We start from the raw sequence: 57,671 nt of genomic DNA, 5'->3' as shown, positions 1-57,671 counted from the left end.
ATGCCTCGAGGCCTGCGCGAGCTCGCCGCGGCGAAGCTCCCCGACTACATGGTTCCGGCCGCGTTCGTGAAGCTCGACGCGCTGCCGCTCACCGCCAACGGGAAGGTCGACATGGCGGCCCTCCCGGCCGACGATCGCGCGAAGCCCGCGCCGCGGGCGGCGGCGCCGGCGCCCGCCTCGAACCTCGAGGTGGTCCTCGGCGAGATCTGGCGCGAGGTGCTCGGCCTCGACGAGGTCGGCCTCGACGTTCCGTTCTTCGATCTCGGCGGTCACTCGCTGCTCCTCGCCCGGGTCCGCGCGGGCATCCGGGCGCGGCTCGGCGAGGACGTGCCCATCATGGACCTGTTCCAGTTCCCGACGATCCGCAGCCTCGCTGTCCACCTGAAGCGGGGGCCTCGGGCGGCGGCCCCGGGCGACGGCGCCGTCTCCAAGCGCGCGCCCGGCGCTGCGGCGCCGGCGGCCGAGGCCCCGGCGCGGGAGGCGCTGCCCGAGAACGCCATCGCCATCATCGGAATGGCGGGTCGCTTCCCGAAGGCGCGCAGCGTCGACGCGCTGTGGTCGATGCTCAAGGACGGGATCGAGGGGATCGCCTTCTATTCGTCCGACGAGCTGCGGGCGCTCGGCGTCGACTCGGAGCTTCATCGAACACCCGGGTTCATCCCGGCGGCCGGCCTGCTCGATGACGTCATGTGCTTCGACGCGGCGTTCTTCGGGTACAGCCCGAGGGACGCCGCGCTCATGGACCCGCAGCAGCGGGTGTTCCTCGAGTGCGCGTGGGAAGCGATGGAGAGCGCTGGGTACGACCCGCTCGCCACCTCGAAGCCGATCGGCGTCTTCGCCGGGAGCGACGCCCCGAGCTACTGGATCGAGCGCGTCGGGCCGCCGCCGGCCGCGCCGAACTCGGAGCACGCCCGGATCTATACCGGGAACGTGACCGACTCGCTGACCACGCGCGTGGCCTACAAGCTGGGGCTCCGGGGGCCCGCGGTGAGCGTCATGACGGCGTGCTCGACGTCGCTCGTCGCGGTGCACCTCGGCTGCCAGAGCCTCCTCACCGGGGAGAGCGACATGGTGCTCGCGGGAGGCGTCGGCGTCCTCTCGCCGAAGCGGATCGGCTATCTCCACGAGGACGGCGCGGTCACCTCGCCCGACGGCCATTGCCGGCCCTTCGACGCCGAGGCGAGCGGCATCGTGGCCAGCAACGGCGTCGCCCTCGTCGTCCTCAAGCGCCTGAAGGACGCCCTCGACGACGGCGACACGATCCACGCCGTGATCCGCGGCTCCGCCGTCACCAACGACGGCGCGCGCAAGGTGGGGTACACCGCGCCGAGCCTGGAGGGGCAGCTCGAGACGCTCGCCCGGGCCCACGCCGCCGCCGGCGTGAGCCCGGAGGGCATCGCGTACGTGGAGGCGCACGGCGCGGGCACGCGGCTCGGCGACTCGATCGAGGTGGCGGCGCTGTCGCGCGCGTTCCGGAGGGCGACCGACAGGGTCGGGTTCTGCGCGCTCGGCTCGGTGAAGAGCAACCTCGGCCACCTCCGCGCGGCCGCCGGGGTGACCGGCCTCATCAAGGCGGCGCTGGCGCTGGAGCACGAGCTCATCCCCCCGACGCTCCACTTCCGCCGCCCCAGCCCCGAGATCGACCTCGCGCGCAGCCCGTTCTTCGTCAACGCCGCGCCGATCGCCTGGAAGCGCGGCGGAGCCCCGCGCCGCGCCGGGGTGAGCGCCTTCGGCATCGGCGGCACGAACGCGCACGCCGTGCTCGAGGAGGCGCCGGCGCCGGCGCCGTCCGGCCCGTCGCGGCGCTGTCAGCTGCTCGTCGTCTCGGCGAAGACGCCCGCCGCGCTGGAGCGGAGCACCGATCGTCTGGTCGAGCACCTGCGGCGCGCGCCGGAGGGCTCGCTCCCCGACGTCGCCTTCACCCTGCAGCGGGGCCGGGCGCCCTTCGCGCACCGCCGCGCGGTGGTGTGCGCGGATCCGGCCTCGGCGGCGGCGTCCCTGGGCCGGCGCGACCCGGACCGCGTCGTCACGGAGGTGGCCGGCAGGCGGCCGCCGGAGGTCGCCTTCCTGTTCCCTGGCGTCGGCGCGGAGCGCGCCGGCATGGGGCGCGAGCTCTACCTGCACGAGCGCGCCTACCGCGAGGGCATCGACCGGTGCGCCGACCTCTTCCGTCGCGAGCTGTCGGTCGACCTTCGCGACCGGCTCTTCCCCGAGGCGCCAGGGCGCGCCTCCGGCGACGGTGAGATCGGCGCGCCGCGCCTCCGCGCGGCCGCGCTCTTCTCGACCGAGATCGCCCTGGCGCAGCTCCTGATGTCGTGGGGGATCCGCCCAGCGGCGCTGTTCGGCCACGGCGTGGGCGAGGTCGTCGCCGCGTGCGTCGCCGGCGTGCTCTCGCTCGAGGATGCGGTCGCGCTGGCCGCGCTGCTCGGGCGCTCGGAGGAGGAGGCCGCGGGGCCGCTCCTCGCGCGCATCGCCCGGCGGGCCGCGTCGATGGCGAGGCGGGCGCCGAGCATCCCCCTCGTCGGGAGCCTCGCCGGCGACTGGGTGACGGAGGCCGACATCGACGATCCGTCGACCTGGGCCCGGCTCCTCGCGGGCTCGGCGCGCGCCGACGATCGCATCGCCGCGCTGCTCGCCTCGGCCGATCGCGCCCTCGTCGAGGTCGGGCCCAGCGCCTCGCTGGCCGCCCTGGCGGCGCGCCACCCGGGCGCGGGGCGACCGGTCGCGACAACCCTGGCGGGCGCGGGCGAGGGCGCCGGCGATCTCGAGGCGTTGCTCGGCGCGGTGGGCCGGCTCTGGTGCGCCGGCGTCGACGTCGACTGGGCCGCGTTCTCCCGGGACGAGCGCCGGCGGCGCGTGCCGCTCCCCACGTACCCGTTCGAGCGCGTCCCCCACGTGCTCGACACCGCCTGCACCGTGGGCCCGGCCACGGTGCGGTCCGTGTCGCCGAAGATCTGGAGTCCGCCGGAGTCGTCCGGCCCTCCCTCGGGCTCGCCGGCGAGCGGGCGGGCGGTGGAGGCGCTGCCGCCGGACTCGCCCGCGCCCGTGAGCGCGGCGCTGACGCAGCGGAGCGGGACCGCCGCGCTCCTCCCCGACGGGCGCGGGACCGGACAGCTCCTCGTCACGCTGCAGGCGGGGGCGCCGGACGCGGCGCCGCTGTTCCTGATCCCGCCGCTCGGCGGCACGGTGCACGCCTATCGCCCCCTGGTGCAGCGCCTGAGCGGCGAGCTGCCCGTCCACGGGATTCAGCCCACCGGCGCCACGCCGGGCGAGCCGGGCTTCGCGTCGATTCCTGCGATCGCGGCCCGGTGCGTGGACGAGATCCTGCGCGTGCGGCCCGAGGGGCCGGTTCTCCTGGGGGGGCATTCGGCCGGCGGCGTCGTCGCATACGAGGTGGCGCAGCAGCTGCTCGCGCGAGCGCGCAAGGTGCCTTTGCTGCTGCTCCTGGACACCGGCTTCGACCCGCGGGCGCGCGAGCGCTCACCGGCGAGCGGCCTCGCCCATGAGATGGCGAAGCTCGAGGCGGTCGCGTCGCGGAGATACCGCGGCTTCGTGGCGGCCATGGAGGACGACGCGCGGCTCCGCGCCGAGGTCACGAGCACGTGGCAGGCGCTCGCGAGCTACGAGCCGCAGCCGACGGACGCCAGCGTCCTGTTCCTGCGCGCGCGGGAGCAGGTCAGCCCGGAGGACGCGGTGGCCGTCAACGCCTGGATGGAGCTTTCGCGGGCGGCGTTTGCCCTCCAGGTGGTGCCCGGCAACCATTTCACCATGATGGAGCCGCCCCACGTCGCGCACGTCGCCCGCGCGATCCAGCAGCACCTCGCGGCGGCGGTGAGGCCAGCGCTCGCCGACGCGCTGGAGGGGCGGGCGCTCCGGAGGTCGAGGGCCAGGTCGCTCGGCGCGGAGAGCGGGCCTGAGAGCGGGCCGCCGTCGCACTGAGCAGTTTGGCGTCCTCGACCCTCACCGTTTCGGCGAGGGGGTCCTCGAGGTGGGGCGTGGTGTCATAAGCACTCGTAAGCGCTTTTTGTGACCCGCATGCCGCGACGACGCCAGTGCGGCGCTCTGCGCGCCGCCGGCCAGCAGGCATGAGGCGCTCATCCGGGCTCCTGATCGGCGCGTGCGCGTGGGGGCTCGACACATGAGCTCAGCTGTCGCACCAACGATGACAACACCGCTCCAGGGCGGCGATGGGCTCTTCCCCGTGGCGGCCCATCGGTAGTAGGCTCGCGGCGATGTCTCGGACCGGACCGTCTGGATCTACCCAAGGAAGCCCCGTGGATTGTCATGATTCGGCGCACCGCGCGCAGGAGAGTGAGCTTGCCGCCCTCCGCGCTCGCCTGTCCGAGCTCGAGCAGATCGAGCGGGAGCTGCGCGCCGAGCTGCGTCGGGTCTACCGCATGCATGAGGCGGCTCCCTACCTGATCTCCGTCGACGAGCCCGTCGAGCAGCGCAGGCTGTACGAGAACCGCTCGCTCGCAGGCGAGCTCGGCTATGCGACGGACGACGCGGCGTTTTCTGGCCTCGACGCGTTCGTGAAGCTGGCTCATCCGGACGATCAGGCCCGGGCCCGCGAGCAGCAGCGCCGGGCCCAGGAGGGCCCGGCGAGCGACACCGCCGGGCTCGCTTACCGCCTGCGCAGGGCCGACGGCTCCTGGGGCTGGTTCACGCGGCGTGACATCCGTCTCGACGCCGACGCCGCGGGAAGGGCGCGTCAGGTGATGAGCGTGGTCCAGGACGTCACAGCGCAGATGGAGAGCGAGGCCGAGCTGCGCCGCCAGGCCGAGGACGGCGCTGTCTCGAAGAGGCTCGTCGAGAATGCCCTGGATGGCATCACCATGACGACCCTGACCGGCGTGGTTACGTACGCAAACCTCGCCTTCAAGGCGATGAGCGGCTTCGCCGACGGGGGGGTCGGTCGCCCGCTGGCGGACTTCTATGCACCGGAGGACTTCGCCCAGCTCGCCAACGTGGCCATGCCCGCCCTCGCCAAGGAGGGCGCCTGGCGCGGCGTCCTCAGGATCCTGCGCCCGGACGGGAGCTCGTGGATGGGGCAGCTCAGCGCCTTCGCGCTCGTGGGCCCGACCGGCGAGCAGACGGGCTTCGCGGCTTTCTTCAGGGACATCACGGAGCAGCTCCGTTACGAGCAGGAGACGCTCGCGCAGGTGCAGCTGATCCAGTCGCAGCAGGCGGCGCTCCGGGAGCTCGGCACGCCGCTCATCCCGATCGCCGACGGGGTGATCGCCATGCCGCTCGTCGGGACGATCGACCGGGAGCGCGCGCAGCAGATCCTGGAGACCCTCCTGAACGCGCTCGGCGAGAAGCAAGCGGCGGTGGCGATCCTCGACATCACCGGCGTGAAGACCGTCGACGCGGAGGTCGCCGCCGCGCTGGTCCGCGTCGCTCAGGCGGCGAGGCTGCTCGGCGCCGAGGTGGTGTTGACGGGCATACGCCCCGTCGTCGCGCAGGCGCTGGTCGAGCTGGGGACCGAGATGAGGGGGCTCGTCACCTGCGGCACCCTGCAGAGCGGCATCGCCTACGCGCTGTCGCGCAAGGCGCGCCCGCTGCCTGCCTGAAGCTCTTCCCCAGACGACGGGACCGCTTCACAAGAGATCGTTGCAGGAGTACACGACACCGTTGTCGCAGGTCTTCGCGCACGAGCCGTTCGCTACCGCGATCGTGCAGGCGGCGTAAACGACGTCCTCGTACCCGCTCTCCTCGTCGTAGAAGGGCACGCAGATCCTCGCGGAGCCCGACCCCGTGCCATCGGCCTGGACCGTGAGGTCGTCCCAGGGCACGCACCACTCATAGACATGACGGATGTAGCGGTGGAGCGAGCCGTCGCGAGCGCGCGCATCCGTGCCCCAGACGTACTCGTCGCCCCAGTTCCTCTCCCAGTAGACCAGCGTGTTCCCGTCCGCATCGCCGCTCCAGCTCTCAGAGACATCGGACCAGCCGTACCGCCCCCCGTAGGATTCGGTCCACGACCCGTCCGCCTGCAGCTGCCCGTCGAGCTGGATCCGCCCGCCGTGCGTGCGCGAGATCCGCTCCTGCGTGTAAGAGAGTGACGTGCCGTCCCACTCTCCCTGCTGCGTCAGCCAGTCGAGATCGCCGCCGCCCGCAGGGCGCGTCCTCCGCGTGAGCAGACAGCGCTGGAACGTCTCGTCGCCCTCGGTGCGCTCCACGCGTTGAAACGTCTCCTCGACCTCCGTGACGTGCACCGCGCCGCTGTCCTCGATCGTCTCCCGGTCGTACGTCGCCACGGCCCCGTTCGCGGTCCGGGTGACGCTCCCCTGCGCCTTGGTCTTGCGGAGATAGCTGTCCGCGGCGGGCGTCTCCTTCCAGCTGATCGCGCCCCGGCGCGGCGTGTAGCGGCCGTGGATGCGATCCATCGCGAGCCCCGGCGGATCATAGTCGAAACGTGCTCGCTCCATGTGCGGCAGGTGCTGGCCCACCGTCCCCGGGATCGCGCAGAGCGCGAGCAAGGCGGGCGCGGCGCCCTCCTTCACGGAGCACTGGAGAGCCGCCGACGCCACGCCGTCGTCCTGCGCCGGTGCATCGTCGCCGCAGCCCACGAGCATCCCCGCCGCCGTGATCGCGATGAGGCACATCCATCCCCGAAAACGTCCGCTACTCGCCACGCGCTTCCTCGCTTTCACCACGAGAGTGTCATCCAGCATACGCTGGCTCGTGCGGAGAGGGCAGGTGAAATGGCGGCGCACATCATCGGATATGGCGACGCACATCACTGGATATGTCGGCTGCCGGAGGAGATGAGGGGCGCTGCCGCTAGGTCACGCGCGGGGCTCCGAGGCGCGCTTCAGGCCGGTCAGCACCTTGTAGCGGGCGGCGATCGCCTCCAGCTCGCCGGGGGCGAAGACGTCCTCGATCCGGTCGAAGCCGTCGGGCGCGCGGTCCTGGGCGATCTGCATGCACTGCTCCGGACCGTTGCCGCGGTTGGCCGCGACGATGGCGGCGGTGGCCGGCAGGCGCTCGGCCTCGTAGGCGGCCAGCGCCTCCACCGGATCGGCGTGGGCGGCGAGCGCGCGGACCAGGGCGCGGGCGTCCAGGATGGCCTGGCTCGCCCCGTTGGAGCCGATCGGATACATGGGATGGGCGGCGTCGCCCAGCAGCGTCATGCGCCCGTGGCTCCAGCGCGGCAGCGGGTCGCGGTCGACCAGCGGGAACTCGTAGATCGCCTCGGCGCCCCGGATCAGGCCGGGCACATCCAGCCAGTCGAAGCGCCAGGCCTCGAACCTGGGCAGGAAGTCGGCGGGATCGCCCCGCCGGTTCCAGTCCTCCCGCCGCAGGCTCTCGGCGACGGCGAGCTCGGCGATCCAGTTGATCCGCTGGCGGCCGTCCGGCCCCGGCGGGGAGATGGGATAGGCGACGAACTTCTGGTCCTGATGCCCGGCCATGATCATGCTGGCGCCGGTGAGGAACGGCGCCGCCAGCGTGGTCGCCCGCCACAGGATGCGGCCGCCGTAGACCGGCGGCCCCTCGTCCGGATAGAGGCGGGCGCGCGCCGCCGAATGGATGCCGTCGGCGCAGATCAGGAGATCGCCGGGAACCTCCCAGGCCGCGCCCTCGCGGTCGACGAAGCGCGCCACGATGCGGCCTGCGGCCTCTTCGTGGTCCACGAGGCGCCGGTCGCAGATCACCCGGCCCGGGCCGAGCCGCTCGACGGCGGCGTCGAACAGCACGCCCTGCAGGGCGCCGCGGTGCAGCGAGATCTGCGGCGCGGCGTGGCCGGCGAAGCGGCCGCGCGCCTCGCCCCAGATGCGCTGGCCGAAGCGGTTGAAATAGACAAGCTCGCGGGTCGCCACCCCCTGGGCCAAGAGGGACTCGACCAGGCCCAGCTCGTTCAGCACCTCGCCGGCGTGGGGCAGGAGGTTGATGCCGACCCCGAGCGGCAGGAGGGTGGGCGCGGCCTCGAACACCGTCACCTCATGGCCCGAGGCGTGGAGCGAAAGAGCCGCGGCCAGGCCGCCGATCCCGGCGCCCACGACGATCACCTGCATGAAATCCTCCGCAGACATGCGGCTTGACGCCGCCCCTTGTTGAAGCCGCCGCCGTGCCTCAATCACCGGCACGGCGGCCGCGGATGGTCATCACCGCCGCCGCCACCCCCGCCGACAGCACGACCGGCACCATGGCCATGGCCACGCCGGCGGGGCTCCAGCCCTGGCCGAGCAGGTGGCCCGCCACCAGCGGTCCGCCGATGGAACCCATCCGGCCGACGGCGATGGAGGCGCCGGTGGCCAGCCCGCGCGCCGGCGCCGGGTAATAGAGCGGGATGACGCCATAGAGCGAATACTGCGCGCCCAGCAGGAAGAACCCGGCCAGGCCGGCCAGCACCAGCACGGGCAGCAGGCTGTCGGCCCCCGCCAGCCCGAACAGCGACAGCCCAAGGGCAGGATAGGCCGCGATGATGGGCAGGCGCGGCCCGAGCCGGTCCACCAGCACGCCGATGATCCAGCAGCCGAGGACGCTGCCGACATTGAAGGCGAACGCGGCGCCGGCCCCTCCCACCCCGCCGAGGCCCTTGGCCGCCACCAGCGACGGCAGCCAGTTCAGCAGCAGGTACAGCACGAGCAGCGTCAGGCCGAAGGTGAACCACGCCAGCACTGTGATCAGCAGCCGGCCATGACCGAAGAGCGCCTGCACGGCGCCCGGCCGCTCTGCGTCGCTGGCCGCCGCCGCGCGGCTGTCGGGCATCAGCCGCGCCATGACGGGCAGCAGCAAGAGCGGCAGCACGCCGCCGGCCACGAAGATGCTTTTCCACCCGAACCGGTCCAGGAAACCGGCCGCGAACAACGCCGCCAGCGCGCCGCCGGCCGGCATGCCGCTGAACATCAGGGTGGTGGTGCGGGTCCGCCGGTCGGGCGGGGCGATCTCCAGGGCGACGGCCACCAGGGTGGGCATCGCCGCCCCCAGGCCGACCCCGGCCAGGAACCGGTAGAGGCCCAGCGACAGCGGCCCGCCCGCCACCACGGTGGCCAGCGTGCACAGGCCGAAGACGCCGACGGCGATCATCAGCAGCGGCTTGCGGCCCATGCGGTCGGCCATCCAGCCGCCGCCCAGCGCGCCGCAGACGAGCCCCGCCATGCCGGCCCCGAACACGACGCCCGCCTGCCCGGGCGAGAGGCCCAGGGCGGGGATCAGCCGGGGGGCGGCCACGCCGATGGCCTGGATGTCGAACCCTTCCAGCAGGGTGATCAGGAAGCAGAGCGACAGCGTGACGGCGCCGCGCGGCGCGTGAGAGGGCGATGCGCCCATGGGTAGACCTTCCGTTTCCGTCCCATTGCCCGGGATTGTTGCAGCTGCCCGCAGCCTGTACGGATGCGGCGACTCCGGTCCAGAAGATCCTGCTCTCGTCGACACGGCGCTCGGCGCAGCTCGACGATCGCCGTCCTTCCTCGCATCACCCGGTGCAGGTGACTGCAACGACTTCGTATCGAAGTCCTCTGGATCGAGGCATAGGCATACTCGCCTATGCCTCGATGCGAGGCGTCACGCGCCCGTGGGCGGACTGGACGATTCGGGTAAGAGCCGATTTGGATGGCGCTGCAATTGTGCCGTCCGGCGACATGGAGGCGCTGCTGCGGGCCATGCGCCTTCTCTGAGGGCGAGCCCCTCCTGGACGCGGGGCCGCGAGGCGGGGCGGATCGCGCGAGGTGGCGGGAGATCGGTCACGCAAGGCAGGACGCCGGCGTCTCCGCGCCGGCGTCCTGCTCACGAGAGCGCGACGCGGATCAGTTCTCGAACCGGATGTCGTCCATGTAGTAGGGGCCGGAGTTCGCGGTCACGTTGAAGTTGAACTGCAGCTTCACGTCGCTCGGCGCCGCGTTGAGCGCCGTGACGGTGGCCGCCGGGAGCTGCGAGAACGTGACCTCGTTGAACGCGCCCCGGGTGAGGCCGTTGAGCACGACGTTGCCGACCCACTGGTTGTTGATGCCGGCGGACGGGATCGAGATCAGCACCTCCAGGTTGCCAACCCAGCTCGGGTTCGGCTGCTGCTTCGACACGAAGAGAGAGAGCTTGATCTTGTTGCCCACCGGCGTGAGGCCCGAGGTGCTGAAGTTAGGGCTGACGATCGCGTTGAACGAGCTCGGGGTCCGGACCTCCAGCGACGCGACGCCCTCCTTCACCCGGCCCGTGTGGGTCGCGAGCAGGGCCTGCGTCGAGGTCCACGCGCCCGGCTTCTCGAACCCGAGGGTCGCGTTGTTGAGGAGGAAATGCTTCATCACCTTCTCGCGATACGGGAGGAACGTGTTGAGGACGGCGTCCGAGAGGATGAAGCGCCGCGGACCGTTCACGTTGCTCGGGTCGACCGGCGCCGTCTTCTCGGAGGTGTGGGTGAAGACCAGCGTCTTGGGGAACGCGCTCGACAGGCCCACGTCGAGGCTGCTGGTCGGGCTGTTGGTGGCGTCCACGGGCTCATGGCACCCCGCGCAGGCGAGGGACTGAGCGCGCCCGACGATCTGATCCACGGACAGGTTGGTGGGCGTGCCGGACAGGTCGCTGCCCATGGCGATCAGCTTGTTCGCGATGTTGGTCCTCAGGGTCGACGTCCCGGTGCCGATCGCGTTCAGGTAGTTGTTCTGGAGGGGGATCATCAGGCTCTCGCCCGCGTTCATCGAGTCGGGCAGCGCCGACGGGTACGCGAAGCGGTTGACGTCGTCGGCCGCGGCGAGCCTCTCCACCATGTTCGGGAGCACGGTGCTCTGGAAGCTGGTGACCCGCGAGTCGCCCGAGATGCCGGGCGCGAAGAGCTTCGCGGACGGGTTGTCCTTCACGAACGACGGGATGACGTTGAGCGACGGGCTGCTGCTGGTGCCGTGCGTGAGCCTGAACTCCCGGAGCGACCAGGCGTCGAACGCCTCCTGGAACAGGAGGAACTCGTTGGTCCGGATCTGGCCGTTGTTCGGGCCCGGCGTGTGGCCGTAATTGTCGATGTGGATGACGGGCCCGACGCCGGACGCGGGCAGGCCGTTGAAGTAGAAGGACTTCAGCTCAGTCGCCCGGGTCGCCACGGTCTTCGAGGGGTTCGACTGGTTCAGCCAGAACTCGACGATGGGGCGGCAGCCTTGCCGGCCGAGGCTGGGGCTCGGGTTGGGCAGCCGGCCCTCGAAGATGATGAAATTGCGCCGAGAGGTCTGGTCGGGCCTGGCAGGGTCGAAGTCGGGGTGGCCCGACTTCCGCGCGAACACGATCCGGTACTCCCCGCAGTGGGCGCCGTCCGGAGGGGCGAGATCGAAGCGGTTCGCCAGCGTCGTCGCCATGTACGCGTTGTCGCCGGCGGTCGTGGAGAACGGATCGCTGGCGGACTCCTGTCCCACGGTCCGGGGGCAGCGGACCGGCCATCCGTTGATGGACCCCGTCGTGGGCGTGTCGCCGGGCTGCGGGGCAGGAAACACGTCGTTCGCGTTGGCGGCCACGTCATTGCAATGCGGAACGGAGGAGAAGAGGCCGGGGGCTTCCCGGTGCGTGTCCATGAACCGCCGGAACAGCGTGAGGGGCGTGAGGCCCGGGACGCCCGACTGGGTGACCAGCTGCTGCAGGACGTCCTTCAGCGAGAACTGGGACACGATGTCGACTTCGGTGACGGTGAGCGACTTCAGGCGCTCGATCGGAAACGGCAGCGTGAGCGCCTCGGCGGCCTCGCCGAGGTCGGCCTCCGCCGCGTCGAGCAGCGCGCTGGAGTCGTCCAGATCGCCGTCCCCCGGCTCGAAGTCCGAGCACGCAGCGGGCAGGAGGGCGAGCGCTGCCAGCGCGGCGTGCCGCGCCCTCCGCCACGCCCCGGCGGAGCCAGGGACAGACCACGAGCGCACCGAAATGCTCGAACTCGAACGCTTGGAAAGCATGAGACCTCCTGGAAACGACCATGATGACGAGCCGCGCCCCCGGTGGGCGCGCGCTCGAAGACGAAGAGAGACGGAGTCCAGGCGAACGCGGGAGAACACCGCACGTCGGCCTGATGAGCGGGGCAAGCACGCTCGCCCTGGGCTCGCCGCGTGCTGCCGTCGCCCGGGCTGCATGCAGCCCGGGCTTCGGATCCTCGGAGTCGACGCTCCTGCGATGCCCTGCTCGCGCGCCGTCGCGCACGCGGTGAGCCACGACCGAGCGCGACGGGAATATGAATGCTGTTCGCGCTCGGGGCAAGCATTACATTCTGTCGCGAGCTGATCTGTTCCTGGCTCGCGCGCTGCCGAGAGGTCCTTTGCTCGGCGCACAAAATAGGCGACGCCGGCGCGCATCGCCGCGCCGGCCCGGGCCGTGGATTCACCAGGCCGGACACGCCGCGCGCTCGCCTGGGCAGGGCGGGGCGCTGGCCGCGCAGAGCGGAGATCGGGTTACCTGGAGCTCATCATCCGTTCGCGAGGGCCGCCCGGGTTCCATGACCTCGCCTGGGTCGCGCCAAGCTGGGTCGGGTCGGGGGCCGGTCGATGCATCGAAGAAGCCGCGTCCACGCCACAGCCTGTGGCCTGTGGCGGGAAGATGCGCCTCTAGGTGCCAGAACCGAGCCAGCCAAGGCCAGGGCGATCCTCGCGGACCTCGACCCGACCCAGGTCGAGGTCGCCGCAGCGATGCCGGCGGCGCCTGATGGCAAAGTTTGCCGCTCTGGCAATTTTTGCCATGGTGCGACGGCAGAGATTGCCATGTCGCCGCCGCGCCCGTCCGCCGCCGAGCAGCGCGGACGAGACGACATCGCGGCCCTACGACCCCCTCGATCCCGGGCTCGCGGCCAGGAGCGGACGTCCGGGGGAGGGGCCGCTGGGCATGCGGTCGCGCGGCGGATCCAGGCCCCACGTTTGCTGGACGAGGGCACGCCTGGATTGCGTGTCTCGCTCGCAGGGCGATACGCTAGGAGATGGTGATGAAAAGTAGTATTTGGATCGGTTGGCTCCTGTCGATGATGGCCCTATCCACGTTGGTGGCGTGCGGTGGCGGCGACGACGAGCCGACCAGCAGCGGCAGCACCGACACCATCATGGGCGACGGCGGAAGCGGCGGGGGCGGCGGAAGCGGCGGGGGCGGCGGCGGCGGCGAAGCGGGAAATCCGAGCGGTGTGCAGGCATGCATGGATATCTGTGAGCAGCACAAGATGTACGGCTGCGATCCGCCGGACCTGGACTGCGATGGGTCCTGTCGCCTCACCATCGCGTTGACCGGCTCCGAGTGCGATGACGAGATGGCCGCGATGTATTCGTGCGAGCTGCCCGGCGCGCCCTCGTGCAGGCGGCCCGACGAGTGCAGCGACGAGCACGACGCGGCGTTCGCGTGCATCGCGGCCAGCGGGTGCTGGGAGCTGGAGTGCACCTACCCGAACGACCTGGAGGGTAACGAGTGCGCGTGTGCGTCCACGTGCCTCGGCAAGAAGCACGAGGTCGAGTGCGGCCCGTCCGCCGACGGCACGACGAGGTGCGCGTGCCTCGTCGATGGAGTGCAGGTCGGGACGTGCGAAGGCGCGGTGAAGGAGGTGTGCCACCTGAAGCAGGGCTGTTGCAACGAGTTCTTCAACATCCCTCTATGACCCGCCTCCGCCCGCCGGCGCGCCTCCCCGCCGCGCTCTCGCCGCCGCGTCCGCCCTCGAGCGACGCGGCGCCACGCGCCCCGGCCGCGCCTCACCGCGCGCGCGCCCCGAGGGGCGCGCCGCGGCTCCCCACCCGCTGCAGGGCGTAGGCGATGCCGCTCTGGAGCGTCCCCTGCGTGACCACCGAGCCGAGGTCGATCTGCAGGGCGGTGAGCGTCTGGGCGACGTCGGGGCGGATGCCCGTGATCACCGCCTGCGCCCCGAGCAATCGGAGGGCGACGGCGGCGTTGATCAGCGTGCTCGCGACGTCGGTGTCGACCGTCCTCACGCCGGTGATGTCGATGATCACGACCTCGGCGCCGGTCGACTCGACCCCCTGGAGCGCCGTGCTCAGGACCTGCTGCGCCCGCTGGCTGTCCATCATCCCGATGAGCGGCATGACCATGATCCGGTCGGTGATCGGGATGATGGGCGTGGAGAGCTCCGCCAGGCGGGCGCTCTGCACGCGGATGATCTCCTCCTGGAGCTCGGCGCGGGCGTGCTCGCTCCGCTCCCGCTCCGAGAACTCGACCCGGACCCGCTCCTCGGCGCGGTGCAGCGCCTCCGTGCGCTTGTGCAGGTGCGCGTACAGCACCGCGTTCTCCACCGCGGTCGCCGCCTGCGCCAGGAGGAGCTTCGAGAGCTCCAGCCGGGCCGACGTGAACACGTTGGTGGCCGTGCTGTTCTCCAGGTAGAGCACGCCGGTCGTGCGCCCCTGGTGCACCATCGCCAGGCAGAGGATCGATTTCGGGTCGTTCGCGGCCACGTAGGCGTCGGCGGCGAAGCGAGGCTCCTGGCTCGCGTCCGCGAGGACCACCGGCAGCCGTGTCCGCGCGACGTACTGCACGATCGACGACGGGACCTCGGCGCTGCCCTCGACCGGGATCGGGTGACCCACCCGCGCCGTGTTCGGATCCACCGTGATGGTCGCCTCGATCACCAGCTGCTGATCCCGCTCCAGGACGAGCACCCCCTTCTTGGCCCCGGCGTTCTGGATCGCGATGTCGAGCAGCCGGTGGACCACGCTGTCGAGGACGACCTCGCCGGCGATGGCCTGGGCGGCCCGGATGACCGCCTCGACGTCGAGCACGCTGGTGCTGAGCCGCGTCGTCGAGGTGGTCTGGACCGTGGTCCGGGCGAGCTCCAGCATGCCGGGCGGCGCCGACGTGAGATCGACCCTCGTCACGAGGTGCGGCGCCTCGGCCGTCAGGCGGTCCGCCTTGGCGGTGGCCCCCCACTGCATGTAGCCGTGGTGGGCGTCGGTCATGTAGGCGCGGGCGCACCGCGTGAGGCCGCTCCCCCGGTAGAACCTCGCGGCGAGCTCGCTCGCGATCGCCTGGTCGCGCGTGAACCCGGCCTCCTCGGCGCCCTCGATCGCCCGGTCGTAGAGCAGCGCCGCGGCGTGCCGGTCGTCGCCCGAGACGCGCGCGAGCTCCGCCGAGACGAGGAGGTGCTTGTGCCCGTAGGTGCTGGGGCAGCGCTCGGCCCAGCGGGCGAGCTTCTCCCGTTGCGCCGCGATCGCCGCGACGATCCGCTCCTTCTCCGAGGCCGGCGCCCCGTCGCACGAGGCGGCGAGGCTCAGGCACGAATAGAAGACGAGCTCGGTCGCCCAGAAGTTGTTCGCGCTGCCGGCGGTCATCTTCTCCACGGCGGCCATCAGCGAGCGCGCGGCCCCGTGGTCGCCGTAGAGATACGCCAGCTGGATCTTCTGCACATGATACCAGGCGGCCACGTACGTGAGCTCCGGGACCGAGATGGCGCCGGCGAACGCGGCCTCGTCGAAGGCGCCGTCGCCCAGCGTGTGCGCCCCGTCGGTGCGCCCCGCGAGGTTCGCGACGACCTGCTTGGCGCACGTGAGGATGAGCGTCGTGAGCTTGTCGTTGGTCCGCCGCATCAGCGCGAGATCTTGCTCGATCTCCTCGGCCACCGCGCCGAGATCTTCGCCGAGGCCCAGGCTCGCCGAGACCATGTGAATGCAGCAATAGGACGAGTACGCCAGGTCTCCGGACTCCAGGCCGGCCTGCCGGGAGCGGGCGAGGAGCTTGATCGTGTCCCGGAGCGGCTCGAAGAAGTGGAGGATGGACGCGTAGGTCGTGAGCAGCATGCACGCGATGCGCGGGCTCGGGATCCGCTCGTTCAGCTCGATACCGACCTTGGCGAACTCGTACGCTTCCTTGAACCGATCCTCCGTGGTCCTCGGCGCGAAGACGCCGTCGATCAGGAGCACCGCGTAGAGCACGTACGCGTACGCCGAGGTGCTCGCGTGGCCGTGCTCCATCGCGAGGTTGATCTGCATGATGAGCGTGAGCGGGCCGAGGACCGGCAGGCCGAGCGCGGAGGCGGGCTGCGTCAGGTCGGCGAGGAGGCGGAGGACGGCCTGCTTCTCCGGATCGGCGGCGGTGGGCAGCCCCAGGAGATCGGCGATCGGGCGGCCTGCGAGGTGGGCCTGCATCGCCTCGAGCTCCCTGCCGAGCCGCGCGCCCTGCTCCTCGGCCGCCCTGGGGATGTCGACCCCGAGCAGCGCGAGGGCCTCGAGGCCGCGCGCCACGACGTCGGAGAGCTCGCCGCGCATCAGGTGGAACGACATGCGCAGGTTGAGGACCTGCGCGCTGTCGAGCCGCGTCCTCGCGCGCTCGAGGAGGTCGCCGAACAGCCGCTCGCCGGCGTCGAACTTGCCGGTCAGGCACAGGCACTCCGCGAGCCCGAGGGTCAGCGCGAAGGTGAGCTCGTGCTGCTCGTCCCAGCGCCGCGGGCCGAGCGCCGTGGTCCCGGCCTCGAAGTAGCTCGCGGCCGCCTCGTACGCCGCGCCGGCCTTGGCCTTCCTGCCCGCCTCGAGGTTCAGGCGCGCGAGCGCGACGCGCTCTTCCGGCGCGGCGATCCGCGCCATGCCGAGGTTCATGTGGGTCGCGATCTCGAAGACCTTGCCCTCGGCGCCTCCGGGGTCGCCCTGCGCGCGCAGGAGCCGACCGATCTGGAGGTGGACCTCCTGCTTGCGGTCGTCGTCGAGGAGCCGGTAGGCCGCCTGCTGCACGCGGTCGTGCAAGAACCGGTAGGCGGCGTCGACCGAGAGCTCCGGCTCGTCCGCCTCGCCGGCCATCGCGTCGCTCACGGCCGCGTCGAAGAACCTCGAGTCCGCGCCGACGGCGAGGATCAGTCCCTCGCGGAGCGCCGCCGAGAGCTCGTCGGCCACCGCGCCGCGCGGCTTGCCGGCCACGGTCGCGAGCGTCTTCAGGTCGAAGCGGTAGCCGATGCACGCGGCCAGCGTCAGAACGCGCTGCGCGCGCGCGTCGAGCTCCCGGAGCCTGCCCGCCATGAAGTCGACGACGTTGTCCGTGACCTTCCTCTCTTGGATGCGCGGCAGATCCCACGCCCACGCGCGCCGGGCCGGGTCGAAGGCGATGAGCCCCTCGGCGTGGAGCGCCCTCATGAACTGGTTCATGAAGAACGGGTTGCCGTGGGTCTTGCTCATGACATGGCGCGCGAGCGGCTCGGCCCGCTCCGGATCGCAGGAGAGGGCGTCGGCGAGGAGCCGCGTCACCACCGGCAGATCGAGCGGCCCGAGGTCGATCCCCCCGACGCTCGCCCCGGCCTTGCGCAGCGCCGAGAGGGTGATCGAAAAGAGGTGGCTCTCGTCGACCTCGTTCTGTCGGTACGCGCCGATCACGAGCAGGTGCTTGATCTCCGGCGCGGTCAGGATCTGCTCGAGGAGCTTCAGCGACGCCGGATCCGCCCATTGCAGGTCGTCGAGGAAGACGACGAGGGGGTGCTCCTGGGCGGGGATGGCGCCGCAGAACTTCTGGAAGGCGAGGTGGAAGCGCGCCTGCGCCTCGGTCGGGCCGAGCGGCTCGACGCCGGGCTGGGGGCCGAGGATGTGCTCGAGCTCGGGGATGAGGTCGACGAGGAGCGGCGCGTTCTGCCCGACGGCGGTCGCGATCTTCTCCGTCCAGAGCCCGAGCGCCTCCGCCGGCTCGGTCAAGAGGGCGCGGACGAGCTCCCGGAAGACGTGCGCCACGGCCGCGTAGGGCACGGTCCGGTTGATCTGGTCGAACTTGCCGGCGACGACGTATCCCTTGCCCTGCGCGACGGATTTCTGGATCTCGCCGACGAGGAGCGACTTGCCGATGCCGGCGTGGCCGGACACGAGCAGGAGCTCGCGCGCGCCCTGGTGGATGCGCCGCCACGCGCCTTCGAGGACGGCGAGCTCCGCCTCGCGGCCGTAGATCTTCTGCGGGATCCGCAGCTCGTCCACGTAATCGTGGCGCCCCAGCTCGAACGGCTCGATCCGCGGCCCCGCCTCGAGCTGCGCGAGGCACGCCGCGAGATCCATCCTGAGCCCGTAGGCGCTCTGGTACCGATCATCGGGGCTCTTCGCCAGGAGCTTCATGATGATGTCGGACACCGGGCGCGGTACGTCGGGCGAGATCTGCGCCGGCGGCGGCGGGAGCCTGGCGATGTGGCAGTGCACGAGCTCCAGGAGATCCTTCGTCGGGAAGGGGAGCCTGCCTGTGACCATCTCGTACAGGGTGACCCCCAGCGAGTAGAGGTCCGTGCGCAGGTCGATGACGCGGTTCATCCGCCCGGTCTGCTCCGGCGACATGTACGCCAGGGTGCCCTCGAAGGCGGCGGGGCTCTTCGAGCGCTGCGCCTCCTGGGAGAGGCGCGTGGCGCTGCCGAAGTCCATGATCTTGGCGTTCCACGTGGACGCGTCGACCATGATGTTCTGCGGTTTGATGTCCATGTGGACGACGCCGCCGCGATGGATGGATTCCAGCGTGCTCGCGACGGAGATCGCGATCCGGAGCGCGTCTCCTAGGATCAGGGAGCGCGCGCCGATGAGCTCATGGAGCGTGCAGCCGCCCGCGTCTTCCATGATGAGCGCGAGGCTGGCCCCTATCTTGACGACGCCGAGGGCCTTCACGACGCCGGGCAGGGCGAGCTCCCTGGCGATGGCGTACTCGTAGCGGAGCCTCGCGACGTCGGCCGGGGCGGGGCGATCGTTCCTGAGGCGCTTGACCGCGACGGGGGCCCGGTCGTCGTTTCGATATCCCCGGTACACGGTCGATGCGGCCGATTCGTGGATGAGACCCGTGAGCGTGTAGCCGGGGATACCTATCATGAATTACTTGTAGAGCGCTTCTCTGCGCTGCATCAAGCGGCACCGCGCGATCGGTCGAGGTAACACGTGGTGGATAAACGTGGCACCGATGGGCGGGTGTCGTGAGGGCGGCTGGGCGCGCGTGTCATCAGCTGTCGAGTGGGATGACGCGGGGAGCGGCCGTCCGGGGCGCCGCGCAACCCGGACGCCGCGGCGCGATCGCTGCCTCCAGCGCCGACCGTCGCGGCGTCCCGGAATACCTGACACAAGGTGTCAGGATTTCCGTGCGAAGGTCGCTCGCCTCGGCAAGCGAGGAAGGAGACGACGGATCATGAGCGGAGCACTTCACGGCAAGGTGGCGCTCGTCGCGGGCGCGACGCGCGGGGCGGGCAGGGGGATCGCGGTCGCGCTGGGCGCGGCGGGGGCGACCGTGTACGCCACGGGCCGGACCACGCGCGCGCGGCGCTCGGAGATGGATCGACCCGAGACGATCGAGGAGACCGCCGAGCTGGTCACCCAGGCCGGGGGCAAGGGGATCGCGGCGCAGGTGGATCACCTGGAGCGCGAGCAGGTCCGCGAGCTCGTCGCGCGCATCGAGCGGGAGCACGGCCGGCTCGACGTGCTGGTCAACGACATCTGGGGCGGCGAGCTCCTGTTCGCGTGGAACACGCCGCTCTGGGAGCAGTCCCTGGACAACGGGTTGCGGCTGCTGCGGCTGGCCATCGACACCCACATCATCACGAGCCACTGCGCCCTTCCGCTGCTCATCAAGAGGCCCGGCGGGTTGGTCGTCGAGATCACGGACGGTACGGCCGACTACAATGCAGGGCACTACCGCGTCGCCTTCTTCTACGACCTGGCCAAGGCCGCGGTCCTCCGCATGGCGTTCGCCCAGGCCGAGGAGCTGCGGGCCCACGGCTGCTCGGCCGTCGCGCTGACGCCGGGGTGGCTGCGCTCGGAGGTCATGCTGGAGCATTACGGGGTCACCGAGGAGAACTGGCGAGACGCGCTCTCGAAGCAGCCCCATTTCGCGATCTCGGAGACCCCCGCGTACGCCGGCCGGGCGGTGGCGGCGCTCGCGGCCGATCCGGAGGTGGCCAGGTGGTCAGGGCAGTCGCTGTCGAGCGGTCAGCTCGCGCGGGTCTATGGCTTCACGGATCTGGACGGCAGCCAGCCCGACGCGTGGCGGTACCTCGTCGAGGTCCAGGACGCCGGCAAGCCGGCCGACGTCACCGGGTATCGCTAGCTCCACCCACCAGGAGTCCGGCAGGGATCCGGAGAGGGAGAGAGCTCAAGGCAAAGGCGCAAAAGAACAAGTGCGGGCCGGCGGTTTGTTCCGGATACCGCTCCTCGGCATCTTCCACCCGCCGCCCGCGCCGAGCGTTCGAATCCCTTCTCCTCCGCCGAGATCCGTGCGGCTTACTGCGCGGCCGCTGGATCCATCCACACCACCTCCCAGTGGTGCCCGTCGAGGTCCTCGAAGCTCCGGCTGTACATGAACCCGTGGTCCTCCGGCGGCCCCGCCTCCTTGCCGCCGCCGGCGAGCGCCTTCGCCACCATCGCGTCCACCTCGGCGCGGCTCTCGCACGAGAGCCCGAAGGCCCCCTCCACGTGCGTCGCGGTGTCGCAGATCTCCTTCTTGGTGAACGTCTTGAAGAACGGCTCGACGAGCAGCATCGCGTAGGCGTGCTCGCCGATGAGCATGCAGGCGGCCTCCTCGCCCGTGACCTTCGGGTTGAACGTGAAGCCGAGGGCCTTGAAGAACGCCTTGGTGCGCTCGAGGTTCTTGATGGGCAGGCTGACGAAGAGCTTGTGGGACATGAGGTTGTGCTCCTTTTGCCCCATGGACCCCCCGCCCGCGGAGAAGTCATCGGTCGCTCGAAAAAAATCTTCGCGCCCTGCTCCGGACGCGGAGCGCGCTCGAGGTGCTCGGCCGGACCGCGAGCCGAAGCGTCGCCAGCAGGGCGCCGATGCGCTGCCCGCGTCAGCGCGCCGCGCCGGCGCCGGCGCGCCGGCCCACGACGATGTACTGCTCGGGCAGGTCCTCCGCGACGATCTCGGGCGAGAGGCCCCCGGCGCGGAGCTCGGCGGCGACGGCCTCGGCGGGGATGCGGTGGTCCTTCGGGGGGCCGTGGCTTGCGGCCTCGGTGAAGTCGACGACGACCACGGCGCCGTCCGGGCGGAGCGCGGCCTTCAGCTTCGCCGCGTAGGCGGGGCGATCGGGGATGTGGTGCCAGGTGTCGACCACGAGGATGCGGTCGACCGAGCCGGGGTCGAGCCCGGGATCGTCGGGGCGGACCTGCCGCGCGGTGACGTTGGCGAGGCGCTCGCGCGCGGCGCGCTCCGTCATGTACCGGACCATGTCCTGCTCGATGTCGAGGCCGATGACCGCGCCGGCCGGTCCGACCGCGCGGGAGAGGTGGGGCAGGAAGTAGCCCGTGCCGGCCCCGAGATCCGCGACCCGCATGCCCGGGGCGATCCGCATGGCGGCGACGACCTCCGCCGGCTTTTGCCAGGCGTCGCGCTCGGGTCCCTCGAACGCGGGCACCCAGTCCTCGGCCCGCTCGAAGCGGTGCACGAGCGGCCCAGGGCCGTGGCCGTGCCCAGGGCCGTGGCCGGCGTGATGGCCGTGCCCAGGGCCGTGGCCGTCGTGCCCCGCGCCCTGCGGGCCCTGCGACGGGGCATGACCCGCGTGCGCGGCCTGCGCGCCGCTCGCGGCGTCGCGCTGCCCGCCGCCCGCCGGCGCGGCGGCGTCGGGCGTGGCGCTGCAGCTGCTGAGGAGGGCGGCGAGGGCGGCGCAGGTGGCGGCGAGGCGAGGGCGGCGGTGCATCCGCGCTCCCTACCACGAACGCGGCGCGCCGGTCCCAGGGGCCCGCCGCTCGCGCGGCGCGCCGGTCCCAGGGGCCCGCCGCTCGCGCGGCGCGCCGGTCCCAGGGGCCCGCCGCTCGCGCGGCGCGCCGGTCCCAGGGGCCCGCCGCTCGCGCGGCGCGCCGGTCCCAGCGGCCCGCCGCCCCCTCGCGAGGCAGGCCGAGCTACCGGGAGCCCGCGGCCGCCGCCGGCGCGGCGGCGCGGCCGGGGAGGAGCAAGGCGCAGCCGAGCGTCAGGAGCAGCGCCGCGCCGAAGATCGACGTGGCCATCGTGTGCTCGCGCATCACCACGTCGCCCGCCGGGCGGTCGGTGAGCACGAGGCCGAGCACGGTGAGGCCAGCGATGCCCCCGAGGTAGCGCATCGTCGCGGTGAGGCCCGCCGCCATGCCGCTCTTCTCCCGCGGGACATCGCTCATCGCCGCGGACTGCGACGGCGCGGACGTCAGGCCCAGCCCGGCGCCGAGCAGCACGAGCGCGGGGATCGCGTCCGAGAGCGCGCTCAAGGGCCGCGCCGCGAGCAGGAGCATGCCGACCAGGGCGAGCGAGCAGCCGGCGAGCGCCACCGCGCGCGGCCCGAAGCGGTCGGAGCCGCGCCCCGCGAAGGGCGAGACGACCACCATCGTCCCCATCATGGACAGCAGCGTCGTGCCCACGTCGCGCGGGCCGACGTGGAACAGCCGCCCCGCCACCTGCGGCAGCTCGAAGATCGTCGCGTACAGGGCGAAGTTCTGGATCGCGATGAGCAGGCTGCCGCCGACGAACGCGCGCCGCCGGAACAGCGAGAAGTCGATGACGGGATCCGCCGCGCGCCGCTCCCAGAGCACGAAGGGCACGAGGCCGAGCGCGCCGAGCGCCGCGGCCCAGCGGAGGTCGGCGGCCTCGAGGCCGAGGGCGAGCCCGACGAGCGACCCGCCCAGCAGCGCCGAGCCCACCACGTCGAAGCGCGCTCGCGGCGCGGCGGGCGCCGCGGCCGCGGGGCGCGGCGGCGCGCCGGCGTGCGCGAGGGCGGCGGAGAGGAGCAGCACCGGGACGTTCGCGAGGAAGATCGACGTCCACCCGAACGACCCCACGAGCAGGGCCCCGATCGCCGGTCCGGTGCCCGCCGCCACCCCCATCACCGCCCCGAAGGTGCCGAAGGCGCGCCCGCGCACCTCGGGCGGCAGCTCCGTGCGGAGCAGGGCCGTCGCGCTCGGGACCACGATCGCGCCGCCCGCGGCCATCAGAACGCGCGCCACCGCGAGCGCCGGGAGCACCGGCCAGAGGTAGGCGAGCGCGGCCCCGACCGAGAGCAGGAGCTGGCCCAGCCCGAGCGCGCGCCGGTGGCCGAGGCGGTCGCCGAGCTTCCCGCCCGGGCTCTGCAGGACGATGTTCGTGAGCAGGTAGCTCGTCACGAGCGCCTGCCGGAGCGCGCCGGAGTCGGCGCGGAGCGTGCGCGCCATCTCCGGCAGCGCCACGGCGACCATCGTCGAGTTGAGCGGCGCGAGCGCCGCCGACAGCGCGATGGCGGCGAGCAGCCGCACCGGCAGGCGCGACGAGGCTTCAGCCACGGCCGCGCTCGTCCGCATCGCCCTGACGGCCGACCTGGCGGAGGAGCGCCACCCGGCCCTCCGTCCCGTCCACGACGATCTCCTGGCCGTCCGTGATGCGCTCGGTCGCCCCGGCGGCCCCCAGCACCGCCGGGATCCCGTACTCGCGCGCGACGATGGCCGCGTGGGAGACCGCGCCGCCGGTGTCGGTCACGACGCCCGCGGCGAGGGTGAAGAGCGGCGTCCACGCGGGGTTCGTGTAGCGGCAGACCAGGATCTCCCCCGCCTTCAGCCGCTCGAACTCGCGCGCGTCGCGCACGATGCGCGCCTTGCCGCGGACCACCCCGGACGACGCCCCGACGCCGCGGAGCTCGTCGCCCGGGGCGCCTCGCGCGCCCGCCTCGAACGCCGTCCTCTGCCACCGCGCGTTGACCACCCCGTACGTGGCGCGCCGCCGCTGCACGAGCCGCTTCACCTGCTCGAGCGGCGGCGCCTCCCCCGTGAGCCACGCCCGGACCTCGGCCTCCGTCAGGTAGAAGACATCGTCGGGGCTCGGCAGGTGCCCGCGCTCGACGAGGCGCCGCGCGATCTCGGCCACGATGGCCTGGAGCGCGGAGTACGAGCGCACGAGATCGAAGTGCGTGCGCTCCCGGAAGGCGATCGCGCTCCGCAGCCGCTCGACGTTGCGGCGGAAAGCGTCGGCCAGTCCCGGCACGAAGCGGAGCGCGCGGGTGACCTCCTCGAGCGCCGCGTGGTAACGCGCGAGCCCGGCCTCCTCGGACGGTGGCTCGGCGGCGTCGAGCAGGCCGCGGAGGAGCCCCCACACGGGCGCGGGATCCTGGCGCCACGTCGGCGCCGAGAGGTAGAGCCCCGCGCTCTCCCGGTGCCCGTGCTCGTCCAGGAACGCCTCGACCTCGGCCAGCGTTGCCCGGCCGGCCTCCGAGGCGCGCAGCGCCTCCGGGCGCCCCTCGCGGATCGCGCCGGCGACCTCCGGACCGGCGCTCGCCGCCCGGCGCGCGAGGCGGAAGAGCGCGAGGTTCACGTCCGACGTCCGGGTGTGCACGCCCGAGACGAGGTCGCTCATGACGGTCGCCGCGCGCTTCGGCCCCACGGCGAGGGTGACCGGAACGCGGAGGGCGACCGCGGCCAGCTGGCTGGCGCTCCTCTCGAACCGCTCGCCCAGGACCGCGGTCGTGGTCTCCGCGATCCGGTCGGCGCGGCGGAGGAGCGCGGCGCCGTCCAGCGCGCGGAGATCGACCGGCGCGCAGGCCGGAAGGAGCCGCTTGAGCCCGTCAGCTTCCCACCACGCCATCGCGTCGTCGCGCAGGCTGGCCGCGACCTTCCGCGGCAGCCGGAGCAGCCGGAGGGTGGGTCGCATCCGCGGCGGGACGAAGATCGGGCGCCACAGCTGGTCGACCCACGCGCGCTCCTCGTCCTCGTCCACGTCGAGCCCGACGAAGCGCACCATGCGCACGAGCGCGGGGAGCGTCATCCGGAAGCCCCATTGATCGAGCGGCTTCGGCGCGACGGGGAACCGGTCGTTGTCGTTGGCCTCGAGCATTCTCCGCTGCATGCGGCTCAGCTGCGGGGGCGGCGGGAGGGGCTCGATCTCGGCCTCGCCGAGCGTGGTGATGGGGCGCGACTGGAGCAGGTGCAGGGAGCCCCCGGCGATGGCGAACTCCACGTCCTGCGGACAGCCGAAGTGGGCTTCGAGGCGGAGCCCGAGGCGCCCGAGCTCGAGCACCAGGGCGTCGCTCGGCGCGGGGCGGCCGGCCTCCCGGCGGTCGCGGTCCTCGATCGCGAGGTCGTCCGCCCCGGGGTGCGCGGCCCCGTTCGTCGTGCCCGCGCCGTGCGCCGCGGCCCCGTTCGTCGTGCCCGCGCCGTGCGCCGCGGCCCCGTTCGTCGTGCCCGCGCCGTGCGCCGCGGCCCCGTTCGCCCTGTCCGAGCCGTGCGCCGCGGCTCCGGCGAACGGCGCGCGCCGCAGGCGGTACACATCGCCGGTCGTGTGCCCGGAGACCACGGCCTCGCCGAGGCCCGGGGCGACCTCCAGGAGCATGCGGTCGGCGCGCTGGGCCACCGGGTCGACGGTGAACAGGACGCCGGCGAACTCGGCCGGCACCATCCGCTGCACCACGACGGCGATGTGGACGCCCAGGTGATCGACGCCGCGCGCTGCCCGGTAGGCGAGGGCCCGCGGGCTCCAGAGGGACGCCCAGCACCGCCGCAGCGCGGCGAGCAGCGCGTCCTCCCCGGCCACGTCGAGGTACGTCTCGTGCTGGCCCGCGAACGAGGCGTCGGCGAGGTCCTCCGCCGTCGCCGAGGAGCGCACCGCGACCGGCGGCGCGCCGAGCTCGCGGTACGCGTCGCGGACCGCGCCCTCGATCCCGGGCAGCAGCGCGCCCCCCTCGAAGAGCTCCGCCGCCGCCGAGGCCGCGTCGTCCCAGCGCCTCGCGTCGAGGTGCGCCGCGAGGCGCTCGGCGAGCCCCCACGCGCGCGCCTGCTCGGCATAGGCGCCCGCGCTCACCACGAACCCGGGCGGTACGGCGAGCCCGAGCCGGAGCAGCTCACCCAGGTTGGCTCCCTTGCCGCCCGCGGTGGAAAGATCGGCTCGGGATAGCTGGCTCAAGCGATGAACAAGCATCAGGCGCCTCCTTTGGCCAAGAAAGGTCGCTTCCCCCTGCGCCCCGAGCTCCGCGGCGTCCGCCCGCCCTCCGGGCAGCGCCTCGCTCGAGCCGCCAGCGTCAGCGTTCTGTGAGAATCGTCACCAGGAAGTCATTGTCCTGTAACACGATAAGTATCAGGATACTTATAAATGGCAAGGCCGCGGAACATCACGGACGCACAGATCCTCGACGGGGCGCGCGCGTGCTTCCTGGAGCACGGCGCCGGCGTCTCGACGACCGTCATCGCGGAGCGGCTCGGCATCTCGCACGGCGTGCTGTTCCAGCGCTTCGGCACCAAGGAGCAGCTCCTGCGCGCGGCGTTGCAGCCGTCCATGGAGCCGCCGTGGATGGCGCGCGCCCGGTCGGGCCCGGACGACCGGGACGCGCGGATCCAGCTCCTCGAGCTCGGCGAGGAGATCTCCGCGTACCTCGAGCGGATCGTGCCGTGCCTGGCGGTGCTCCGATCGGCGGGCATGAGCGTCGAGTCGATGGCCGACCGGCGCGAGGATCTGCCGCCGGTCCGCGCGCGGCGCGAGGTGGCCGCGTGGTTCTCGCGCGCGATCGCCCGCGGGCTCCTGCGCCCGGTCTCCGCGGAGCACGCGGCCGATCTCTTCCTCGGCGCGCTGCACTTCCGGCCGTTCCACCAGCACCTCTCGAACCAGGGGTTCGACCGGGCCGAGAGCCGGGCCTACCTCGCGTTCGCGATCGACGCGATCTACCGGACGCTCGCGCCCGCCGCGGGGCGACCGTGACGCGCGCCCGCCGCGCCGCGCCGGTCGGGGCGCGGCGGCGGCGGGGGGGCGCCACGGTGGGCTCAGCGCTCGATGGCCTCGACCCGGTGGCCTCGGCGGCGCGCCCGCGGGCGCGGGGCGGCCGCGCTGCGCGTCACAGGTGTCTGGCGCTGACGACCTGGGGCTGCCACGCCGCCCCGGTCTTGTTGGCGCAGAACCCGAACGACGTCGACCCGCCGGTGTCGAGCTGGCCGCTCGACGGCGTGCTCGTGGCGGTCATCTCGCTCCCATCGAAGCCGAAGCTGGCGTTCCAGCTCGAGTTGACCGTCGATTGCCCGAGGTCGATGACCGTCTCCCACCCCCAGATACCGAACCTGCGCCCGTTGGTCACGGTGACGTTGGCGCAGTAGCCGGTCGCCCAGTCGGCGTTCAGCTGGATGCTCGCCGTGACGGCCCCCGGGTTGGCCGGGGCGTCGGGGATGTCGGTGCGCCAGGTCGTGCCGTTTCCGAAATAGCGCGTGATCGGCACCCAGTTGTTGCTGAGCATCGGGTTCGGCTGCCCCGCCGGGACCGGCCGGGTCGCGAACTCCGCCAGCGTGTTGAAGTAGGTGAGCTCGCTGTCGGTGAGATCGCGGCCGTGCGCCTCCACGACGAACGCGATGTGGAAGTCGCGCTGCGCCGTCGCCGGCGCCGGGGTCCGCACGCCGAGCTGCGCCTGGATCTGCGCGATCGTCACGGTGGCCTGGACCGAGGGGATCACCGTGTCGCAGTAGTCGAAGAGGCCGCCGCCGTGCCTGCGGAGCGGGGGGACCATGCTCCCCGGGATGAGCCCCATCATGTAGAGATCGAGCGGCGAGGCGGTGCTCGCCCCGCCGCGACCGTTGCTGTCGCAGTCGAGGGTGAAGGTGCCGTTTCCGTTGTCGATCCACTCCATCCCGCCGAGCAGGCTGGCCGCGCTGGTGGTCGGCAAGTAATGGAAGCCGTCGGTCATGCCGAGATCGTAGGGGAGGTAAGCGCCCCACTGGTGGAGCAGCTCGTGCACGAAGTTGCTGCTCAGCCAGCCCCGGCGCAGGTTGTCGAGCACGGCGACGCCCTTCAGGCGGCGGCTGTAATACGACTGGGAGTAGTCGACCGGATCGCGCCCGATCCCCGTATAGTCGATCTTCACGGCGGAGTGGACGCCCGAGTTGCCGTTGCTCGCGCTGCCCGGCCGCTCGAGGTGCGACGTCGCCGAGAGCACCGCGAAGTCGAAGACGTCCGGCACCACCTCGTACATGTCCGAGAGCATGCCGGCGACGTCGCCGCCCGCGCCCCGCAGCAGCCGCTGGCTGTCGGCGCGCGCGTCCCGCACCTCGACGAGGTGCGACGCCGCGCGGTACTTCGGGCTCAGGACCCGCCGCGGCGCGACCGGCACGCTGGGCGCGAGCGCGCCGACCTGGGGGCGGATGAAGAACGTCACGGTCTCTCCCGTCGCCTTCGTCATCACCAGGTCGCCGACCTCCAGGGCATAGAGGCCAGCCGGGCTGTCCGGGCTCGACTCGTAATGAGCGGGGAGCGGAAACGGCGGCGTGGGGTCGAAGCGGAACGGCCCGACCGAGAAGATGCCGTCTCCGGCGACGCGATCGGCGCCCACGCCGTCGTCGCGCAACGTCAGGTCGCTTGGGCCCTCGAGCTGGATCGCGAGCCCGGTGAGCTCGACGCTCACCACGTCGTCCACGGGGTCGACCTCCAGCACGAACTCCTCGGATCCGTCGCTGCGCACCACGCTCGGGACCGTCTCCCACGCGTGCTCCAGCCCCGTGAGGTCGCCGGCGACGAGCGCCTCCTGGCCCGACAGCACATCGCTGGATCCCGTCGACTCGAGGGGCGCGGGCTCGCCGCCGCAGCCGCCGAGCAGCGCGCCGAGCAGGCCGGCGCAGAGCGCCCCTCGCGGCGCCCTCGCCGGCCGTGTTGAAATAGCAAGATCTCGCCGTCCTGCCCCGCTGCAGGCGGGATTTCGATGGATGACGTCCAACCAAGCCATCTTCGTGATCTCCGGGTTGCGCCGTGTCGCGCTGCGCTCGTGCGCGGCGCCGTGGCGTGCCGAGCCATGTAGGTCGCGGGGCGCTGCCCTTCCAATGCGAAGGCGGCATGCGCGGGATGCACCGCGTGCATCTCGCCTCGATGGACCTCGTCGACCCCAGATCGCCAACGCGGCGTGCGTGCCGGTCGCGTCGGCCGGCGCGCGCGCTGCGCTGCTGTGCGCGAGCGATCGCGCCGCCGTCCTGCAACGCGAAACGCCCAGCTCACCCCATGTGGAAAATTCCACCTCGGCTCCTGCAGAAAGCTCCACCTCACCCTGCCTGGAAATATTCACTTCCCCCGCACCTTGGCCGGCTCCCAGCGCCGTCGGCGGACACATTTGTCACGCGATAGAAGCACGATTGACATAATATTGCCTCGGACCGCCGAGCTGAGGAGCGATCGATGAACTTACGGAGTCTGCGTTATCTCTTGCCTTTCGCCGCGCTGGCCGCCGCTCCGCTCATGGGCTGCGGCGGATCCGAGGATCCCGGCGCGTCCGGGACCGGCGCCGGCGGGAGCGGCGGTGGAAGCGGCACTACCGGCACCGGCGGGAACGGCATGGGCGGTGACGGCACGGGCGGCGTCGGCACGGGCGGGAACGGCACGGGCGGGGACGGGGCCGGCGGAGACGGCGGCGCGGGCGGCAGCCCCAAAGACGAGCCCGATTACGACCGCGCGTTCCCGCAGGACCGGGTCCCCCGCATCGACATCACCATCGCGCCCGAGAAGTGGCAGGAGATGATCGACGACATGGCGTCGATGATCGGCGAGTTCGGCGTCCAGGGGCCCGGCGTATTCCAGCCGCCGCAGGAGTGGGTCGACGCCTGCAACGAGCTCGTGGCCGGCGACGAGTGCACGATCGAGCTCTTCGGGTCCCCCGCCGAGGGGACGTGCTCGGTGCTCCCCGGCGGCCTGACCTGCCTGCCGAAGCCGCAGGATCCCGGCGAGTTCGAGCCGCCGCAGGACTGGATCGACGCCTGCAACGATCTCGCGGTGTCCGACCCCTGCACGATCGACATCTTCGGGACCGAGACCCCGGGGACGTGCACCGAGGAAGAGGCGGGCCTGGCCTGCATGCCGGCCGGGCCGGGAGGGCCAGGGGGCGATCCCGGGCTCAGCAGCAGCGTCGACCTCATCCCGCGCTCGCCGGTCTACGTCGAGTGCGAGGTCGCCACCGAGGATCGGAAGTGGCAGCACGTCGGGATCCGCCTCCGGGGCAACGCCAGCCTGCTCCTGCCCTGGGGGGCGGGCAACTGGAAGCTGCCGCTGCGCCTCAACTTCGACCGGTTCGAGGACGAGTATCCCGAGACGAAGAATCAGCGGTTCTACGGGTTCGACGGGCTGGCGTTCACCAGCAGCTACCTGGATCCGTCGCTCCTGCGCGAGAAGCTCGGCACCGACATCTTCGCCAAGGCGGGGATCCCCGCGCCCGCGACCGCGTTCTACCGGGTCTTCATCGATCACGGGGACGGACCGATCTACTTCGGGCTGTACACCGGTATCGAGGTCCCATCGGACAACTCGTTCCTGGACAGGCACTTCGGCGGCCACAAGGGCAATGTCTACAAGCCCGACGGCACCGGCGCGCGGTGGGAGACGTGGGACCCCGACACCCTCGTCAAGGAGAACCACGAGGAGGAGGCCGATTTCTCGGACGCGCGCGCGCTGTTCGACGCGCTCCACGCCGACCGGACCGACGCCGCCGCCTGGCGCGCGGGGCTCGAGGCGCGCCTCGACGTCGACGGCTTCCTCCACTGGCTGGCGCTGAACACGGTGATCGAGGACTGGGACGTGTACGGCCGCCTGCCGCACAACTACTACCTCTACTCGGACCCGAACAAGGGCGGGCAATTCACGTGGATCCCGTGGGACCACACCTTCGCGTGGACGGACCCCGACTCGGTGGGCGCGAACATCGGGCTGAAGGCGCTGCCCCTCGACATGTCCGAGGTGAGCGAGCAATGGCCGCTCATCCGTTACCTGCTCGACGACCCGGTCTACCTCGAGATCTACCGCGACTACGTGAGGCAGGCCGCGGAGGTGGAGTACGAGCCGGCCGCCGCGGAGGCGTGGTTCAAGGCGGCGCACGACCTCATCGCGCCGTACGTCGTGGGGCCGGAGGGCGAGATCGAGGGGCACACGCACCTCGCGTCGCCCGCGGACTTCGACAACGGCCTCGCCACGCTGATCGCTCACGCCAAGGGGCGCGCCGCGGACGTGGAGGCGTACCTGGCGCAGTGACGCGCCGGGCCGGATCGCCACCAGGATACAGCGTGCGTCCGCGCAGGTGGTGCGCGCGTGTGCGCGCGACCGCCCGATTGCGGGGACCGCGTGCGAGGCCGCGGTGACGCAAAGAGAGCTCAAAAACGTCGTGGATTGAATTTGCAGGTCGCGACGGACATCGTATGCACAGGATCGGGGGGGGCGCACACGTCGTGTGCGACGAATTACCTGATCTTGCCAGGGGGTGTTCGATGCTGTTGTCCGGACATGACCAAAAGGACGCGTGTACCCCACACAACACCGGCATGGGAGGGCGTAGATGGAAGGGGCTGCTCTCGGCGGCGATATCGGCCGCCGCGCTCGTGGGGTCCGAGGACGCCAGAGCCAACCAGGAGGTCCGCGACTGGAACACGGTGATGGCGCAGATGGAGCCGCTGACGGGCTTCTTCATGGCGTCGAGGCTCTCGGCGCTCCTGCACGTCTCGATTCACGACGCGCTCAACTCGATCCCCGAGGCCGCGCGCTACGAGACCTACCTGCCGCCCGTGGACGCCGAGGGGCCCGCCTCCCCCGAGGCGGCCCTGGCCGCGGCAGGGCGGACGATGCTGGCGACGTACATCGATTTCTACTCGAACCAGAGTCTCCCGCCGGAGTTCGCGAACCCGGGCCTCCAGGACCTCTTGCCGATGGTGGAGGCCGTCTACGACGCGCAGCTCTCGGCGATCCCCGACGGCCCCGAGAAGGAGGAGGGCATCCGGATCGGCGAGGCGGCGGCGATCAACCTGTGGAACGAGCGCCTCGGCGACGGGTGGAACAATCCGGATGATCTCGAGTTCGAGTGGCCCGACAACGACGGCGACGGCGACCCGATGACCGGCCTGCCGGGGGAGTACGTCATGCTCGACCCGGCCGACACGTTCCCCGGCACGTCGCAGCCGTTCTTCTTCTGGTGGGGGGACATGACCCCCTGGACGATGCGGGACAACGACCAGTTCCTGCCCCCGCCGCCGCCCCGCCCCAGGAACGGCGCGTTCCGCAGGGACCTGGAGGAGACCCGCGCCTACGGCGCCGTGGACAGCACCGTGCGCACCCCGCAGCAGGCCTTCGAGGCCCTCTGGTGGGAGGCCTGCGACGGGTTCGTCTTCAGCGGCACGTACGCGTTCACCCGCCAGCTCGTCTCGGACTTCGAGCTGGACAATTACGAGGCCGCGCGGGTGTTCGCGCTCGCGATGCTCACCCAGGCCGACGCCATGATCTCCAACGTGAACAGCAAGAATCACTACAACTTCTGGCGGCCGATCACCTCGATCAACGACTACCATCCGGGCTCGGACTGGAAGCCGCTCATGACCACCTCGCCGAACCAGGAATACCCCGCCGGCCACCCGATGGTGAGCGGCGCGACGCTCTACGCGCTGATGGAGTTCTTCGGCGGCGGCGACCTGGATGAGCCGCTCGTCGGGACGAACACGTGCGGAGACATCGTGTTCGACTCCCTCAAGGACGCCGTCGAGGGGGTGATCAACGCCCGCGTCTGGGGAGGCATCCACTACCGCGGCTCGGGCGAGGTCGGGGCCAGGACAGGCAAGAAGATCGCCAAGTACGTGCACCAGCGCTTCCTCGAGCCCCTGTAGGCCCGTCGCGCGGCGTGCTCAGCCGCTTCGGCGCCGCCGGACGGTGTGCCTTCATGCGCCGACACGACCTCATGATGGCACCGCTCGGAATGTTTTCGTTCCCACTTGTTTGAGCCAGGACAACCGGAATAGTATGGTCTCCTGACCAGGGGGGCCTTGGTCTTGCCGGTTCGGACGCCGCCACGCGCTCGTGGCCGCCTGTAGTGTCTGTGGGCCTGGGTGATGTCTTCGCTCGGGGGATGCTACATCGGCCTCCAGCGCACGGGCAGCTTCGAGCCGGGCTCGATCGCGGGCGTGGGAGGTTTGAGTGAGCCGGTTCACAATCACGGAGGAGATCCAATCGGGTCTGGATACCGCTCTCTACCGCGGTTACCGGAATTCCGATCATGCGCCGATCTCGGTGAAGCTCCTCAAGCGCTCACACGAGAGCCCTCGAGAAGTCGCGAAGCTCCGCTACGAATACATGATGATGCGCGACCTCGGGCTGCCCGGGGTCGTCACGGCGTACGGCCTGGAGCGGCACGAGAGCGGCCTCGCCCTCGTCATGGAGGACCTCGGCGGGCAGGCGCTCCACGACGTCCTCAAGGCGCAGCGGCTCGACCTCCGGACGGCGCTCAGGATCGCCGCCTCCGTCGCGGAGACCCTGGACGCGCTCCATCGCCGGCACGTCATCCACAAGGACATCAACCCCAGGAACATCCTCGTCAACGTGCGCACGGGCGCGGCGAGGCTGAGCGACCTCAGCGTCGCGACGCGCCTGTCCCAGGAGACCCAGCCGGCCCAGAGCCCCGACGCGATCGAGGTGAGCCTCGCCTATATGTCGCCGGAGCAGACCGGCCGGATGAATCGCACCCTCGATCACCGGACGGACCTCTACTCGCTCGGCGTCGTGATGTACGAGGCGCTCACGGGCCGCCTGCCGTTCCCGTCGTCGGACCCGATGGAGATCGTGCACAGCCACATCGCGAGGAGGCCCGCGCCGCCTCACGAGGTCTCGCCCGAGGTCCCGAGGGTGGTCTCGGACATCGTGATGAAGCTCCTCGCGAAGGCCGCGGAGGACCGCTACCAGGGCGCCTTCGGGCTCGCGGTCGATCTGCGCGAGTGCCTGGCGCAGCTCGAGGCGAGCGGAGAGGTCGCGCCCTTCCCGCTGGGCCAGCGCGACCTCTCCGGCGAGCTCCACATCCCCCAGCGGCTCTACGGCCGCGAGGCCGAGACAAGGGATCTCCTGCTCGCGTTCGATCGCGTGGGCCAGGGCGGCGTCGAGCTGCTCCTGGTCGCCGGCTTCTCGGGCATCGGCAAATCGGTGCTCGTCAACGAGGTCCACAAGCCGATCGCGGCGCGGGGCGGCGCGTTCATCTCGGGCAAGTTCGACCTCCTGAACCGGAGCGTCCCGTACGCGCCGATCGCGAACGCCTTCGGGGACCTCATCCGGGGGCACCTGCAGGGCTCCGACGAGGAGCTCGCGGGCCTCAAGGAGCGGCTGCTCGCCGCGCTCGGGCCGAACGCGCAGCTCGTGATCGACCTCATCCCGGAGCTCTCGGCCATCCTGGGGCCGCAGCCGGGCGTGCCGGAGCTCGGGCCCACCGAAGCGCAGAACCGGTTCGTCATCGTCTTCCAGAGCTTCCTCCGGGTCTTCGCCACGAGGGAGCGCCCGCTGGTGCTCTTCCTCGACGACCTGCAGTGGGCCGACTCGGCGTCGCTCCGGCTGCTCCAGGCCGTCCTCGCGAACCCGGAGAACGCGTATCTCCTCGTCCTCGGGGCGTACCGCGACAACGAGGTCGGCCCGGCCCACCCGCTCGCGCTGACGGTCGAGGAGATCAGGAAGGCGGGGGCGAAGCTCGGCGAGATCACGCTCAAGCCGCTCGCGCCGTCGACCGTCGCCCAGATCATCGCCGACACCTTCGCCACCGACGCGGACCGGGTGGCGCCCCTCGCCGCGATCGTCTCCGAGAAGACGCAGGGCAACCCGTTCTTCATGAGCCAGCTCCTCGGGGCGCTCCACCGGGACAAGCTGATCGGCTTCAACGCGGGGACCGGAGCGTGGGAGTGGGATCTCGCGCGCATCCAGCAGGCGGACATCACGGACAACGTGGTCGTCCTCATGGTCGGCAAGATCCGGAAGCTCGCGCCCGGCACGCAGCGCATCCTGAAGCTCGCCGCGTGCATGGGCCACCAGTTCGAGCTGAGGACGCTGGCGATCATCCACGAGAAGACGCCCGCCGCGACGGCCGCCGATCTGTGGGAGGCGCTCCGCGAAGGGTACGTCGTGCCGCTCACGTCCGAGTACCGCTTTCTCCACGCGCCCAGGGGAGAGGACGTCGAGGACCAGCACGACCTCGAGGCGCTCCGGATCTCGTACAAGTTCTTGCACGACCGCGTCCAGCAGGCCGCTTACTCGATGATCGAGGAGGACCGCCGGCAGGAGGTCCACCTGCGGATCGGCAGGCTGCTCAGGAGATCTCGCGCGGACGAGGGGCACGTGGAGGACGTGTTCCAGATCGTCCACCACACGAACCTGGGCGCCGCGCTGATCGCCGAGCGCGGCGAGCAGGTGGACGTCGCGCGGCTGAACCTCGCGGCCGGCAAGCGGGCGAAGGCCGCGACCGCGTTCCAGACCGCGGTCGGGTATTTCCGGGCAGGCGCCGCGCTGCTCGGCGAGGCCGGGTGGGGCGACGAGTACGCGACGACGTTCGAGCTGTCCGCCGAGCTCGCCGAGGGCGAGTACCTGATCGGCCGCCACGAGGAGGCGGAGGCGCTCTTCGACGTCATCCTGCGCCGGGCGCGATCGACGCTCGAGCGCGCGCAGATCCTCAACCTGCGGGTCGTCCTCTACTGCATGCAGATCCGGTATGTCCAGGCCATGGACGTCGGGCGCGCCGCGCTCGCGCTCCTCGGCATCCGCGTGCCGGAGGCGGAGGACGAGTGCCGGGCCGCGCTCGAGGCGGAGCTCGCGGCGGTGCGCGTGAACCTCGGCGGGCGCCGGATCCGCGAGCTCATCGACGCGCCGTCGATGACCGATCCCGAGCAGCTCATCGCGCTCAAGATCCTGGCGAACCTGTGGGGGGTGGCGTTCATCATCAACCCCGTGCTGCTCGCGCTGGTCTGCGTGATGCCGGCGAACATCTCCCTCAAGCACGGGCACTCGGAGGAGGCCGCCTTCGGATACCTGACCTACGGCTTCGTGCTGGCCACGCGCGGCGAGTACGACGCAGCCCACGAGTTCGGCCAGCTCGCGCTGGATCTCAACGAGAGATACAACAACATCTCGATCAAGTGCCGGCTCCACTACATGTTCGCGCTCAACGTGAGCTTCTGCAAGAAGTCGCTCCGTCTGTCGCTCGAGCATGCCCGGCGCGCCATGCGCGCAGGGCCCGAGTCGGGCGACCTGAACTATCTGTCGTATACCCTGTCGAACATCGTCTGGACGCGGATCGCCCTGGGCGACGAGCTCGGCGCCGTCGGCGAGGAGATCGAGAAGCTCCTCCTCCTTGTGCGGCAGACCTACAACGCGGCGAGCACGGCGAACGTGACGATCGGGCGGCAGCTCGTCGCCTGCCTCCGGGGACGCACGGCGGGTCTCCACTCCATCGGGGACGAGACGCTGGACGAGCCGGCCTTCGTGGACAGCATCGTGGCGCCAGAGCTCGTGAGCACGCTGTGCTGGTACGCCGTGGCCAAGCTCCGGCTGGCGCTGCTCGCCGAGGACTACGCGGGCGCGATCGAGATGGGGACCATCGCCGACCAGACGATCGGCGGGAGCGCGGGCCTCATCCTGTCGGTCGACATGGCGTTCCACCTGTGCCTCGCGATCCTGGCGCTGCCCCCGGCGCGGGCGGCCCGGGAGCCGCTCGGCGGCATGCTCGCCCGCTACCGGGGCAAGGTCTTCTCGTACGCCGCGGGCTGCCCCGAGAATTTCGAGCACAAGCGCCTCCTGATCGAGGCGGAGGAGGCGCGCGCCGCCGGGCGCCGGGTCGAGGCGATGGACCTTTACGACCGGTCGATCCAGGCGGCCAAGACGAACCGCTTCGTGCACGACGAGGCGCTCGCGAGCGAGCTCGCGGCCAGGTTCTACCTCGGCCTCGGCCGGGACAAGGTCGCCGGCGTCTACATGACCGAGGCCCACCGGTGCTACCGCGCGTGGGGCGCGTCCGCGAAGGTGGCGCAGCTCGAGGGGCGATACGGCGCCCTCCTCGCCGCGCGCGCGCCCTCGGCGTCGGAGCGGCTCGGGCTGCCGGCGGGGCCGTCGGCGATCGATCTGATGGCGGTCATCAAGGCGTCCCAGGCGCTCTCCGACGAGATCGACCTGGAGCGGCTGCTCCAGAAGCTCATGAGGATCACGATCGAGAACGCGGGCGCCGAGAAGGGGTACCTGCTCCGGGAGCAGGCGGGGACGCTGCTCCTCGAGGCGGAGGCGTCCGCCGCCGGCATGGTGGTGAGCGTCCGCAGCCCCGCGGTGCCGCTGCCTTCGTCGGCCGCGCCCATGACCCTGCTCGGGCATGTCCGGCGGGCGAGAGAGCGCGTCGTGCTCGACTATGCTGCGGGCGAGCCGCGGTTCGCGGACGACGAGTACGTGCGGCTGAACCGGCCGAAGTCGGTGCTGTGCATCCCGCTCCTGCGGCAAGCGGCGCTCGTGGGTCTCCTCTACCTGGAGAACAACCTGACCGCCGGCGCGTTCACGCCGGAGCGGGCGCTGACGCTGGATCTCCTGGCGTCGCAGGCCGCGAGCTCGCTGGAGCACGCGCGGCTCTACGCGGCGCTGTCGAGGGAGAACGCCGAGCGCCGGCGGGCGGAGGAGGCGCTCCGGGAGCTCAACAGCGAGCTGGAGCTCCGGATCCAGCAGCGGACGGCGCAGCTGCGGGTGGCCAACAAGGAGCTGGAGGCGTTCAGCCACTCCGTCTCGCACGATCTGCGCGCGCCGCTCCGGGTCATCGACGGGTTCAGCCTCGCGCTGATCGAGGATTACGGCGACAAGCTCGACGAGGAGGCACGCGACTTGCTCTCGCAGGTGCGCCGGGGGAGCCAGCGGATGTCGGAGCTCATCGATGACATGCTCAGGCTGTCGCGCGTGACGCGCGCCGAGATGCAGCGCGAGCGCGTCGACATGAGCGCGCTCGCGCGCGAGGTGCTCGCCGCGCTGCAGCGTCCAGAGCCGGAGCGCGCCGTGGAGTGCGTCGTCGCGGAGGGCGTGGCGGCGGACGGCGACCCTCAGCTGCTCAGGATCGTGCTGGAGAACCTGCTCGGCAACGCGTGGAAGTTCACGAGCAAGCGGGCGGACGCGCGGATCGAGCTCGGGCAGATGGAGGGTGGGCAGGAGGAGCAGCGGGGCGGCCGCGCGACGTATTTCGTGCGCGACAACGGGGCCGGGTTCGACATGAAGTACGCCGCGAAGCTGTTCGGCACGTTCCAGCGCCTGCACACCGAGGAGGAGTTCGCGGGGACCGGCGTCGGCCTCGCGACCGTACATCGCATCGTCGAGCGCCATGGAGGCCGCATCTGGGCCGAGGGCGCCGTCGGCCAGGGAGCGACGTTTTATTTCACGCTCTAGGCCGGGTTTTCATCTGTTCGCGAGGAACGCCATGAACCACGGAACGAACCCCCTCGTCGATGACAACGCGCGGGCCGCTCGCGCGGGCCACGACCACCCTCGGATGAACGCGGTCGCGCGGCCGGGGAGCGCGTCCTAGATGGGCGCGCCGCTGCGCGTCCTCCTGGTCGAGGACTCCGAGCAAGACGCGCGGCTGATCCTGCGCGAGCTCAAGCGGGGGAGCTACGATCCGTCGCACGAGCGGGTGCACACGCCCGAGGGGATGACCGAGGCGCTCTCGCGGCAGGCGTACGACGTCGTGCTCTGCGATCACAGCATGCCCCGGTTCGACTCGCTGGCGGCGCTGCGCATGATCAAGGAGCGCGGGCTGGAGCTGCCCTTCATCATCGTCTCGGGCAGCATCGGTGAGACGACCGTCGCCGAGGTCATGCGAGCCGGCGCGAACGATTACGTCCTGAAGAGCGAGCTCAGGCGCCTCGCCACCGCGATCGAGCGCTCGCTGCGCGACGTGGCGGAGCGGGCGGAGCGCCGGCGCGCCGAGATGGCCCTCAAGGAGAGCGAGGAGCGGTTCGCCCTGGCCGTGCAAGGCTCGCGCGACGGGCTCTGGGACTGGAACCTGGCCGCCGGGGGCGCCTATTACTCCGAGCGCTTCAAGGACATCCTCGGCTGTCGGGACGGCGAGCTCGGCGATTCTATCGAGTCCTTCCTGCGCCTCGTCGGCGAGGAGGACAGGGACCTGGTGGAGGCCGCGCTCCGCGGCCACCTGGATCGGCGCGCGCCGTACGACGTGGAGTTCCGGCGCCGCACCGACGCGGGCGAGCTGCGCTGGCTCTGCTCGCGCGGGCAGGCGCTCTGGGACGAGCAGGGGAGGGCCACGCGCATGGCGGGCTCGCTCAGCGACATCACCGCGCGCAAGCGGGCGGAGGCGGTGCTCCTGGACAAGCTCGACATCATCGAGCGGCAGCAGGAGGCGATCCGCCAGCTCTCGACGCCGATCATCGAGGTCTGGGAGGGCGTGATCACGATGCCGGTGTTCGGGTCCGTCGACGAGCGCCGCGCCGAGCAGATGATGGAGGTGCTGCTCCAGGCGATCATGCGCACCCGCTGCCGCTCGGCCATCATCGACCTGACCGGCGCCGACGGGCTCGACCACCGCACGGGCGATCACATCGTGAGGCTCGTCCGCGCCGTCGAGCTCCTCGGGGTGCGCGGGATCGTGGTGGGCATCCGGCCCGAGGTGGCGCAGACCATCGTGTCGCTCGGCGTGGATCTCTCGAGGATCGTCACCCTCGCGAACCTCCGGGACGCCCTGGTTCGCTGCATGCAGGGCCCCGCGCGGAGGGAGCGGCGGCCCTGAGCTGTCGCGGGGAGGGCCGCTCGTCGACCTCCTGGAAGACCCGCTCAGGCTCGCCCCGGCCTACAGGCGCACCACCTTGGACTTGTCGCCGTCCAGCGTCCGCAGCGCGTCCCGCGTGTCGACGATGAGCCTCGACTCCGAGAGCATTCGGGCATAGTCGGTGTCGGAGTGGTCGGTGACGACCACCACCGCGTCATAGCGTCCGTAGTCGACGCTCGGGCATACGCTCCTCATCTCCAGCCCGTGCTCGCGGACCTCGGGCACGTGCCGATCGACGTAGTCGACCTCGGCCCCCAGGCCGCGCAGGCCGTGGATCACGTCGATCGCCGGCGACTCGCGGTAATCGGCGACGTCCTTCTTGTAGGCCACGCCCGAGACGAGCACCTTCGCGCCGTTCGCCGGCACCCGGTGCCGGTTGAGCGACTCGTGCACCAGGGAGACGACCTCGCCCGGCATCGCGCTGTTGATGCTGTCCGCGACATCGATGAACCGCGCCTGGTACTTGAGGCCGCGCATGCGCCAGGACAGGTAGAGCGGATCGATGGGAATGCAGTGCCCGCCGAGCCCCGGCCCCGGGTAGAAGGGCATGAAGCCGAAGGGCTTCGTCGCCGCCGCGCGGATCACCTCCCACACGTCGACGCCGAGCCGCCGCGACATCAGCGCGACCTCGTTCACGAGGCCGATGTTCACGGCGCGGAACGTGTTTTCGAAGAGCTTGACCATCTCGGCCGTGTCGGTGCTGCAGACCGGCACGAGGGTGTCGATGATCGCCCCATAGAGGGCCCTCCCCACGGCGAGGCACGCCGGCGTCATTCCGCCGATGACCTTGGGCGTGTTGCGCGTCTTCCACCGCGCATTGCCCGGATCCACGCGCTCGGGGCTGAAGGCGACGAACACGTCCTTGCCGAGCTCGTAGACCCCGCGCGTCAGCGTTGGCGCGAGCACCTCGCGCGTCGTGCCCGGGTAGGTCGTCGACTCCAGCACGATCAGCATCTCGGCGTGCTGCCGCTCCGCGATCTCCTCCATCGCCTGGGTGACGAAGCTCATGTCCGGATCCTTGTTCTTGCTCAGCGGCGTCGGCACGCAGACGACGACGGCGTCCGCGGCGCCCAAGACGTCCAGATCGGCGGACGCCGTGAGCTTCCCGGTGGCGATGAGCGGCTCGAGCTCCGCGGAGCGGATGTCGTCGATATACGATTCGCCGCGGCCGAGCCGGCGCACCTTTTCGGGATCCTTGTCATAGCCCGTCACGGCGAAGCCCGCCCTGGCGAGCTCGACCGCGAGCGGCAAGCCGACGTAGCCCACACCCACCACCACCACGTTCGCGTCGCGGCGCTCGATCTTCCTGAGGAGTCTTTCCATATCTCGGTCTCTCTGTTTGGTTCATTCGATGCTGGCGCGCGGGCGGCGCGGCGCTGCCCGTCGGCGCGATCGCCTCGCCTCACGGGCGCGATCAGGTTGGGGTTGTCGCCTCACTCGACCGTGACGCTCTTGGCGAGGTTGCGAGGCTTGTCGACGTCCCTCCCGAGGAGGGACGCGACATGGTACGCGAGGAGCTGCAGAGCCACGGCGTTCACCACGGGGCTCAGCAGCTCGTCGGTGCGAGGGAGCCGGATCAGGTCGTCCGCATAAGAGGCGGCCTCCGTGTCCCCATCGTTGACGAGGGCGATGACCCGCCCGGAGCGCGCCCTGACCTCCTGGATGTTGCTGAGGACCTTCTCGAGGAGGGAGCACTCGGTCGCGATGACGACCACGGGGAGGCCTTCGTCGACGATGGAGATCGGGCCGTGCTTCATCTCCCCGGCGGCGTGCGCTTCGGCGTAGACGTAGCTCAGCTCCTTCAGCTTGAGGGCGCCTTCGAGCGCGCTCGGGGCGTTCACGCCGCGCCCCAGGAACAGCCAGCCGCGGGCGTCCCTGTACTTGGCGGCGATCCGCTCGATCTCCGCGACGCGCGCCGCGTCGAGCGCCTCGTCGACGACGCGCGGCAGGTCGCGGAGCTCGGCGGAGAGCTGGGCCGCGCGCGCGGCGCTCACGACCCCGCGCGCCTGGCCGAGCCAGAGGGCGAACAGGAACAGCGCGCTGAGCTGGGCGGTGTACGCCTTGGTGCTGGCGACGCCGATCTCCGGCCCGGCGTGGACGTAGAGGACCTCGTGCGCCTCGCGGGTCATGCTGCTCCCCTGGACATTGATGATGCCGAGCGTCTTCGCGCCGAGCCGCTTCGCCTCGCGGAGGGCCTCGAGGGTATCCATGGTCTCGCCGGATTGGCTGATGGCGATCACCAGCGTCCGCTCGTCGACGATCGGCTGGCGATACCGATACTCGCTCGCGATGTCGACCTCGACCTGCACCCGGGCGAGCCGCTCGATGAGGTGCTCACCGACGAGGCCAGCGTGGTACGCGGTGCCGCATCCGATGATCTGGACGCGATCGATCGAGGAAGGGTCGAGGCGCAGATCGAGCCGCGCCTCTCCGGCGCCGCCGCGCAGGCCGCCCGCGATGGTCTGCGCGAGGACCCGGGGCTGCTCGTGGATCTCCTTGAGCATGAACGTATCGCAATCGCCCTTCTCGGCGGCCTCGGCGCTCCAGTCGACGACGGTGGGGGGGCGCGCGCGCGGCCTTCCCCCGAGATCCGTGACGTCGTAGCTCTGGCTGCGCAGGACGACGAGATCGCCGTCCTCGAGGAATACCACGCGGCGGGTGTACGGGAGCAGCGCCAGCACATCCGACGCGAGGAACATCTCGCCGTCTCCGACGCCGATCACGAGGGGGCTGACGCTGCGGGCCGCGACGATCTCCTCGTGCTCGGCGTGCGCGACGACGATGGCGTACGCGCCGCGCACCTCCGTGAGGGCCGCGCGGACGGCGCCCGCGAGGTCTCCCCGGTACCTATCCTTGATGAGGTGCGCGAGGACCTCGGAGTCGGTCTCGGAGCGGAACGCGTGGCCCTGGGCGGCGAGCCGCTCCTTGAGCGGGCGGTAGTTCTCGATGATCCCGTTATGGCTGATGACGACGGTTCCATCCTCACTGGCGTGAGGGTGAGCGTTGCGGTCGTCGGGCGCGCCGTGCGTCGCCCACCGGGTGTGACCGAGGCCGAGCATCCCGCGGACAGAGCGCAGCTCCAGCTCTCGCGCGAGGCCCGCGAGCGGCCCGCCCTTCTTGTAGACCTCGATACCCGTCACGGTGCGAATCGCGAGGCCCGCGCCGTCATGGCCGCGATACTCGATCCGGGCGAGCTTTTCGAGGAGCACTTCCTTTGCGTCACGATAACCGACGTAGCCAACGATTCCACACATGGTTTGCACCCGATGACGCGGAGGCGCCTCACATCACAGGACGCGCCGTGAAGCGATGGACCGCTGTTCGTCCGAGGGCGCTTGCACCCGTCGTGCCATCCGGCGCATTTCGACGAGGACCGTGCCTGGACCTGGCCGCGCGACGGACAGGCGGACATGACCGCGGACGCCGCGCAAGGTGGGGTTGCGCGACCACGCCAACCGTTGCTCGCCGCCGCGCGCTCCTGTCAGGCGGCTCGCGTGGAATGCGAGCGCGTCGGCCCTCCGATCCAGCTGGACTCGCGACGGCCGCGCCCGACATCGGCACGCGGCACGGCCGTTGCTGAAGGCACGGCAAGAGGCCACGGGGCAAGAGGCCAGCGCGCCTGCGCAGGATGAGCCATCCAGCAGGGGAATCGGGCGCGCGCCGAGCAAGCTCGCCGTCCGGCGCGCCTGCTTTCGAACGAGCTCTCCGCACGCGCGGAGGGCTCGCGGAGAGGTGGAACTACATGGGAAAATACTTCGGCACCGATGGCGTTCGCGGTATCGCAAACCTGGAATTGACGCCAGAGCTCGCCTTCCGGCTCGGTCGCTGCGGCGGCCACGCGCTGGCGGGCGAGGCGAGCGGCGCGACCTTCGTCGTCGGGCGCGATACCCGCGTCTCCAGCCCCATGCTGGAGGCGGCGGTCGTCGCTGGGCTCTCGTCCATCGGTGCTTCCGTCATCCATCTCGGCGTCGTGACGACGCCGGCCGTCGCGTACCTCACCAGGCACTTCGGCGCGAGGGCAGGGGTCATGATCTCGGCGTCTCACAATCCAGCCGAGGACAACGGCGTCAAATTCTTCGGCGCGGACGGCTTCAAGCTGCCGGACGGGATGGAACAGGCGATCGAGCAGCTGCTCGACGCGCCGGAGGACAGGCTGCCACGCCCGGTCGGCGGACAGCTCCGCGCGACGTCGGTCGACGTACAGGCGACGGAGGCGTACCTGCGCCACCTGAAGGCGGCCGTGCCGGCGCGCCTCGACGGGGCGCGGGTCGTGCTCGATTGCGCCAACGGGGGCGCGCACGAGCTCGCGCCCCGCGTCTTCCGGGAGCTCGGCGCGGACGTGGTCGCGATCGGGGTGGCGCCCAACGGATTGAACATCAATGACGCGTGTGGCTCGCTGCACGTCGAGGCGCTGCGAAGAGAGGTCTTGCGGAGCGGCGCGCAGCTGGGGCTGTCCTTCGACGGCGACGCGGACCGGCTGGTGGCCGTCGACGAGCTCGGTGCGGCGGTCGATGGTGATGAGATCCTGTATGTCTGCGCGTCGGCCGCGACGCGAGAGCGCCGGCTGGCGAACGACACGATCGTGACGACGGTGATGAGCAATGCGGGGCTCGCGCAGGCGGCCGGCAAGCTCGGCGTCGCGACGAAGCGGACCGAGGTGGGGGACCGCCACGTCATCGCAGAGATGCGGCGCGGCGGCTACAACCTGGGCGGCGAGCCGTCAGGGCACATCGTCTGGCTGGACCACGCGACGACCGGGGACGGGATCTTGTCGGGGCTCTTGTTGCTCGACGTCGTGAGGCGGACGGGCCGTCGGCTCAGCGAGCTGACACGACCGTTCGAGAGGCTCCCGCAGGTTCGCGCCGACGTGATGGTCGCCGACAGGAACGGGCTGAGGAGCAATCCGACGATCGCCGCGGTCGTCGGCAGGGTGGAGCGTGAGCTCGGCGCCGCCGGGCGCATGGTGGTCCGCGCGTCCGGGACCGAGCCGGTCGTCCGCATCATGGCGGAAGGCCCGGAGCAGCCTCGGCTCGAGGCGTACGTCAAGGAGCTCGCCGACGTGATCGCGCGCGAGCTGTCGTGTTCGCTGAACGCATGAGCGCGCACGACCAGGAGCGAAATATGTTTCAGCAGTTGATTGTTGGGTTCGGCAAGGCAGGCCGAGATCTGCACCTGACCTGCCTGCACAAGGCGCGACGCCGACCGGAGGGGCGAGGGCTCTTCGATGATCGCATCGGCGTCGTCGATCCGCTCGTCGCCTCGGGCGCCGCGCTCGAGGGCGCGGCCGGCCTCCCGGCCTATGCCTCGATCGCCGACGCGCGCAGCGCCTTCGATCCGCGGCGCACGGTGGTCCACATCTGCACGGGGCCGTCGGAGCACTACCCGGTGTTCGTCGCGGCCGTCTCCGCCGGCTTCCGCCGCTTCGTCGTGGAGAAGCCGTTCACCATCCATGTCTCCGACGCGCGCGAGATCCTCGCCCTCCAGCGGGAGGCCGGCCTCGACGTCGCCGTCGTCAGCAACTGGCTCTCGAGCCCGGTGACGGCGCGCCTCAAGGCGATCATCGACAGCCGCGAGCTCGGCGCGCTCGAGCGGATGGTCATCGAGAGCAGCAAGCCGCGCATCAGCCGCACGCTGGCCAACAGCAGCCACCAGACCGCCTTCGACGTCGAGATGCCTCACCAGGTCGCGCTGGCGCTCGCCCTCGGCGGTACCGAGGCCGCGGTCCTCCACGCCGAGTGCACCGATCTCTCCTCCGCCTCGGGCACCGTGCCTCACATGGGCGGCGCGACCATCGCCACGACGCACGGCGATCGCGTGGCCGCGGTCTGCCACTCCGATCTCGGCTGCCCGATGCGCAAGCGCGACGTCATCCTCGAGCTCGAGCGCGGAACGGTCATCGGATATTACCAGACCGGCGCCGACGACAACCACGCCTGGGTCAAGCGCTTCAGCGGCGACGGCCGCCTCGTCGCGACGGACGTGTACGAGGACGACCCGCTGAGCACCTGCTTCATCGAATACTATCGTCATTTCGCCGCTCAGGGGCCGGAGCCGCTGAGCAGCGTGGAGTTCAACACGGCGGTGGTGGACGTCATCGCCCGCGCCAAGGTCCTGAGCGGCCTCCTCCATCCGGCCGGCGCGCCGGACGCCGTCCTGCGCGGCGCGGGGAGGTCGCGACCGCGCGCGGGCGCAGGCGCACCTGCCGCCTGCTCGGATCTCGCCGCCGAGCTCTCGTCCGGCGCCGCCCGGGCGCTCATGCCACCGCCCGCCGCGACGCGGGGTTTCAAGCAACGGAGTCGTACATGACATCAGCTATCCCGTTTTACACGTGCGCGGCGTCGCTCGAGCGGCAACGCGGCGAGATCGACGCCCTGATCGACGAGCTCTTCGCCGTCGGATCGTTCACCGACGGCGCGCTCGTCCGTCGCCTCGAGCGACGCATCGCCCTCTTCACGGAGGCGCGCCACGCGATCGCCTGCGGCAACGCCACCGACGCCCTCACCATCATGCTCATGGCCGCGGGCGTCGGGGCCGGCGACGAGGTCATCGTCCCTTCGTTCAGCTTCTTCGCGTCCGCGTCTTCCATCGCGCACGCGGGGGCCAAGCCGGTCTTCGTCGATATCGATCCGGTCACGTACGCGATGGATCCAGCCCAGGTCTCCGCGGCCATCACGCCGCACACCAGGGCCGTCATGCCGGTCCACCTGTTCACGCAGATGGCCGATATGGCCGTCATCGCCGACGTCGCCCGTCGCCACGGGCTGCTCGTCCTCGAGGACAGCGCGGAGGGCATCGGGATGTGGCTCGGCGGCAAGCACGCCGGCCTCATCGGCGACGCCGGGGTCCTGTCGTTCTTCCCGACCAAGACGCTGGGGGCGCTCGGCGACGCCGGCATGGTCCTCACGAACGACGACCGGCTCGCCGAGGCCGCCCGCATGCTCCGCAGCCACGGCCAGAGGGAGGGCGAGCCCCAGGTCTATCACCGCCTCGGCTTCAACAGCCGCATGGACAGCCTCCAGGCGGCGATCCTCCTGGCGCGCCTCGGGCGCTTGCCCGAGGACATCGCCAGGCGCGCCGAGCTCGCCGCCCTGTACGATCGCGGCCTCGCCGGCCTCTCGCCCAGCGTCTCGACGCCGCGCGTCCGGTGCCGCCCCGAGCGCGCGAGCCCTGTCTACTATGTCTATCTGATCGAATGCGAGCAGCGCGACGCGCTCGCGCGCCACCTCGCCGACGAGGGGATCGGGACCGAGACCTACTACCCTGTGCCGCTGCACCTGCAGCCTTGTTTTCACGGCCTCGGCTACGCGCGCGGGGACATGCCCGTCGCGGAGCGCGCCTGCACCCGCACCCTCGGCCTCCCGATGTATCCGGACATGACGGCTGCCCACGTCGAGCGCGTCTGCGCCGCCATCGCCGATTTCTTCCAGCGCGGAGGGGTGCGATGAAGGTCGCGTACTTCGATGACGCGAGGCGCTTCGGCGCCGACGCGGCGCTCGTCAAGCGGCTCGTGGCCGAGGTGGGCAACTCGGGAGCGTTCATCCTGAAACAGCGCGTCTCCGCGCTCGAGGAGGCCATCAAGGGCCAGACCGGCGCCGCCCACGCCGTCGCCGTCTCCAACGGCACGGACGCGCTGCTCATCGCGCTGGCGTCCCTCGGCGTCGGCCCGGGCGTCGACGTGCTGACGCCCGCCTTCTCGTTCATCTCCACGGCGAGCGCCCCGGCCCTCCTGCGTGCCCGCCCGGTCTTCGTCGACGTGAACCCCGATACAGGCACCATCGCCGCCGATGAGCTCGCGCGGCGGCGCACGCCGGAATCGAAGGTCGTCATCGCCGCCCATCTCTTCTCCTCGCTCGCCGCGATGGCCGACGTCCAGGCCGCCGCGAGGGCGCTCGGCCTCCGCGTCCTGGAGGACAGCGCCGTCGCGCTCGGCGCGAGGACCGCGGGTGTTCCCGCGGGGCTCGCGGGCGACATCGGCCTCTATTCCTTCTTTCCCGCGAAGCCCCTCGGCGGCATCGGCGACGCCGGCATGATCGTGTCCAACGACGCCGCGCTCGGCGACATGTGCCGGCGGCTGCGCAACCACGGCCAGGATGGCGTCACGCGCTTTCTGCATCACCACCTGGGATGGAACCACCGGATGGATGAAATCATGGCCGCGTACCTCACGGCGAAGCTCGCGCGGCTGCCCGCGCTGCACGCGCGCCGCCGCGCCATCGGCGAGCGCTACGACGCCGAGCTCGGAAAGCTCGGCGCCGGGATCAGGCCGCTCGCGTCCGCGCCGGGCGAGCGCGTGTTCTATACCTACGTGATCCGCGCCCAGCGCCGTGACGCGCTCCGCGCGCACCTCTTCGAGCGCGGCGTCGAGACCCAGCTCTACTACCCGGTGCCCCTGCACCTGCAGCCGTGCTTTGCCCACCTCGGGCACGAGGCAGGCGACTTCCCCGGTGCCGAGACGCTCTCGCGCGAGGCGCTGGCGCTGCCCCTCTATCCGGAGATGACCGACGCGGAGGCGGATCACGTCATCTCCGCGGTCAGGAGCTTCCATGCGTGAGGCGTCTGCTGTGCTCCTCGCCGGCGTGGGCGATGAGGCCTCTCGGGACCTCGACGGCCAGCTCGAGGCGCTGCGCCGCCTCGGCTTTCGGGGCATCGAGCTCCGCAGCCTGGACGGCGTCGCCGTCGCCGACGTCGACCCCGCGCGCTTCGCCGCCGCCGCGCGGCGCATCGCGGACGACGGGGTGAACGTCGTGGCCTTGGCGAGCCGGATAGGCGGCTGGGCGCGCCCGATCTCCGGGCCCTTCGGCCGCGACCTGGGAGAGCTCAGGATCCTCGCCGACCGCGCCCACGCGCTCGGCTGCAGGTTCATCCGCATCATGTCTTATCCAAACCAGGGGCTCGATGGCGCCGGCTGGCGTCGCGAAGCCATGCGCCGGGTCGCCGCGCTCGTCGAGCTCGCCGCGGAGCTCGACGTCACGCTCCTCCACGAGAACTGCTCGGGCTGGGCCTCCCAGGGCGTGGAGCAAACCCTCGCGATGCTGCGCGAGATAACGAGCCCCCATCTGGGGCTCCTGTTCGACGTCGGCAACGCGCGCTTCGCGGGTCAGGACCCCGTCGCGTTCCTCGGTCGCGTTCTCCCGCACGTGCGCCACGTCCACGTCAAGGATGTTGTTCAGGACGCCGACGGAGCCGCCCAGTTCACCTGGCCGGGCGAAGGTGAAGCCCGGCTCGCCGAGTGCCTCTCGATGCTCCAGGCGGCGGGCTACGCCGGCGCCATCGCCATCGAGCCGCACCTGGCCCACATCCCTCATCTCGGCGTCACCGCCGACACAGCCACGCTGCGCGAGAGCTTCGTCGAGTTCGGCCGCCGCTTCGAGCGCATCGCCCGGGCGGTCTGGCGAGCAGGGGAGAGCCAATGAACGATCCGCGGACCCGTTTCACCCCCGAGCACCTGGAGCACCTCCTCGGCTTGCTCGCGATCGACACGATCAGCCCCATGGAGACCGGCGCGCCGAGCGCCATCCCGGACGCGCAGCGGGCCTTCAGCGACTTCGCGGCTTCCCGCGGCTTCAGCGAGGCTTTCCTGGGCGCTCCCTGCGCTGCGCTCCTGACCGGCGCCCACGTCCCCGTCTCCGTGCGTGAGGTGGCCGCGAGGATGGGCGGCGCGTTCCTCTCGTCGCAGCCGAACCTGGTCCTCCGCGCCGGCGCCGAACGTCCGGCGGCTCGCACCCTGATGTTCAACCTCCACATGGACACGGTCGCCGGGCACGTCCCCGTCGCGTGCGAGGGCGGGATCGTCACCGGCCGCGGCGCCGTCGACATGAAAGGCCCCGGCGTCGCGGTGCTCGCCGGCATCGAGGCGGCCATGCGACAGGATCCCCGGCTCGCGGGCGAGATCCAGGTGCTCGTCCAGTCGGTGGCCGGCGAGGAAGGCGGCGCCATGGGCGTTTACGGGACGAAGGCCCTCGTGGACCTCGGCTATGTCGGCCGATTGAACGTCTTCGCCGAACCGAGCGAGGGCTACTTCTTCGACCGTTCGACCACGTCGATGACCGCCCGCGTGTCGGTCGATGGGGTCGGCTCGACCGACGACGCGCCCCACGCAGGCCAGAACGCCACGGTCATCCTCGCCGCCGTCGCCATGCGGTTCGCCCGCGATCTCGTCGCGGACGTCCGTCGCATCGGCGGCAAGACCTGTGTCGCCGGCATCCACACCGGCAGGATGCATAACCGGGTTTACGGCGAGGGGGCGCTGCTCGTCAACTTCGCGTACTCCACGATGGCCCAGGCCGCGGCGATCGAGGAGGCGACCGAGATCCGCTTCGCGGAGGCCCTGCAGGGCCTCGCGACCGACTTCGCCGATTCCGAGATCCTCGGCGCGACGGCCTCGGCCGCGCGCGCCGTGACGCGCCTCGAATGGTTGAAGCGGCGCCTCCCGACGCTCGACAACCGCGATGGGGCCATGAGGCGCGTCCTCGCGGCAGCCGGCATCGGCCGGACGCCGCCCGCGCTCGCGCATCGCGCGTTCACCTGCGACGCCCTGTGGGCGCAATGCCCCGACGCCTACACGGTCGTCTACGGCCCTGGCAGCCTGGAGCACAACCGCGCGCACGCCGACGGCGAGTTCATCGCCGTCGCCGACCTCGAGCGGTTCGCCCGCGAGGTCGAGGCCATCGTCCTGGCGTTCGGCGATCACTGTCGCGGCGACGCCGCGCTTCTCGACGAGGAATCGATATGAACAAGCTGAGCATCTCCCTGGACGAGCTGCGGCGCTTCGCGGCCGAGGCCCTGACCCGGGCCGGCCTCGCGCCGGCGCATGCCCGCATCGCGGCCGAGCCGCTCGTCTACGCGGACAGGAAGGGCTTCGATACCCACGGCATCGCCAATCTCGGCCGCATCTACGTGGCCAAGCTGAAGAGCGGCCGCATCCGCGGCGACGCCGAGCCGCGCATCCTCGAGGAGGGGGGCGCCACGGCGCTCATCGATGGTCAGGACGGCCTCGGCCTCGTGACCGGCGTCAAGGCGATGCGCCTCGCGATGGACAAGGCGTCGGCGTCCGGCGTCGGCGCCGTCGCCGTGCGCCGCAGCTCCCATTTCGGCCCGGCCGGCTACTACGCCGAGCTCGCGCTCGAGCGCGGCATGGTCGGTATCGCCATGTCGAACCTCGGCTCTCAGACGATCGCTCGCCCGCCTCATGGCGGCGTGAAGATCGTCGGGACCAACCCGATCTGCCTCGCCGCCCCCGGCGGGGAGATGCCGGCCTTCGTCCTGGATATGAGCACGACCGTCGTCTCGACCGGCAGGGTCCGCGCCGCGGCCCGCCAGGGCGAGCGCATCCCCGAAGGCTGGCTCGTCGACGAGCACGGCGCTCCGGTCACGGATCCGGCCGCGTACGACGCCGGCACGGGGCACCTCCAGCTGCTCGGCGGCCAGCCCGAGACCGGCGCGTGGAAGGGCCTGGGCCTGGCCCTTTGGGTGGATATCCTTTGCGGCGCCCTCGCCGGCGCCGCGGCCGGCCCGGATCCAGACCTCTTCGGCCCCTCGGGCGAGGCCCGTTCGCGCGACGATCGCGACGTCGGCCACTTCTTCCTCGCCCTGGACATCCGCCGCTTCGGTGAGCTGTCGGAGTTCCGGCGGCGAATGGACCGGATCCTCGCTGGCGTCGTCGAGTGCCCCGCCAACGGGCCGGGACGGCGCGTCACTTACCCTGGATATCTGGAGCACGAGCGCCGCCGCGCCCTGCGCGTCGACGCGGTGAGCGTGGACTCCGACCTGCTCGCGGCGCTCGGCCAGCTGGCCCGTGAACTGGGGATCAAGCCCCTCGAGACCCTCGTCGAAGAAGGAGATGCAGCGTGACGATGCGTATTGGTATGATCGGTATGGGAGTCATCTCGAAGTTCTATGTCGCGGGCTTTCCGCGCGTGGACGAGGCGAAGCTCGTCGCCGTGTGCGACCTGCGGAAGGAGCGCGTCGCGCCCTTCGAGGCGCGCGGCATCGACGCGACGCTCGATTACCGGGAGCTCTTGGCCCGCGCCGACATCGACGCGGTCATCATCAATGTCCCCAACGACGAGCATTACGCCATCTGCCGCGACGCGCTGGCAGCCGGCAAGCACGTTTGCTGCGAGAAGCCTCTGACCATCCACCGCGCGGACGCCGAGCGCCTCGTCGACCAGGCGCGCGCCGCCGGCCGGACGTTGTTCACCGCGTTCCACCGCCGCTACAACGTCAACGTCGTGCGCGCGTTGCCGCAGCTCGCGGATCGGTCGCGCATCGCCGCGGTCACCGCCCGCTACCTCGAGAGGATCGAGGAGCACGCGGGCGACGACCGCTGGTACCTCGATTCGCGCCGCTGCGGCGGCGGCTGCCTCGCGGACAACGGCCCGAACGTCTTCGACACGCTCGCCTCGTTCCTCGGCCGGCTGGACGTCACCCGCGCCGCCGTCGAGCGCGACGGCGCCGGCATCGACCGTGAAGCCGACGTGGACCTCGTGAACGAAGGCGGCATCCCGGTGCACGTCCGCCTCGACTGGGCGTACCCGCGCGGCGAGCGAAAGGACATCGAGGTCTCGCTCAAGAGCGGCGAGCGCATCGCCATCGACATGCTCGCTGGCTTCGACGAGTTCAAGGGCTCTCTCTGGCACGAGTACGAGGAGATCCTGCGCGACTTCGTCGCCACGATCCGGGCGGGCGGCTGCCACGGCGAGGACGGCCTCGACGCCGTGCGGCTCGTGAGCGACGCTTACGCCGCGGAGGGGCCCTCCCGCGCGGCGCAGGCGCGCAAGCGCGCCGTCCCGACGACGGTGGTGAAGCTCCTCCAGCACAAGCGGAGCGATCGCGGCTTCGTGCTCGAGCGACACGCGACGCGCTGCGTGCGCGCCGGCGAGGTCCACGAGCTCGTCACCACCGACCAGGCGACCGCCGGGCCGGGCGACCGCGTCGATCGGGTGGGCTTCCTCGGCTTCGTCGAGGCGCGCGCCGCCGGCGTCATCGAGCGCGGCGACCTCGTGGTCCACGGCGGCACCGTGATCGGCAGGGTGCTCGGCTTCGACGCCTGCCATTTCCCCAACCACTACAACGTCCTCGTCGCCGCCGCGGCGCCCCTCACCGCGGGCGAGCTCGGTCTCGTCGTCGAGGACACCGTGAAGTTCCTGCCGGGCGAGCCGTCGCCCGAGATCGAAGGGCGCTGACATGAAACCCGTCGAGGTCCTGACGCGCGCGGCCGCCCGCGAGCACCTCCTCGCGAGCGAGGCGCGCGACGCCATGCTCGCGCTGCTCGACGGCGCCTTCACGCCGGCGCAGGCCGCGGCGTGGCTATCGATGCTCGCCTGCAAAGGTGAGACGGTCGCCGAGCTCGAGGGCTTCTTCGCCGCGCTGATGGCGCGCGCCGTCCGTGTCACGCAAAGGGCCGATGCCATCGACACCGCCGGCACCGGCGGCGACCGCCACTCCAGCTTCAACGCCTCCACGGCCGCCGCGCTGATCGCCGCCGCCGCAGGCGCCGTCGTCGCCAAGGCGGGCAACCGCGCCGCCTCGAGCCGCTGCGGCAGCGCCGATCTGCTGGAGGCGATGGACATCGATATCGAGCTCGGGCCTGCGGAGGTCGACCGGTCGCTCGACGAGACCGGCTTTGCCTTCCTCTTCAGCCAGCGCTTCCACCCGGCGCTCCGCGGGCTCGCGCCGCTGCGCCGCGAGCTCGGCCTGCGGACCGCGCTCAACCTCCTCGGACCGCTGGCCAACCCAGCCGCCCCCGCGCGCCGCGTCCTCGGCGTGGCCAAGCCGGCTTTCGTCGATCTCTACGCCGAGATCCTCCCGGCGATCGGCGCCCAGCGCGCGCTGATCGTGCACGCCCGCGACGGCCTCGACGAGCTGAGCCTCGCGGCGCCGACGGACATCGCCGAGCTGCGCGACGGCGCTCTCTACCGGTTCACGGTGACGCCGGAGGACCTCGGCGTCGCCCGCTGCGATCTCGCGGCCTTGCGCGGCGCTGGTCCGGCCGAGAACGCGGCGCTGCTCCGCGCGCTCTGCCGAGGCGAGCGCGGGCCTCTTCACGATTTTTGCGCCGCAAATGCAGCCGCGGCGCTGTACCTCGCCGGCCTCGCGAGCGACCTGCGCGATGGCGTCGAGGTTGCACGGCGCGCCATCCGGTCGGGGGCGCTGGCTTCGCTTGTGGACGACCTCATTGCGCGCTCGGCGACGCGCCGGGCCGCGGAAGGACGACGATGATTCTCGATGTGATCCTCGAACACAAGCGCGGCGAGATCGCCGCGAGGGAGCGAAGCGTTCCGCGCGCTGCGCTGGAGCAGCGGGCCACGACGGCCCGACCACCCCGGGATTTCGCGGCGGCGCTGCGCAGGGACGGCGTGTCCGCCATCGCCGAGATCAAGCAGAAGTCGCCCTCGAAGGGCGTGTTCCGCGAGGGCCTCGACCCGGTGGCCACCGCCCGCGCCTATGCGGCGAACGGCGCCCGCGCCATCAGCGTGCTCGCCGACCGGGAGTTCTTCGGCGGCGGCCCCGAGATCGTCGAGGCCGTGGCGAACGCCGCGGGGGTGGATGTCCCCGTGATGTACAAGGAGTTCGTCGTTCACCCGTATCAGGTGATCGAGGCCCGCGCTGCCGGCGCCGACGCCGTGCTGCTCATCGCGCGCGGCGTCGACGCGGCGCTCCTCACCGAGCTGATCTCGCTCGCGCGCTCGCTCGGCATGGAGGCTCTGGTCGAGACCTTCGACGCCGACGAGATCGAGCGGGCCGTGCGGGCCGGCGCTCGCATCATCGGCGTCAACAACCGCGATCTGTCGACGTTCGCGGTCGACCTCGACAGGTCGCGCGCGCTCCGCCGGCTCATTCCGGCCGACGTGCTCACGGTCAGCGAGAGCGGCCTCAAGACGGCCGCGGACGTGGCCTCCGTCGCCGCCATGGGGTTCGACGGCATCCTCGTCGGCGAGGCGCTGGTCAGCGCGCCCGACCCCGGCGCGGCCCTCAGGTCCCTCCTCGGCGCTGCGGCGCCGGCGCCGGGGATGTTCGGCGCGTTCGGCGGCCGCTTCGTCGCCGAGACGCTGATGAGCAGCCTCGAGGAGATCGAGCAGGGCTTTCTCCGCTACAAGGACGACGCCGAGTTCAACCGGACGCTCGGATCCATCCTCACGAGCTTCGTTGGCCGCCCGACGCCGCTCACACCCCTCCTGCGCCTCAGCGAGTCCCTCGGCGGCGCGCGCATCTATGCCAAGCGCGAGGATCTCGCCCACACCGGTACCCACATGATCAACAACGCCGTCGCCCAGGCGCTGCTCGGGGTCCGGCTCGGCAAGCACCGCGTCGTCGCAGAGACGGGGGCCGGCCAGCACGGCGTCGCCGTCGCGACCGCGTCGAGCCTGCTCGGGCTCGATTGCACGGTCTACATGGGGGCCGCCGACGCGGAGCGCCAGGCGATGAACGTCCAGCGAATCCGCGTGCTGGGCGCCGATCTTCGGATCGTCCACAGCGGTTCGAGGACGTTGAAGGACGCGAGCAGCGAGGCCCTGCGCGACTGGATCTCCAATGTCGACTCGACGCATTACCTGCTCGGGTCCGCGGTGGGACCGCACCCGTTCCCCACCATGGTTCGCCACTTTCAAACGGTGATCGGCGTCGAGTGCCGGGCGCAGGTGCTCGAGCGCGAGGGGCGCCTGCCCGATGTCGTTGTCGCGTGCGTCGGCGGCGGCAGCAATGCGATCGGCATCTTCGCGCCGTTCCTGGACGAGCCGTCGGTCGAGCTCATCGGCGTCCAGGCCGCCGGCGAGGGCCTCGCGAGCGGTCAGCCCGCGGCGCCGCTCATCACCGGCAAGGTCGGCGTCCTCCAGGGCTACAGGACCTACGTCCTGCAGGATGACGACGGCCAGATCCTCGAGACCCACAGCATCGCGCCGGGCCTCGACTACCCGGGCGTCGGCCCCGAGCACGCCCACCTGCGCGACACGGGCCGCGTCCGGTACGTCGCCGTCGACGACGCGCGCGCCCTCGACGCGTTCCAGACGCTCTGCCGCATGGAGGGCATCCTCCCGGCGCTCGAGCCCTCGCACGCGGTCGCGCACGCCCTGGAGCTCGCCCCGAGCCTCGGCCGCGACGCGATCCTGGTGGTGAACATCTCCGGCCGCGGCGACAAGGACCTCGCCTCGGCGATCGAGCACATGCACAGGGAGGGAGTCTGACGATGAGAAAGCTCGAAGCCCGGTTCGCGGAGCTCTCGCGCCGCGGCGAGCGGGCGCTGATTCCGTACGTGACCGCCGGCCACCCGTCGCGGGAGTCGCTCATCCCGCTGCTCGTGGCGCTCCAGCGCGCCGGCGCCGACGCCATCGAGGTCGGCGTACCGTTCTCGGATCCGGTCGCCGATGGCCCGGTGATCCAGAAGGCCAGCTACGAGGCGCTGGCCAACGGCGCGAGCCTCGCCTGGGTGCTCGCCGAGGTCGCCCGGGCCCGCGCGGCTTCCGTGTCGGTGCCGATCGTGCTGATGGGTTACAGCAACCCGTTCCTCGCCTTCGGTCTGGACAGGCTCGCCGCGACCGCGGTCCAGGCGGGCATCGACGGCCTCATCGTCCCCGATCTGCCGACCGATTGCGCCGACCCCTGGCTCGAGGCTCTGGCCGCCCACGGCCTCGGCGTCGCCTTCATCGCCGCGCCGACGACCAGCCCGGTTCGCCTCCGCGTGGCCGGCTCCAAGGGCAGCGGCTTCGTCTACTGCGCCTCCGTGAACGGCGTCACCGGCGTGCGCGAACGCGTGGCGGACGGGCTCGACGCCGTGATCGACCGCATCCGGGCCGCCACGGCGCTCCCGGTGGCGGTCGGCTTCGGCATCGCGACGTCGGCGCACGTCCGCCAGGTCACGCGCTGCGCCGACGGCGCCATCGTCGGCAGCGCGATCCTTCGCCTCCTCGACGCGACGCCGGCGCCGGCGCGGCTCGCCGCGGTCGAGGGGTTTGTCCGCGAGCTGAAGGACGCGACGCGCGGGTAGGCTGCTCGGGGCTGCCCCGAGCAGCACGGCACGCTCTAGGACGTCGATCCGAAGATCGATTCATGGAAAGAGGACCGCGAGGGCGCAAGGGACGCTAGGGGAAGAGAAGAATACAATTCCATCTCTGTCCCGTTGCGCCTCTTGCGCCCTTGCGGTCTCTCCTCTCAGGTGACTTTCTACCTCATCGGTACTCTAGCGCTGCCGGGCCGCGCACACGATCCCGCCGAAGATCAGCAGGATGCCGAGCCCGTGCGCGGCGCGGAGCTCCTCGTGCAACACGAAGTAGGACAGGATCAGCGCGCTCACGGGCAGGACTCCCGTGAAGACCGCCGCCGTGGCGGCGGAGACCTTGCTGACACCCCGGTACCACAGGACGAAGCCGAGGACGGTGACGGCCAGCGCGTAGTGCACGATCGACAGCCAGCCGGCCATCGAGACCTGCGAGAAAGAGAACGAGCGGGCCTCGTAGGCCGCCTGCGGCAAGAACAGCACGAAGCCAAAGGCGACCACCATGGTCGAGACCGCGAGGGGGCTGAGCCTCGCGGTCATGACCTTTCCCAGGATCGTGAACAGGCTCTCGCACACGACCGCTCCCAGGATCAGGACCGTGCCGAGCAGGTGAGCCGAGCCGCGGGGGCCCTCCGCGCCGCCCTCTCCGCCGGACCCGAGCTGGAGCGCGGCGATCCCGGCGACGCAGAGACCGACGCCGGCCCACTTCCAGCGATTGAGCCGCTCGCCGAGGATCAGGGCCGCGAGGAGGGCGGTGACGCCCGGTGTCGTGCTGGTGATGATGCCGCTCTCGGAGGAGGTCGTGTAGCGCAGTCCGTACAGGAGGAAGAGGCTGAACAGGAACACCCCCGTCAGCGCCTGGAGGAAGAGCACGCGGTAGTCGCGCCAAACGAGCGCCGGCAGGCGCTTTTCCTTGGCGAGCAGGAGGAGAATGAGCACGGGCATCGCCAGCCCGAAGCGCAGGCCCGAAGCCAGGAATACCGGGAACTCGCGGGTGATGATCTTGCCGGCCACGACGGAGCTGCCGACGAGGGCCATGGCGAGGGTGAGGTCCAGGAAAGGTCCAGCGCTGCTTCTCTTCATGTTCCCGCGCTCTTCGGAGCCGTGGAGAGGCCAGTCCGAGAGCGGTTGATGCAGACTGCAAACCGCACGCCATCGAGGCGGACGCCTCTCCGAGCGCCGTGGCAGCGCGGGCCGCGGCGCTCTGGTCTGGACGCGCTCGCCGGGCCGCTGGCCGGCCCGGCGCGCGCGCCGACGGCGTGAGCGCGCGCGAGGGCGCTGTCCCGGCTCAGCCTCAGGGATGGCTCGCCGGATCCGCCGGATCGGTCTCCGCGTCCTCCTCGTCGCCGTCGAGCGCTCCATC

At 71.4% G+C, this 57,671-nt stretch carries 34 protein-coding genes (2 of these 34 only partly in view); 20 read left to right on the top strand and 14 right to left on the bottom strand.

Going from position 1 to position 57,671, the window contains the following annotated elements:
- Window positions 1-3,939: the end of an amino acid adenylation domain-containing protein gene (locus WMF20_RS24085; RefSeq protein WP_437616946.1), read on the top strand. It extends 7,212 nt beyond the left edge of the window; only the last 3,939 of its 11,151 coding nucleotides appear in the window; its start codon lies beyond the left edge, outside the window; its stop codon occupies window positions 3,937-3,939.
- Between the two features lie 335 nt (window positions 3,940-4,274).
- On the top strand, window positions 4,275-5,573 hold the full coding sequence (locus WMF20_RS24080) for a PAS domain S-box protein (protein ID WP_437616945.1): 1,299 nt from the start codon (window positions 4,275-4,277) through the stop codon (window positions 5,571-5,573).
- A gap of 27 nt (window positions 5,574-5,600) precedes the next feature.
- Here the strand turns inward: WMF20_RS24080 and WMF20_RS24075 are convergent, their stop codons facing one another.
- The 4 genes from WMF20_RS24075 to WMF20_RS24060 form a co-directional block, all read right to left on the bottom strand.
- On the bottom strand, window positions 5,601-6,608 hold the full coding sequence (locus WMF20_RS24075) for a hypothetical protein (RefSeq protein ID WP_437616944.1): 1,008 nt from the start codon (window positions 6,606-6,608) through the stop codon (window positions 5,601-5,603).
- A gap of 183 nt (window positions 6,609-6,791) precedes the next feature.
- Window positions 6,792-8,018, bottom strand: a complete 1,227-nt coding sequence (locus tag WMF20_RS24070) for a flavin-dependent oxidoreductase (RefSeq protein WP_437616943.1) — start codon at window positions 8,016-8,018, stop codon at window positions 6,792-6,794.
- Window positions 8,019-8,076: 58 nt separating this feature from the next.
- Window positions 8,077-9,276, bottom strand: a complete 1,200-nt coding sequence (locus WMF20_RS24065) for an MFS transporter (protein ID WP_437616942.1) — start codon at window positions 9,274-9,276, stop codon at window positions 8,077-8,079.
- 476 nt (window positions 9,277-9,752) lie between these two features.
- Complete coding sequence (locus WMF20_RS24060; RefSeq protein ID WP_437616941.1) at window positions 9,753-11,831, bottom strand: hypothetical protein; 2,079 nt, start codon at window positions 11,829-11,831, stop codon at window positions 9,753-9,755.
- Window positions 11,832-12,877: 1,046 nt separating this feature from the next.
- Between WMF20_RS24060 and WMF20_RS24055 the strand changes: the two genes are divergently transcribed.
- Complete coding sequence (locus WMF20_RS24055; RefSeq protein WP_437616940.1) at window positions 12,878-13,534, top strand: hypothetical protein; 657 nt, start codon at window positions 12,878-12,880, stop codon at window positions 13,532-13,534.
- A gap of 91 nt (window positions 13,535-13,625) precedes the next feature.
- On the opposite strand, the gene WMF20_RS24050 is transcribed toward WMF20_RS24055, so the two are convergent.
- Window positions 13,626-18,689, bottom strand: coding sequence for a protein kinase domain-containing protein (locus tag WMF20_RS24050; RefSeq protein ID WP_437616939.1), 5,064 nt, complete (start codon window positions 18,687-18,689; stop codon window positions 13,626-13,628).
- Window positions 18,690-18,999: 310 nt separating this feature from the next.
- On the opposite strand from WMF20_RS24050, the gene WMF20_RS24045 reads away from it, so the two are divergent.
- Window positions 19,000-19,914, top strand: a complete 915-nt coding sequence (locus WMF20_RS24045) for an SDR family oxidoreductase (RefSeq protein ID WP_437616938.1) — start codon at window positions 19,000-19,002, stop codon at window positions 19,912-19,914.
- A 173-nt stretch (window positions 19,915-20,087) separates the two neighbouring features.
- On the opposite strand, the gene WMF20_RS24040 is transcribed toward WMF20_RS24045, so the two are convergent.
- From WMF20_RS24040 to WMF20_RS24025, 4 genes are all read right to left on the bottom strand, one after another.
- Window positions 20,088-20,489: a VOC family protein gene (locus WMF20_RS24040; protein ID WP_437616937.1), complete on the bottom strand. Its 402-nt coding sequence runs from the start codon at window positions 20,487-20,489 to the stop codon at window positions 20,088-20,090.
- A 163-nt stretch (window positions 20,490-20,652) separates the two neighbouring features.
- Entirely contained in the window at window positions 20,653-21,498 is an 846-nt protein-coding gene (locus WMF20_RS24035) for a class I SAM-dependent methyltransferase (protein WP_437616936.1), read from the bottom strand.
- Between the two features lie 202 nt (window positions 21,499-21,700).
- The gene (locus tag WMF20_RS24030; protein WP_437616935.1) at window positions 21,701-23,083 is read right to left on the bottom strand and encodes an MFS transporter; all 1,383 of its coding nucleotides are present in this window, start codon (window positions 23,081-23,083) and stop codon (window positions 21,701-21,703) included.
- Complete coding sequence (locus tag WMF20_RS24025; RefSeq protein ID WP_437616934.1) at window positions 23,076-25,688, bottom strand: PEP/pyruvate-binding domain-containing protein; 2,613 nt, start codon at window positions 25,686-25,688, stop codon at window positions 23,076-23,078. The genes WMF20_RS24030 and WMF20_RS24025 overlap by 8 nt, the downstream gene beginning before the upstream one ends.
- Window positions 25,689-25,874: 186 nt before the next feature.
- Here WMF20_RS24025 and WMF20_RS24020 point away from each other — a divergent pair, with 186 nt between their 5' ends.
- Window positions 25,875-26,477 carry a TetR/AcrR family transcriptional regulator gene (locus tag WMF20_RS24020; RefSeq protein WP_437616933.1) on the top strand — a complete coding sequence of 201 codons (603 nt, stop codon included), beginning with the start codon at window positions 25,875-25,877 and terminating at the stop codon, window positions 26,475-26,477.
- A 133-nt stretch (window positions 26,478-26,610) separates the two neighbouring features.
- Here WMF20_RS24020 and WMF20_RS24015 read toward each other — a convergent pair whose 3' ends face one another.
- Window positions 26,611-28,479, bottom strand: coding sequence for a cellulose binding domain-containing protein (locus WMF20_RS24015; protein WP_437616932.1), 1,869 nt, complete (start codon window positions 28,477-28,479; stop codon window positions 26,611-26,613).
- Window positions 28,480-28,922: 443 nt separating this feature from the next.
- Here WMF20_RS24015 and WMF20_RS24010 point away from each other — a divergent pair, with 443 nt between their 5' ends.
- The 4 genes from WMF20_RS24010 (at window position 28,923) to WMF20_RS23995 (ending at window position 39,279) form a co-directional block, all read left to right on the top strand.
- On the top strand, window positions 28,923-30,761 hold the full coding sequence (locus tag WMF20_RS24010) for a CotH kinase family protein (protein WP_437616931.1): 1,839 nt from the start codon (window positions 28,923-28,925) through the stop codon (window positions 30,759-30,761).
- A 287-nt stretch (window positions 30,762-31,048) separates the two neighbouring features.
- Window positions 31,049-32,377 (top strand): vanadium-dependent haloperoxidase, encoded by a 1,329-nt coding sequence (locus WMF20_RS24005; RefSeq protein WP_437616930.1) that lies wholly within the window; start codon window positions 31,049-31,051, stop codon window positions 32,375-32,377.
- A 307-nt stretch (window positions 32,378-32,684) separates the two neighbouring features.
- Window positions 32,685-37,922 carry an AAA family ATPase gene (locus WMF20_RS24000; RefSeq protein WP_437616929.1) on the top strand — a complete coding sequence of 1,746 codons (5,238 nt, stop codon included), beginning with the start codon at window positions 32,685-32,687 and terminating at the stop codon, window positions 37,920-37,922.
- Window positions 37,923-38,061: 139 nt separating this feature from the next.
- On the top strand, window positions 38,062-39,279 hold the full coding sequence (locus WMF20_RS23995; protein WP_129576510.1) for a PAS domain-containing protein: 1,218 nt from the start codon (window positions 38,062-38,064) through the stop codon (window positions 39,277-39,279).
- Window positions 39,280-39,339: 60 nt separating this feature from the next.
- Here the strand turns inward: WMF20_RS23995 and WMF20_RS23990 are convergent, their stop codons facing one another.
- Together WMF20_RS23990 and glmS are read right to left on the bottom strand one after the other, a co-directional pair.
- Window positions 39,340-40,641 carry a nucleotide sugar dehydrogenase gene (locus tag WMF20_RS23990; RefSeq protein WP_437616928.1) on the bottom strand — a complete coding sequence of 434 codons (1,302 nt, stop codon included), beginning with the start codon at window positions 40,639-40,641 and terminating at the stop codon, window positions 39,340-39,342.
- Between the two features lie 110 nt (window positions 40,642-40,751).
- On the bottom strand, window positions 40,752-42,572 hold the full coding sequence (glmS, locus tag WMF20_RS23985; RefSeq protein WP_437616927.1) for a glutamine--fructose-6-phosphate transaminase (isomerizing): 1,821 nt from the start codon (window positions 42,570-42,572) through the stop codon (window positions 40,752-40,754).
- A 488-nt stretch (window positions 42,573-43,060) separates the two neighbouring features.
- Here glmS and glmM point away from each other — a divergent pair, with 488 nt between their 5' ends.
- From glmM to trpA, 11 genes are read left to right on the top strand one after another with little or no spacing between them, the layout of a single operon-like run.
- Window positions 43,061-44,416: a phosphoglucosamine mutase gene (glmM, locus tag WMF20_RS23980; RefSeq protein ID WP_129576507.1), complete on the top strand. Its 1,356-nt coding sequence runs from the start codon at window positions 43,061-43,063 to the stop codon at window positions 44,414-44,416.
- A 23-nt stretch (window positions 44,417-44,439) separates the two neighbouring features.
- Window positions 44,440-45,624, top strand: coding sequence for a Gfo/Idh/MocA family protein (locus WMF20_RS23975; RefSeq protein ID WP_437616926.1), 1,185 nt, complete (start codon window positions 44,440-44,442; stop codon window positions 45,622-45,624).
- On the top strand, window positions 45,621-46,763 hold the full coding sequence (locus tag WMF20_RS23970; protein ID WP_437616925.1) for a DegT/DnrJ/EryC1/StrS family aminotransferase: 1,143 nt from the start codon (window positions 45,621-45,623) through the stop codon (window positions 46,761-46,763). Before WMF20_RS23975 ends, WMF20_RS23970 begins: the two co-directional genes overlap by 4 nt.
- Window positions 46,760-47,869 carry a DegT/DnrJ/EryC1/StrS family aminotransferase gene (locus WMF20_RS23965; protein ID WP_129576504.1) on the top strand — a complete coding sequence of 370 codons (1,110 nt, stop codon included), beginning with the start codon at window positions 46,760-46,762 and terminating at the stop codon, window positions 47,867-47,869. The genes WMF20_RS23970 and WMF20_RS23965 overlap by 4 nt, the downstream gene beginning before the upstream one ends.
- Window positions 47,862-48,731, top strand: coding sequence for a sugar phosphate isomerase/epimerase family protein (locus WMF20_RS23960; protein ID WP_437616924.1), 870 nt, complete (start codon window positions 47,862-47,864; stop codon window positions 48,729-48,731). The genes WMF20_RS23965 and WMF20_RS23960 overlap by 8 nt, the downstream gene beginning before the upstream one ends.
- The gene (locus tag WMF20_RS23955; protein WP_437616922.1) at window positions 48,728-50,050 is read left to right on the top strand and encodes a M20/M25/M40 family metallo-hydrolase; all 1,323 of its coding nucleotides are present in this window, start codon (window positions 48,728-48,730) and stop codon (window positions 50,048-50,050) included. Before WMF20_RS23960 ends, WMF20_RS23955 begins: the two co-directional genes overlap by 4 nt.
- Entirely contained in the window at window positions 50,047-51,168 is a 1,122-nt protein-coding gene (locus WMF20_RS23950) for an Ldh family oxidoreductase (protein WP_437616921.1), read from the top strand. Before WMF20_RS23955 ends, WMF20_RS23950 begins: the two co-directional genes overlap by 4 nt.
- Window positions 51,169-51,182: 14 nt before the next feature.
- Window positions 51,183-52,502, top strand: a complete 1,320-nt coding sequence (locus WMF20_RS23945; RefSeq protein WP_437616920.1) for a Gfo/Idh/MocA family protein — start codon at window positions 51,183-51,185, stop codon at window positions 52,500-52,502.
- A gap of 1 nt (window position 52,503) precedes the next feature.
- Window positions 52,504-53,538, top strand: a complete 1,035-nt coding sequence (trpD, locus tag WMF20_RS23940; protein ID WP_129576500.1) for an anthranilate phosphoribosyltransferase — start codon at window positions 52,504-52,506, stop codon at window positions 53,536-53,538.
- An 8-nt stretch (window positions 53,539-53,546) separates the two neighbouring features.
- Window positions 53,547-55,499 carry a tryptophan synthase subunit beta gene (gene trpB / locus WMF20_RS23935; RefSeq protein ID WP_165374151.1) on the top strand — a complete coding sequence of 651 codons (1,953 nt, stop codon included), beginning with the start codon at window positions 53,547-53,549 and terminating at the stop codon, window positions 55,497-55,499.
- Window positions 55,500-55,501: 2 nt separating this feature from the next.
- Window positions 55,502-56,299 carry a tryptophan synthase subunit alpha gene (gene trpA, locus WMF20_RS23930; protein WP_129576498.1) on the top strand — a complete coding sequence of 266 codons (798 nt, stop codon included), beginning with the start codon at window positions 55,502-55,504 and terminating at the stop codon, window positions 56,297-56,299.
- A 192-nt stretch (window positions 56,300-56,491) separates the two neighbouring features.
- Here the strand turns inward: trpA and WMF20_RS23925 are convergent, their stop codons facing one another.
- Window positions 56,492-57,391 (bottom strand): DMT family transporter, encoded by a 900-nt coding sequence (locus tag WMF20_RS23925; protein ID WP_437616919.1) that lies wholly within the window; start codon window positions 57,389-57,391, stop codon window positions 56,492-56,494.
- Between the two features lie 211 nt (window positions 57,392-57,602).
- Window positions 57,603-57,671: the final stretch of a hypothetical protein gene (locus tag WMF20_RS23920; RefSeq protein WP_437616918.1), read on the bottom strand. Its footprint extends 2,697 nt past the window's final position; the window shows 69 of its 2,766 coding nt (coding positions 2,698-2,766); its start codon lies beyond the right edge, outside the window; its stop codon occupies window positions 57,603-57,605.

Origin of the sequence: Sorangium sp. So ce834 (genome assembly GCF_051521425.1) — a bacterium.
Classification (GTDB): Bacteria; Myxococcota_A; Polyangia; order Polyangiales; family Polyangiaceae; genus Sorangium; species Sorangium cellulosum_D.
Note: the sequence above shows the minus strand (reverse complement) of the source record. Positions and strands in the feature narration are given on the sequence as shown.

Excerpts from the sequence above, each read along its gene's own strand:
- WMF20_RS23970 (WP_437616925.1), top strand. The coding sequence starts at position 45,621 with ATGACATCAGCTATCCCGTTTTACACGTGCGCGGCGTCGCTCGAGCGG.
- WMF20_RS24075 (WP_437616944.1), bottom strand. The coding sequence starts at position 6,608 with ATGTGCCTCATCGCGATCACGGCGGCGGGGATGCTCGTGGGCTGCGGC.
- WMF20_RS24070 (WP_437616943.1), bottom strand. The coding sequence starts at position 8,018 with ATGCAGGTGATCGTCGTGGGCGCCGGGATCGGCGGCCTGGCCGCGGCT.
- trpA (WP_129576498.1), top strand. The coding sequence starts at position 55,502 with ATGAGAAAGCTCGAAGCCCGGTTCGCGGAGCTCTCGCGCCGCGGCGAG.
- glmS (WP_437616927.1), bottom strand. The coding sequence starts at position 42,572 with ATGTGTGGAATCGTTGGCTACGTCGGTTATCGTGACGCAAAGGAAGTG.
- WMF20_RS24040 (WP_437616937.1), bottom strand. The coding sequence starts at position 20,489 with ATGTCCCACAAGCTCTTCGTCAGCCTGCCCATCAAGAACCTCGAGCGC.
- trpD (WP_129576500.1), top strand. The coding sequence starts at position 52,504 with ATGAAACCCGTCGAGGTCCTGACGCGCGCGGCCGCCCGCGAGCACCTC.
- WMF20_RS23960 (WP_437616924.1), top strand. The coding sequence starts at position 47,862 with ATGCGTGAGGCGTCTGCTGTGCTCCTCGCCGGCGTGGGCGATGAGGCC.
- WMF20_RS23950 (WP_437616921.1), top strand. The coding sequence starts at position 50,047 with ATGAACAAGCTGAGCATCTCCCTGGACGAGCTGCGGCGCTTCGCGGCC.
- WMF20_RS24050 (WP_437616939.1), bottom strand. The coding sequence starts at position 18,689 with ATGATAGGTATCCCCGGCTACACGCTCACGGGTCTCATCCACGAATCG.
- WMF20_RS24005 (WP_437616930.1), top strand. The coding sequence starts at position 31,049 with ATGGGAGGGCGTAGATGGAAGGGGCTGCTCTCGGCGGCGATATCGGCC.
- WMF20_RS24010 (WP_437616931.1), top strand. The coding sequence starts at position 28,923 with ATGAACTTACGGAGTCTGCGTTATCTCTTGCCTTTCGCCGCGCTGGCC.
- WMF20_RS24045 (WP_437616938.1), top strand. The coding sequence starts at position 19,000 with ATGAGCGGAGCACTTCACGGCAAGGTGGCGCTCGTCGCGGGCGCGACG.
- WMF20_RS23990 (WP_437616928.1), bottom strand. The coding sequence starts at position 40,641 with ATGGAAAGACTCCTCAGGAAGATCGAGCGCCGCGACGCGAACGTGGTG.
- WMF20_RS23965 (WP_129576504.1), top strand. The coding sequence starts at position 46,760 with ATGAAGGTCGCGTACTTCGATGACGCGAGGCGCTTCGGCGCCGACGCG.
- WMF20_RS23975 (WP_437616926.1), top strand. The coding sequence starts at position 44,440 with ATGTTTCAGCAGTTGATTGTTGGGTTCGGCAAGGCAGGCCGAGATCTG.
- glmM (WP_129576507.1), top strand. The coding sequence starts at position 43,061 with ATGGGAAAATACTTCGGCACCGATGGCGTTCGCGGTATCGCAAACCTG.
- WMF20_RS23955 (WP_437616922.1), top strand. The coding sequence starts at position 48,728 with ATGAACGATCCGCGGACCCGTTTCACCCCCGAGCACCTGGAGCACCTC.
- WMF20_RS24035 (WP_437616936.1), bottom strand. The coding sequence starts at position 21,498 with ATGCACCGCCGCCCTCGCCTCGCCGCCACCTGCGCCGCCCTCGCCGCC.
- WMF20_RS23995 (WP_129576510.1), top strand. The coding sequence starts at position 38,062 with ATGGGCGCGCCGCTGCGCGTCCTCCTGGTCGAGGACTCCGAGCAAGAC.
- WMF20_RS23945 (WP_437616920.1), top strand. The coding sequence starts at position 51,183 with ATGATCGGTATGGGAGTCATCTCGAAGTTCTATGTCGCGGGCTTTCCG.
- WMF20_RS23925 (WP_437616919.1), bottom strand. The coding sequence starts at position 57,391 with ATGAAGAGAAGCAGCGCTGGACCTTTCCTGGACCTCACCCTCGCCATG.
- WMF20_RS24055 (WP_437616940.1), top strand. The coding sequence starts at position 12,878 with ATGAAAAGTAGTATTTGGATCGGTTGGCTCCTGTCGATGATGGCCCTA.
- WMF20_RS24065 (WP_437616942.1), bottom strand. The coding sequence starts at position 9,276 with ATGGGCGCATCGCCCTCTCACGCGCCGCGCGGCGCCGTCACGCTGTCG.
- WMF20_RS24015 (WP_437616932.1), bottom strand. The coding sequence starts at position 28,479 with ATGGCTTGGTTGGACGTCATCCATCGAAATCCCGCCTGCAGCGGGGCA.
- WMF20_RS24020 (WP_437616933.1), top strand. The coding sequence starts at position 25,875 with ATGGCAAGGCCGCGGAACATCACGGACGCACAGATCCTCGACGGGGCG.